At 31.4% G+C, this 57,255-nt stretch carries 35 protein-coding genes; 31 read left to right on the top strand and 4 right to left on the bottom strand.

The genetic code is table 11. The features are described 5' to 3' along the window. Both AACQ14_RS07300 and AACQ14_RS07295 read left to right on the top strand, forming a co-directional pair. Positions 1–574: class I SAM-dependent methyltransferase (locus tag AACQ14_RS07300; protein ID WP_339362923.1), on the top strand; the 574-nt coding region annotated here is incomplete at its 5' end. A gap of 182 nt (positions 575–756) precedes the next feature. Continuing rightward, complete coding sequence (locus AACQ14_RS07295; RefSeq protein ID WP_339362922.1) at positions 757–1,578, top strand: MerR family transcriptional regulator; 822 nt, start codon at positions 757–759, stop codon at positions 1,576–1,578. A 71-nt stretch (positions 1,579–1,649) separates the two neighbouring features. Here the strand turns inward: AACQ14_RS07295 and AACQ14_RS07290 are convergent, their stop codons facing one another. Continuing rightward, the gene (locus AACQ14_RS07290) at positions 1,650–3,647 is read right to left on the bottom strand and encodes a methyl-accepting chemotaxis protein (RefSeq protein ID WP_339362921.1); all 1,998 of its coding nucleotides are present in this window, start codon (positions 3,645–3,647) and stop codon (positions 1,650–1,652) included. A gap of 346 nt (positions 3,648–3,993) precedes the next feature. Between AACQ14_RS07290 and AACQ14_RS07285 the strand changes: the two genes are divergently transcribed. Both AACQ14_RS07285 and AACQ14_RS07280 read left to right on the top strand, forming a co-directional pair. Beyond that, entirely contained in the window at positions 3,994–4,713 is a 720-nt protein-coding gene (locus AACQ14_RS07285; RefSeq protein WP_339362920.1) for a DUF554 domain-containing protein, read from the top strand. 218 nt (positions 4,714–4,931) lie between these two features. Beyond that, positions 4,932–6,713 carry an S-layer homology domain-containing protein gene (locus AACQ14_RS07280; protein ID WP_339362919.1) on the top strand — a complete coding sequence of 594 codons (1,782 nt, stop codon included), beginning with the start codon at positions 4,932–4,934 and terminating at the stop codon, positions 6,711–6,713. A 79-nt stretch (positions 6,714–6,792) separates the two neighbouring features. Here the strand turns inward: AACQ14_RS07280 and AACQ14_RS07275 are convergent, their stop codons facing one another. Continuing rightward, positions 6,793–10,260 carry a hypothetical protein gene (locus AACQ14_RS07275; RefSeq protein ID WP_339362918.1) on the bottom strand — a complete coding sequence of 1,156 codons (3,468 nt, stop codon included), beginning with the start codon at positions 10,258–10,260 and terminating at the stop codon, positions 6,793–6,795. Continuing rightward, the gene (locus tag AACQ14_RS07270) at positions 10,257–12,707 is read right to left on the bottom strand and encodes an efflux RND transporter permease subunit (RefSeq protein WP_339362917.1); all 2,451 of its coding nucleotides are present in this window, start codon (positions 12,705–12,707) and stop codon (positions 10,257–10,259) included. The genes AACQ14_RS07275 and AACQ14_RS07270 overlap by 4 nt, the downstream gene beginning before the upstream one ends. A 229-nt stretch (positions 12,708–12,936) precedes the next feature. Here AACQ14_RS07270 and AACQ14_RS07265 point away from each other — a divergent pair, with 229 nt between their 5' ends. The 10 genes from AACQ14_RS07265 (at position 12,937) to AACQ14_RS07220 (ending at position 24,844) form a co-directional block, all read left to right on the top strand. Next, a complete protein-coding gene (locus AACQ14_RS07265) occupies positions 12,937–13,830 on the top strand; it encodes an SPL family radical SAM protein (RefSeq protein WP_339362916.1) in 894 nt (297 codons plus the stop codon). A gap of 176 nt (positions 13,831–14,006) precedes the next feature. Beyond that, a complete protein-coding gene (locus tag AACQ14_RS07260; RefSeq protein WP_339362915.1) occupies positions 14,007–14,855 on the top strand; it encodes a GNAT family N-acetyltransferase in 849 nt (282 codons plus the stop codon). Positions 14,856–15,024: 169 nt separating this feature from the next. Next, complete coding sequence (locus AACQ14_RS07255) at positions 15,025–16,098, top strand: 2,3-butanediol dehydrogenase (protein ID WP_339362914.1); 1,074 nt, start codon at positions 15,025–15,027, stop codon at positions 16,096–16,098. Between the two features lie 175 nt (positions 16,099–16,273). Continuing rightward, positions 16,274–17,131 carry a DMT family transporter gene (locus AACQ14_RS07250; RefSeq protein WP_339362913.1) on the top strand — a complete coding sequence of 286 codons (858 nt, stop codon included), beginning with the start codon at positions 16,274–16,276 and terminating at the stop codon, positions 17,129–17,131. A gap of 269 nt (positions 17,132–17,400) precedes the next feature. Next, positions 17,401–18,279, top strand: coding sequence for an AraC family transcriptional regulator (locus AACQ14_RS07245; RefSeq protein WP_339362912.1), 879 nt, complete (start codon positions 17,401–17,403; stop codon positions 18,277–18,279). Further along, a complete protein-coding gene (locus tag AACQ14_RS07240) occupies positions 18,269–18,742 on the top strand; it encodes a GyrI-like domain-containing protein (protein ID WP_339362911.1) in 474 nt (157 codons plus the stop codon). The genes AACQ14_RS07245 and AACQ14_RS07240 overlap by 11 nt, the downstream gene beginning before the upstream one ends. Then, a complete protein-coding gene (locus tag AACQ14_RS07235; protein ID WP_339362910.1) occupies positions 18,729–19,691 on the top strand; it encodes an ABC transporter ATP-binding protein in 963 nt (320 codons plus the stop codon). Before AACQ14_RS07240 ends, AACQ14_RS07235 begins: the two co-directional genes overlap by 14 nt. After that, positions 19,685–20,431, top strand: coding sequence for an ABC transporter permease (locus AACQ14_RS07230; protein ID WP_339362909.1), 747 nt, complete (start codon positions 19,685–19,687; stop codon positions 20,429–20,431). The genes AACQ14_RS07235 and AACQ14_RS07230 overlap by 7 nt, the downstream gene beginning before the upstream one ends. 116 nt (positions 20,432–20,547) lie before the next feature. Further along, positions 20,548–21,474 (top strand): AraC family transcriptional regulator, encoded by a 927-nt coding sequence (locus AACQ14_RS07225; protein ID WP_339362908.1) that lies wholly within the window; start codon positions 20,548–20,550, stop codon positions 21,472–21,474. A gap of 13 nt (positions 21,475–21,487) precedes the next feature. Beyond that, positions 21,488–24,844, top strand: coding sequence for a TrmO family methyltransferase domain-containing protein (locus tag AACQ14_RS07220; protein ID WP_339362907.1), 3,357 nt, complete (start codon positions 21,488–21,490; stop codon positions 24,842–24,844). A gap of 110 nt (positions 24,845–24,954) precedes the next feature. On the opposite strand, the gene AACQ14_RS07215 is transcribed toward AACQ14_RS07220, so the two are convergent. Beyond that, a complete protein-coding gene (locus AACQ14_RS07215) occupies positions 24,955–25,332 on the bottom strand; it encodes a metal-dependent transcriptional regulator (protein WP_339362906.1) in 378 nt (125 codons plus the stop codon). Positions 25,333–25,853: 521 nt separating this feature from the next. Here AACQ14_RS07215 and AACQ14_RS07210 point away from each other — a divergent pair. The 17 genes from AACQ14_RS07210 to AACQ14_RS07130 all read left to right on the top strand — a co-directional run. Next, complete coding sequence (locus AACQ14_RS07210) at positions 25,854–28,949, top strand: cyclic peptide export ABC transporter (RefSeq protein ID WP_339362905.1); 3,096 nt, start codon at positions 25,854–25,856, stop codon at positions 28,947–28,949. 47 nt (positions 28,950–28,996) lie between these two features. Then, positions 28,997–29,599, top strand: coding sequence for a GNAT family N-acetyltransferase (locus AACQ14_RS07205; protein WP_339362904.1), 603 nt, complete (start codon positions 28,997–28,999; stop codon positions 29,597–29,599). Next, a complete protein-coding gene (locus tag AACQ14_RS07200; protein WP_339362903.1) occupies positions 29,592–31,055 on the top strand; it encodes a B12-binding domain-containing radical SAM protein in 1,464 nt (487 codons plus the stop codon). Before AACQ14_RS07205 ends, AACQ14_RS07200 begins: the two co-directional genes overlap by 8 nt. A gap of 42 nt (positions 31,056–31,097) precedes the next feature. Further along, positions 31,098–32,453 (top strand): aspartate aminotransferase family protein, encoded by a 1,356-nt coding sequence (locus AACQ14_RS07195; protein WP_339362902.1) that lies wholly within the window; start codon positions 31,098–31,100, stop codon positions 32,451–32,453. 14 nt (positions 32,454–32,467) lie between these two features. Beyond that, positions 32,468–34,054 (top strand): AMP-binding protein, encoded by a 1,587-nt coding sequence (locus AACQ14_RS07190; RefSeq protein WP_339362901.1) that lies wholly within the window; start codon positions 32,468–32,470, stop codon positions 34,052–34,054. 39 nt (positions 34,055–34,093) lie between these two features. Further along, on the top strand, positions 34,094–34,351 hold the full coding sequence (locus tag AACQ14_RS07185) for a hypothetical protein (RefSeq protein WP_113673411.1): 258 nt from the start codon (positions 34,094–34,096) through the stop codon (positions 34,349–34,351). 27 nt (positions 34,352–34,378) lie between these two features. Next, the gene (locus AACQ14_RS07180; protein ID WP_339362899.1) at positions 34,379–35,530 is read left to right on the top strand and encodes a radical SAM protein; all 1,152 of its coding nucleotides are present in this window, start codon (positions 34,379–34,381) and stop codon (positions 35,528–35,530) included. A 37-nt stretch (positions 35,531–35,567) separates the two neighbouring features. Then, positions 35,568–36,674, top strand: a complete 1,107-nt coding sequence (locus AACQ14_RS07175; protein WP_339362898.1) for an MGDG synthase family glycosyltransferase — start codon at positions 35,568–35,570, stop codon at positions 36,672–36,674. Positions 36,675–36,695: 21 nt separating this feature from the next. Then, complete coding sequence (locus AACQ14_RS07170) at positions 36,696–37,592, top strand: amidohydrolase family protein (RefSeq protein WP_339362897.1); 897 nt, start codon at positions 36,696–36,698, stop codon at positions 37,590–37,592. A gap of 28 nt (positions 37,593–37,620) precedes the next feature. Then, entirely contained in the window at positions 37,621–38,652 is a 1,032-nt protein-coding gene (locus AACQ14_RS07165) for a hypothetical protein (protein ID WP_339362896.1), read from the top strand. 31 nt (positions 38,653–38,683) lie between these two features. After that, positions 38,684–40,111 carry a condensation domain-containing protein gene (locus AACQ14_RS07160; protein ID WP_339362895.1) on the top strand — a complete coding sequence of 476 codons (1,428 nt, stop codon included), beginning with the start codon at positions 38,684–38,686 and terminating at the stop codon, positions 40,109–40,111. Between the two features lie 31 nt (positions 40,112–40,142). Beyond that, positions 40,143–42,929, top strand: coding sequence for an acyl carrier protein (locus tag AACQ14_RS07155; RefSeq protein WP_339362894.1), 2,787 nt, complete (start codon positions 40,143–40,145; stop codon positions 42,927–42,929). Positions 42,930–42,968: 39 nt separating this feature from the next. Continuing rightward, the gene (gene fabD, locus AACQ14_RS07150; protein ID WP_339362893.1) at positions 42,969–44,228 is read left to right on the top strand and encodes an ACP S-malonyltransferase; all 1,260 of its coding nucleotides are present in this window, start codon (positions 42,969–42,971) and stop codon (positions 44,226–44,228) included. A 28-nt stretch (positions 44,229–44,256) separates the two neighbouring features. Further along, on the top strand, positions 44,257–50,184 hold the full coding sequence (locus AACQ14_RS07145; RefSeq protein WP_339362892.1) for an amino acid adenylation domain-containing protein: 5,928 nt from the start codon (positions 44,257–44,259) through the stop codon (positions 50,182–50,184). Positions 50,185–50,224: 40 nt separating this feature from the next. Next, positions 50,225–54,892 (top strand): SDR family NAD(P)-dependent oxidoreductase, encoded by a 4,668-nt coding sequence (locus AACQ14_RS07140; RefSeq protein ID WP_339362891.1) that lies wholly within the window; start codon positions 50,225–50,227, stop codon positions 54,890–54,892. A 21-nt stretch (positions 54,893–54,913) separates the two neighbouring features. Beyond that, positions 54,914–56,791: an asparagine synthase (glutamine-hydrolyzing) gene (asnB, locus tag AACQ14_RS07135; protein WP_339362890.1), complete on the top strand. Its 1,878-nt coding sequence runs from the start codon at positions 54,914–54,916 to the stop codon at positions 56,789–56,791. A gap of 21 nt (positions 56,792–56,812) precedes the next feature. Next, positions 56,813–57,255, top strand: a 443-nt coding sequence (locus tag AACQ14_RS07130) for an AMP-binding protein (protein ID WP_339362889.1), incomplete at its 3' end; no start/stop codon positions are given.

Below are 57,255 nucleotides of genomic sequence, written 5' to 3'. Positions count from 1 at the left end.
TTTTTTTAATAGCGTAGCAGACTCGTGGGATGAAATGTGCAACCATGATATGAAAAAAGTAGAATACATTCTGGACTTGGTAGATATACAGGCTGGAAGTAGAATTCTGGACGTGGGTACTGGAACAGGAGTTTTGATTCCAAGTTTGTACAAAAGAGTTACTGGTTCAGGTAAGATCAAAGCTGTTGATATGGCGGAAAAGATGATAGAAGTAGCTAGGAAGAAAAATAATTACGATAATGTAGTCTTTGAATGCAATGATATACTAAAAAATAAAGATGATGAAGCATACTATGATTACATTATATGTTATTCCATGTTTCCTCATTTTCACTGTAAAGAAGAAGCAGTAGAAAAACTTTCTAGGAAATTAAAGAGAGGTGGTAAACTTACTATCTGTCACTCTCAAAGTAGAGATGCTATTAACAAGCTTCATAAAAGAGTTGATGATACTGTTAAAGAAGATAATCTGCCTGAAATGGAAAAATTAGAACAATATTTTTCAGAATATGGGTTGAAAGTTGTAGAGCAAGTTGATAATGAGGATATGTTTGTAGTAATAGGAAGTAGATAATTAAGGTTATAAGTATTTATAGAATTGAACTTGACAAAGTGGATATAACTGATATTACTCTTTGGTTTGGTCATGTAGATATACATCAATATTGATAATATAATTTAAAAATATGCAAAAATGCAATTGAAGTATAAAATTTTCTCAGTTATAATAACACCAATGAAAGTTATGGTGATATAATGAATACGAAATTTTCAATTGGAGAAATGTCAAAATTATATAACATATCAATAAAAACCTTACGATACTACGATGAAATAGGTCTATTCAAACCTATCAAAGTTAATGAAGATAGTGGATACAGGTACTATTCCCATGAACAATTCGAGCAATTGAATACAATAAAATACTTGAAATTTTTAGGAGTACCTTTAAAAGAAATTAAGGATTACTTGGAAATCAGAGATATTGACCATTACTTAAAAATGCTAAACAAAGAAAAAGATATAGTTACTGAAAAAATAAAAATCCTAGAAAAGATTACTAAAAGACTAGATAATCAAATAGAGGAAATTAATCAAGTAAAAAAAATAGATAAAATAGGGATTGTCCATATCAAAGATATTCCAGAACGAAAAATAATTAGCCTAAAAGAAGAAATCAATTCTAATCTTGAACTAGAACTTTCCTTACGAAAATTGGAAAACCTAAGTAAGAAAAAATTACCTATTGTAATTGGACGAGTAGGGGTAACTCTTAGTATGGATAATATTATTAATAATATTTATAGAAACTATAATTCTGTTTTCATTCTTCTTGAAGAAGATATGGACAGCGACATGATAACAACCCTAAAACCAGGTAAATATGCTAGCATATATTACAGAGCTTGTGACCACAAAGAATCACCAAAATACTATGAAATGATACTTGAATACCTTAAAAACAATGGTTATAAAATTAATGGGGACAGCATCGAACGAGTAATAATCAATGAATATAAATCAAATAACGCACATGATTATCTTACAGAGATTCAAATTCCTGTAGCACATTTATAAATAATATTCATTAAAATAAAGGTGGTTAAGTAGAATAAATAACCACCTTTAATATGTGAATAGAAAATAATCTATATCTTAAACTTACCTATAACGTTCTGTAGGTCAGTTGCCATATTAGCTAATGATTCACTGGCATTAGCTATTTCTTCAATAGCCGTTGTTTGTTCCTCTGTAGAGGCTGATGCTTGTTGAGTACCTGCCGCATTTTCCTCAGCTATAGCAGCTAGATTTTGGATAATGCCAAGTAGTTCATCTTTTTTTGCATCTATATCCTTACTCATATCTTTTAGTTCATTAGTTGTTTCACCATTAAATTTTACTGAATCAGAAATTTCAGTATACTTATTTTCGGCAATCTTTATGTATTCTATTTGATCTTTTATAATATCAACAACTTGATTTATTATTTTTACTGATACTTCCGAGTTTCTTTGTAATTCATTCACGGCATCATCAATAACTTTAGTTGAACTAGCTGATTGTTCTGCCAGAGTTCTTATCTCATCTGCTACAACAGCAAATCCTTTACCTGCTTCCCCAGCTCTAGCTGCTTCAATTGCAGCATTTAAAGCAAGAAGATTCGTCTGTTCTGCTATCAATGAAATAACTTGACTTGCTTTACTGATGTTGTCTACACTTTCACTAGTCTTTATTATTCCATCATAAACTTCTTTAGCTCCTTTACCACTATCATCTGCTTTTTCTGTTAAAGTATGTATAGTCTCCAAGCCTTCTTTAGTTAAGTCAATAACTTGCTTTGATATATTGTATGACTTATCAATTGTTTTGATATTCTGTTCTATAAGGCCATTTAATTCTGATAGTTTGATGGTACCATCTTCAGTTTCTTGTGCTTGTGATGAGGCACCATTTGCAATCTCTTCAATAGTTTCAGCCATTTCTTGTGAAGCTACAGCGGCTTGTTGTGAAGTTGCAGTTAATTCTTCTGAGGATGATGTTACCTGTTGAGAAGCATCTATTATATTATATACAAGAAGCTTTAGGTTTTCATTAATGTTTTCAAAAGATTTACTAAGTAGGCCTATTTCATCTTTCCTGTTTAGAAAGCGTTTTGGAACATCTTGTGTCAAATTTCCTTTGGCTATTAATTCAGCATGTTCAGATGCTCTAATTATTGGTTTAGCTATCATATGTCCTATTCTTAATATTAATAAAGATACAATAATAAGAATGATTATGGAAATAATTAATAAGGTCACTTTCAAAGAAGATAAACCAGACAACATCTCAGATTCTAATGCAGTAACTGAAATACTCCAATCCGTATTAATAATAGGGGCATATCCTGCAATTTTATGGTCCCCGAAATAATAATATTCACCACTGCCAATTTCTTTGTTCATCATTTTCTTTGTGATCTTTGATAACTGTTGATGGTCTTTATTATCAAGGGATTGTTGATATAAATCGGTTCTATCAGTAACCAAATCAATATTCTTATGTCCTACAATAATACCTTCAGAATTTACTACAAAAGCATATCCTGATTCTCCTAATGTAATATCACTTACTAATTTACTTAGACTACTCCCATCACGAATAGCTACTAAACTACCTATAATTTCATTGTTATATTTAATTGGAGTGGCATAAGCTATAACTAAAGAATGAGAACCTACTTTACTAACCAAAATATCTGATATACAAGATTCACCTTTTAGAGATCTCTTGATATAATCTCTATCTGATAAATCAACATTATCTCCATTAGTACAAGAACCGATTCCGGTTTTATCTACAATATACATCCTAAGATGATCTCTTCTTGAAACTTCATCTTTCAGGACAGTTAATTTATCTTCCACTGAATGATTTGGGTTGTAGATGATATCATTATTTGCAACAGTTTCAAGATTGACAATTTGTCCATTAATTCTACTTTCAATAGTTTTAGCTGATTGAACTGCAATTACTTCTAAATCTTCCTTTTTACTATTAATCAATGAGTTTGATGATAAGATATAGGAAATTATTCCAAGAGATCCTACTGCAATAATAAAAATGATGCTGAATACTATAATGAGCTTTGATTTTATACTTTTCATTGCTACACCTCCAACTAGATTATGTATTTTGAGTATAACAAAATCTACATAATTCGTCAACAAATTGCATTTTTATTCGCCAAAATTATACAATAATACCTATTCATAAAAGAATTTATATTTGTAATAATATAATAAATAAAATTAAAGGTGTTATATTTTGTATAAATATTATAATGGAAATGCCTGTGAAAAATTAATATAATATATACCACTGAAATACTTGATAATGATATATAATTTTCTTATAAGTATTCTCTAATATTGGTGAAATGTATTGACTCTCCCCTTACTGGATGCTTTTTAATATAAGCATCAGGTTAATTTTACTTATTAGGAGGTTATTATGTTAGGGACAATAGTTAATGCAAGTGCAATAATTATAGGAAGTTTTGTTGGTGCTATCTTCAAGAAAGGTATCAAAGAAAAAAAGAAAGCAGTATTACTTCAAGCAATAGGACTAGTAGCTATCTCATTGGGAATCACATGGATAGTTACTAATCTCAGTAAAAGTAATGAGCCACTCTTATTTATTGCCAGTATGGTCATAGGTGGGCTAATAGGTGAAACTATTGATATAGAGGAAAAAGTCAACAAACTAGGGAAAAGATTGAATAGCAGTAAAGATAATAAACTCATTGAAGGATTGACAACTGCTGTACTTCTTTTTTGTGTTGGTACATTATCTATATTGGGACCTATAGAAAGTGCATTAAAAGGTGATAATACTCTGCTTTTTACAAATGCCATGTTGGATGGAATTACCTCCATGATACTGGCAACAACCTTTGGGATTGGTATCATGCTATCAGGAGTCATATTATTTATATGGCAGGGAACAATATTTTTGTTGGCTCAGTTCATAGGACCATATGCTTCACCAGAAATACTTAATCAAATATCCATCATTGGTGGGATACTTATTTTTAGTACAGGAATAAATATACTGGAAATAAAGAAGATAAAAACTATAAATCTTATTCCAGCTCTTTTTATACCTGTGATTTATAATATACCATTCATTAATAAATTTTTTAATGAATTATTGGGCTATTTCGTACATTAATTTTTTTATTCCTAATAGATATAATTAATATGTTATTAAAAGCCAATGTAACAAAGATACTCTAATGTAAAGTTTTGATATTTACAACTTACTATAATTATGATAGAATGAAAAATGACTACAAACGTAATGCGTTGAATGGTACTTAATAAAAATAAACTTGCATTCTAAGACATTTAGTTAGTTGTATAGTATTAAAAACTACAAGGAGGAATAAAATGTTCAAGAAAAGTTTCAAGACAATCATACTCATAATGGTAGTAATGGCATTAAGTATAACAAGTTTTGCAGGGGGGTGGGATGTATCATCAGCAAGTTCATGGGCACAACCTGAGATCGAAGAGGCTTATTCCTATGATCTTATGCCATATAAACTTATGTCAAGTAATTTGAAAAATAAAATTACACGTGCAGAATTTGCTTCACTTGTCGTTAAAATGTATGAAACAATAACAGGTGAAGTGGTTGAACAGGCATCAATGGACACTTTTACAGATACAGATGATGCAGATGTGTTAAAAGCTAATACACTAGGGATAATGTTAGGTTCAAACAAACAAGCTAAACCTAATGATCTAGTTACAAGACAGCAGATGGCTGTTATGTATTATAGAACTCTTAGTAAAGTATATGACTTCTTTGGGGAAGAAATGGAAAATACAGATGGAGTTTTAACAATTAATGATAAGAAGTCAATAGCTGACTGGGCTGTAGAAGCCGTAGATTATATTAATGAGAATAATATAATGAAAGGTAGTAATGGTAACTTTAATCCAGCAGATAATGCACCTATTGAACAAGCGGTCATCGTTGTAAAAAGAATCTATGTAGATGAAAAAGATTTGGCAGAAGGTACTAGGAATATTGATCTATCTAAGGGCTATACATATAAATTAGATGCATATGGGGAAAAGTTTACAATTACATATAATGCTAATGGAAAAACAAACACCATAAAACCAGGGGATAATTCAGTTTTAGGCATCTATGGAAATGATGCTCATAATTCTAAGATATATTATAAGGTAGTTGATAAGGATGTAAATGATGAAACAGGCGCTAACTCATACAGTTATGATGTTGCAACTAATGAATCCACTTGCTTAGATGATTATTTTGGATATGAAATATCAACTATAGCTCTTATTAATAGTGGAACTTACAAAGGTAATATCTTAGTATATCCATATGAAGATACTGTTAATGTATATTCAGATAAACTGGAATTAGTATGTACCCTTGAAGGAATGGTTACTGCTGAAAATGCAAATACAATGATTGACAATAAATTGAATCCGCCAACAGCATCTATGGAATTTGAGAATAGACTTCTCTATGGTAGTAATAAAGGAGATGCAACTTCTACTAGCTATTTTAATTTATATGGAAGTAAAGAGTCTAAAACAATTCAACAACAGTTGTTAGGATTAAATGCTTGTTCAACTATGCAAGATATAGAAACTGGTAATGGTCCAATGTTATTAGCTTGTGATTCAAAAGGAGATAGTTATAAGCTTGATGCTTCTATGCGTAGCATTGATTGTAGATTCCAAGTTAAGACAGCAAATACACATGATGATGCTGCAAATGCAGGGATAGTACTTGGGGTATATAAACCAGGAACTGGTAATGATCAATATTACGGTTACTATATAGGTATAGCTCCAAAAAGAAAAGCTGTATATGTAGGAAGATCCAATTATAATTGGAATGAGTTACTTTCTGCCAATATACCAGACTATATAGATCCTTATGATTGCCGTGTACATGTTACTCTTAAAACCAGCTATTTCGATGGAAGTTCAAGTTATAGATTGACTGTTACATTAGAAGGTGAGAGGGAAGATGCAGTTGTCATTGATAATAAGTTCTTAGGCAGCACATCAGGTGCTCATACTTCTTATGGAGCAAAATACATACCATCTTTTTCAGGGGAATTTGGTATTAGATCATATAAGAGTGATGTAGAATTTCCATACTTTGAAATAACTAGGAGATAGAAGAAACGAAGAAATACAGATTAGCAATCATATAGGGGGATGTATTCCCCCTATAATATTAAACAACTAATGTTTAATATTACTTTACAGGTCTTATTTTTGGACCTTTTTTCTTTGCTCTTTTCCGTGTTTTCCTTTTGATTATAAGTATTAATATAAGCAATATAGAACCTATACCTATACCTATATATAATTTTTTATCAATATTTTTTTCTACGAATGCCAAATTAAAGCTGTTTGAGTTAGATTCAAATGTCAGATAACTACCATCTGCTTTTGATTTAGCCTTTTTCCATTTGTTACCTTCTCTTTTGTATAAGATAACTTTTTTCTTGGTTTCAGGTTTCTTGATTCTATAAGTGTATGGTTCATTAGGTACTTTACTTAATTGTACACACCATTCTTCAATGGTTTTATGATTATCAATCATTTTAGTAGGTGATTCTACTTGTTCAATTTTTAGGGTTTCATCAGGGTTGAATGATCCTTCTACCAATAACTTTGGATGAGGATTGTCACTATCTGATGATAATACTTGTATCATTGGAGTATATATTGCTTCCAGCTTTTTTGAAAAGGTCAAGTTGTTGTAATCATATGATGGCCAGCTGCTATAGTATCCTTCTTTTTCAGGGATTGCAGGCAGTTTATTACTATCAAATGTATCCCCATATTCAAATGGTATTTCTTTAACTATTTTATTATCAACAACAAAGGTTAACTTGAATGATTTGAATGATTCTGGCAGTTCTTCATTTAGAACAAATTCATCATAAGATTGAGGAATGGCTTTTCCACCATAACTTATACTGTCTACACCCTCTACTTCACCTTTAACAAAATAATTGTTTGACATTTTACCACTTATATCTCCTGCTACAGCACCTGTAAATTCATTAGAATTATTGACCTTAACTAATGAAAGACAGTTATAAATGTCAGCACCATATCCAGCTATTCCCCCTACATAATCTTTGCCGCTAAGTTCACTTAGAGAATAACATCTTCTAATCACGCTATTAGATGAACCAACAATACCTCCTGTGTAGTTGCCATCTAGACTTTCTATAAAACCATAATTTTCACTTTTAATAAGTAGACCTAAATCCATTCTGCCTATTATACCACCAGCGTAATTCTTCTTTGCTTGGATATTACCTTTGTTGATAGATGACATGAGCAAAGCTTTTGTCTGGTATTTGAAATTGAAAGATGTATTACCTTTATTAATGATATCATCTTCTGGGTCAAAGTCATATTCAATTGCCATTGAACCTGCGATACCACCAATATTTACATCTCCAAGGACATCACCATCATTATAACAATCTTTTACTATACCTTTTTCCTTGGTCACTTCTTCTTCAGGAGATTGGTCGGAAATATCTTCAAATAAATCTTTGTTATCAAAAGACAAGGAATTCAATCCATCCCTTATTATATCAACAATAACTTCAAACTGTTTGTTGACAGCTCTTATATTCTTATGAAAAGAGTCAGATGACCCTTTTACTTCTTCATTCAGTAAAGATAATTCTTCAGATATACTATCTATTTCTTTAAATAAGGAATCACTTGTTTCAGTTACATAATCTTTTAACTTAGGTATCTGTAGTTTCTCATAATCATTAAGCTCTTCAATTATGGATTTTATATCTGTCATAGCAGTGGTACATTCTTTAGAACAATTAGTGAAATATTCCATCCCCTTGGAAATATTTTTCATAGCCTCAGTAGTAGCATCTGTTGCAAGATCTAAGTCTTCTAAGACATAGTCCATATCTATTAAAGCATCATTCATGTTAGTTGATAGATGTTTCATATCTTCAATAGCAAAGTTGATATATGCAAATGCTTGTCTAATAAGAGCTTGATCATCAGTAAATTCTTTATAAAATACATCAAGAGCATGTGTTATCTTGGTGTTGGCACTGGAAAGTTTTTCTTTCATGGTTTTAAGATTATCTTGTATATCTTCACTTATTTTATCCCAGTCTGTACTTAGCGGATTATCAACCTTTTTTAATGCATCTGCTATCTTTTCAAGGGCTTCAATACCTGCTTGTGCTGCATCATCAAGGTCTTCTAAACCACTTTTGAGTTCTTTGATAGCTTTTTCCATCTCATCTGAATTTTCAGCAGCTGTTTGTATGATTTTAGTTGCGGCAGAGATATTATTCAAAGCTGCAGTAGCATTGTCATGTGCCAAATGCAGGTCATCAAAAGCATCAGCTACATCCTTTAAGCTATTATTGATATCTTTTGATGATTTTGCTAGTTGGTCAAAGCCTTTTCTGAACTCATCAAAACCTTTAGTTAATTCCTCAGATGCATTTACAAATGAATCAAGAACAGGTTCTAATTGATCCATAGTATGTCTTATTCTATCTATACCAGTATTAGCTACGGCTGTTGAATCATCAATATAATTAGTTGTATAATTAGCTAGGTCATGCATTTTATTAGAAGCAGCTGAAGTAAGGTTATTTAGGTTATCCAGTCTGCTTGAAATAGTTTGTGAAGATTTTTCGCTGTCATTGATTAATTGGTTAACCTGTTTATTAAGAGTACCTAACTCATTATCAATCTGTTCTAGTGTATCTTCTGAGAATAATAGACGGATAGATGGTTCTGCTTGACCTATGACACCACCTATATCTTTACGTCCTTTGACTACACCATAGTTCTTACAATTAGATACATAACCTGATTGCCTTCCAATTATGCCTCCTATATTATAACCTACATGATGGTAACCGATAGCACCACGATTTTCACTTGATTCTACGATACCTTGATTATATCCAACAACTCCCCCGGTATCAGTTAAAGCATCAATATTTTCAGTTGAATTCAATTGTTCTAAGTTTATGTCTTTTATATTATAAGATGCCATATCTTTGTTTTGAACTATACCATCATTTGTTGTATTTACATTACTGTGATTGACACATTCTAATATGTAACCTACATTTTGACCTGCGATTCCGCCTATGTAATGTTCTCCCATGATTAGACCATTAGATGTACAATTTGCAATTTTACCAGATTTATCATTGTATCCAGCTATGCCACCAATGCTTGTTGAACCTTTCACAGTTCCATGAAAAGAACAATTAATGATTTGTCCTCTGTTTGTACCAACAATTCCACCTATTTCTTTCTTAGTACCGCTGGGTCTTACATTGCCTTTTACAGTAAGATTTTTGATTATACCATTCTCTTGTAGATATCTGAACAATCCTTGGTCTGAGCCAGAATCATGAGTATTTAAACCACTTATTGTATGGTTGTTTCCGTCAAAGATACCAGAAAAGCTTGGTATTGGTTCAAAAGATATAGAGGATAGGTTGATATCGCCTGTCAATGTAACAATAATGTTCTCTGAGAAGGTATCTAAACGACAGTTCTCTGAAAGTTTTTGTAAATCATCAGATGTATAAATGTATATGACATTAGAAGTTGTTTCTGCTGTAGAATCATAAGTAAATGTGAATAACATAAATATTGATAATACAACAGAAAGATATATTTTTAATCTTTTCAATCTACAACCTCCTCTCTCATTTCCAATTCTTTATTATCAGTTGTTACGCTTCCCATTTCAACTATACCTTTTACTTCGCCTTTAATAGTACCTTTTATTTCTGCATCTACATATCCTGAGATATACCCTTGTAATCGACCATTCATTTTCAGATTTCCTCTATGGAGTGTTATTATACCTCTTCTTTTTAATACAAAAGCAGTTTTTTCTATTATTTTATCACCAAACAACAGTGTTTGAGGTAATACACCCATAACTAGGATGAGCGATATTATGGTACCTCTTCCCAAGCAGGTTCCGATAGAAGATATTGCATAGTCTGAAGTTATTCTACCAATTAATATACCGGCTGAGGCTAATATGGTACCTGATGTAATGATAGTAGGAAAAGCTTGATTCAGCGATTGTATCATTGCCTTATTTATTGGCATGAATTTCTTTAATTCCATATAGCGGCTCGTTATTACTATGGCATAATCTATGGTAGCACCCATCTGTATTGATGTAACAACAAGATAACTCATGAAGAATATATTGGTATCTTGAATTACTGGAAAAGAGAAGTTAATCCATATACTACCTTGTATTGTTAAAACCAACAATACTGGAACACCTGCTGATTTAAAGGTAAATAATAAGATAATCATTACAAATAGCCCTGATAGAATACTGATGATTAGATTATCTTTTGCAAAAAAGGCACCTAAATCATTATCACTGGTAGTAGCACCGGCGAAATGCACTTCATCATAATATTTATCTGCTATTGTATGGAATTTATCTAACCAGCTAAAAGCTTCTTCACCTTCTTCAGGCATATTCAAATTTAGTAATAACCTTGAATATTTATCACTTTCCAATTGAGCTTTCCCTTCACATAACTTCTCATACAAATCATTCATTTTATTTTCTAATTCTTCATCTAGATTATAATATCCAGCTTCTTTTTGATTGTATAGGAATATAAATATATCAATCAATGGTACGTCATATTCATCCAGACCGTTAACCAATTTGCTGTATGTACCTTGTTCGATTGCATAAGCTTGGTATAGTAATTTTGATATTTCTATATCTATGTCTATTAGTTCAGCAAATTGTCTTGGATTCAGTTTATCAGTAACATAATATCTTTCATCTACTTTGGTGTTTGCAAGTCCAATAGCAGAATCTGTTACTTTGAGTTTTTCATAATCCTTTAACAGCTTGCCTTCTAATTCATAATTTCCTGATGGTACCATAATCGCTAATAGATTATTACTTCCAAATGTTTCTTCTATCTTCTTCTTAGCAATTTGAGTCTCATTTTGTTTTACCGTAGTTAAAGTACTATAACCATATACATAATGAGTTTGATTTGATAAGTAAAGAGCACCCACTACAATAACAACAAATAATGGAGGAATGATATATCTTGTTTTTACTACGAATTTTCCCCAATTAGTTATTGATGGTACAAAATTTTTATGTACAGTTTTATCCATTGAGTTGCTAAATACCATCAATAATCCTGGCATTAATGTAAAAACAATCAATAAGCTGAATAATAAAGCTTTTATTAGTACAAGGCCCATATCAAAACCTAGTTTGAACTGCATGAACATCAAAGCCATTAAACCAGATATTGTTGTCAAACTACTTGATGAAATTTCAGGGATTGCTTTACTAAGAGCTTTAATTGCCGCTTCTCTTGCTGGTAGATGTTCTCTTTCTTCAGTGAATCTATGGCATAATATTATTGCATAATCAATAGCCAACGCTAATTGCAGAACTACCGCAATGGAGTTGGATATAAATGAAATCTCCCCATACAAGAAATGGGTTCCCATATTAAGGATGGCAGCAACACCAAATGTAAGTACTAAAACTGGTATTTCCATATAAGTTTTTGAAGTAAACAGTAAAACACCTAAGATAATGAATATAGCTACAACTAAAACCAATTTTATTTCAGATTCCAATGAAGCAACTGAGTCCTCGGTGATGGTACTGGATACGTAGTAATCGTAGTTATCTAAATAAGCAAGAACGTCTTTCATGGCATTTTGTGTTATTTCATCTTTATCTTCTCCTTTGAAGGATATTGAAAAAAGTGCTGATGCCAATTTGTAATGATCTATAGTTTCATCAAACTCAATACGAGATATACCTTCTATTTTTTCTAGATCCTCTTTTATTGATAGGGCTCTGTCATATGTAATATTTGATACCATGACTTTTGCTGTACCATATGTTATGAACTCTTCTTCCATAATGGTAAGTCCTTGTCTTGTCTGAGTTGTCTCAGGTAAATATGTAGTGATGTCATTATTAACAGATACCCATGATTTAGAAAAAACGCAAAATATAACTAATATTGTATATACTAGAAAAAAGGCGTTTCTCTTATCTATAATTTGAGTTGATAATTTTTCCATAAATGATACCTTGTTTTCTTTTTCCGCCATAAGCTACCCTCCTTCATGTAATTGAATGTATAAAAGAAAGTATAAAACAATTACCAACAATATACAATAGTCATTTTTACAAGATATATATTATACTGCTTAGTTTTTTATGTATATAGCATAGTATGCATAAGAATCAGTATATATATTTTTAAGATTATAGAAAATTAACACTTTCATATTTTCTTTTAAAATCTTATAATATAATTATAAGAAATGAGGTATTAAAATGGCTGATTATTATGAGATGACATGTTCTGTAGCTTGTAATAGCTTAAAAGGGAAGCACCATCCTTATGGATGGGATTTAAATATATATAGAGGTTGCGAGCATGGATGCAAATATTGTTATGCCATGTATTCACACCAATATATGAAGGCGAAGAAATTTTTCAGTGATATATATGTAAAAACAAATATTGTAGAACAGTTGGAGAGACAGCTTTCTAGTTCATCTTGGAAAAGGGAAGTAGTCAATATAGGTGGTGTTACCGACAGTTATCAGCAGGCAGAGAAACAGTATAAACTTATGCCTGATATTCTAAGGCTTCTAATAAAGTATAAAACTCCATGTATAATCTCTACAAAATCAGATTTGATCTTAAGAGATTATGATTATATTGCAGAGCTTTCAGATATTACCTATGTTAATGTTGCTTCAACCATTACTTGCATGGATGAACATATACGAAAAAAGATAGAGCCTAATAGCGTAGAATCCACTAGAAGGTTTGCTGTGTTAAAAGAGTTTTCTAAAACAAATGCTTCAACTGGACTGCATTTTATGCCTATTATTCCATATATAACAGATAACAGGGATAATGTAGATTCCTTATATTATAATGCTGCTAAGTGTGATGTGGATTACGTTTTACCAGGAGTACTTTATTTACGAGGAAAGACTAGGGAGGTATTTTTTGATTTTATGTATCAGGAATTTCCTCATTTATTTGAGCAATTCAAGAAATTGTACAGTACTGGTGGAGCAGATAAGAATTATAAAGACAAGCTATATTTAATGGTAAATGAATTAAAGGATAAGTATAATCTCTCAAATAGTTATACTAAACCTTATAAAGAGAAGTTGAATCAAACTAATTATGAACAGTTAACACTTTTTTGAAAAAAAGATCAAAATTTGCTAGGAAGAGTACGAGTAAAATAATATAATATTTTATACTATACATTATTAGCATATAGTATAATAAGAATATATTATAATCTAATAATAAACTTATAAGATACTTAAAAAGTATGCATAACTAATTTAACAAAATACTTTTGAAAGGTTGATAATGTATGTATGAGATTAAAAAATGCTCTGAGGTATCAGACTCAATTGTATTCAAAACTTTTACAGATGGATTTGCAGATTATATGATTCATGTTGAGATGGATGAAGAATTTTTCCTAAATAGATTCTTCGGACCAGAAGGTAATGATAAAGAATTATCATTTATAGCATTTAAAGAAGATGTACCAGTAGGTATCACTTTGGGTGGAGTAAAGGACGGTGAACATGTTAAGACATTAAGATGCGGTGGGATGTCACTGATTCCTTCTGAAAGAGGTAGTGGACTGGCTAAGACTTTAATGGAATATCATGAAAAGAAAGCTAGGGATATTGGATGTAGACAACTATTTCTTGAAGTAATTAAAGGTAATGACAGAGCGATTAATTTTTATAATAAGATGGGCTATGAAAAGGTATATAATCTAACTTATAGAAAATGGGAGATAAAAGATAATAATACCATGGGGAATAGTCCTTATGACAATAAAGTAGAAGATATAACTTTTGGAGATATTAAATCATTAAGAGACATTGATTACTCACATTTACCATGGCAGAGTGATTTTCCATATTTCAGAAATCTAGATTGTAATTACTATGGTATAAGGGAAAATGGAAACATTGTTGCAGGGATTGTAGCAAATAATAAACGTTTGATTTACTTATGGGTACATCCAGAATATCGAATGAAAGGATATGGGAAAGCATTATTGAATAAAGTTATTACAGTACTAAAACCAGAAGATTTTAATGTTGTATATGCTAATAATTCCCAGATACATACTTTTTGTAATTATTTTAATATGAAAATGGAATCAATAAGTCAATTTGAAATGTATAAGTGGTTGTCTTAATTAATATGTGAAATGTGTACTTGGTTAATTAATTAACTAAGTACATATTTATAAAAATGGATAAAATTTCTTCAAAAAGTATAGTATATATTACACTTGAAATAATATATATTTTTTTGTAAAATAAAACTGTAGATAATTGTTAAATAAATAACAAGGAGATGACATCATGAGAGCAGCATTATGGTATGAAAAAAACGATGTAAGAGTTGAAGAAATTGATGAACCAAAAGTAACAGAAGGAAATGTAAAAATTAAAGTAAAATGGTGTGGAATATGTGGTTCAGATCTACATGAATATCTAGCAGGTCCAATATTCATTCCAGTAGATAAACCTCATCCATTAAGTAATAATATAGCTCCTGTAGTGCTAGGACATGAATTTTCTGGTGAAGTAGTAGAGATAGGAAACAAAGTTGCTGACTTAAAAGTTGGAGATAGAGTTGTTGTAGAACCTATAGTGGCATGTGGAGAATGTCCTGCTTGCAGAGAAGGAAAATATAATTTATGTGAGAAATTAGGCTTCCATGGACTATGTGGAAGCGGTGGAGGATTCGCTGAATATACAGTATTCCCAAGGGAATTCGTTCATAAGATCCCAGATAATTTATCTTATGAAAAAGCTGCATTAATAGAACCTATGTGTGTTGCACTTCATTCATTAAGAGTGGGTAAATTTATGACTGGTCAAACTGCTATAGTTTTAGGTGCAGGTCCAATCGGTCTTGCTACGATAGAATGTCTAAAAGCTGCTGGAGCCAAATTAGTTGTAGTTCTTCAAAGAAAATCAGTAAGGCAAGAATATGCTAAAAGAGCAGGAGCTGATATAGTACTTGATCCTAATGAAGTAAATATACCTGAAGAAGTTAAAAAATTAACAAATGGTTTAGGTGTTGACGTGGCTTTTGAAACAACTGGAGCACAAATTGGCTTTGATATAGGAATAGATAGTATTAAATATGAAGGAACAATGGTTATTACAAGCATATGGGAAAGTGAAGTAAAAGTAAATCCAAATGTATTAGTATTTACTGAAAAGAATATTGTGGGTACACTTGCATATCGTCATGAATTCCCTGCTACTATTGCTCAAATGAGTGATAATAGAATCAAGGCAGATGGATATATTACTAAGAGAATTCATCTTGAAGATATTGTAGAAGAGGGATTCAAGACATTAGTCGGCAAGGATAAGAAAAAACATGTGAAAATTCTTGTAACACCGGACAAATCACTCCTTTAAGTAAACAAGTACTGTATTGGTTATAATGAATAAATTAATAGATAAAAATAAAAACCCTAATTTCTATATTTAATAGATTTTGGGGTTTTATACTTTGTTTTATGTGTCAGTTTTGAACCTTGTTAATAGGTAATAGATAGAGTATAATGTATTTCAGAAATATAGGAGGATAATTATGGATAACAAACCTAAAGCAGTACTATTTATGCTGATTTCTGCGATTGCTTTTGCTCTTATGCAGACAATGGTGAAATTGGCTGGAGATATACCAACATTTGAAAAAGTTTTATTTAGAAACTTGGTAAGTTTATTTGTTGCACTAAGTGTAATTTATCGTACAAAAACACCTATGTTTGGGAAAAAGGAGAACCAGAAATATCTGTTAGGAAGATCTCTTCTAGGATTAGGAGGAGTAGTTTTTTATTTCTATGCCATCAATAATCTCATAATGGCAGATGCCGCGATGCTTAACAAGTTATCACCTTTTTTTGTAACTATTTTTGCGTGCATATTCCTGAAAGAGAAATTGAATAAGATTCAGATTCCTTCATTGATTATAGTATTCATTGGAGCAATGTTGATCATTAAGCCTGAGTTTAGTTTTGAAGTGCTGCCAGCAGGAGCAGGATTACTTTCGGCAGTATGTGCAGGAGCAGCATATACATTAGTGAGACTATTAAAAAATAAAGAAAACCCATCTACTATTGTGTTTTACTTTTCTTTTGTCTCAGTTATAGTGATGATTCCATTGACTATTTTACATTTTCAGATGCCTGTGGGTATGCAATGGTTATATTTAATAGGGACAGGTATATTTGCTGCTATGGGTCAATATGGATTAACTTTTGCATATAAATATGCACCAGCTTCTGAGATATCCATATATAATTATCTTAGTATAATTTTTGCTGCAATAATGGGCTTTATTGTATGGGGAGAATTACCAGATTGGCTTAGTGTATTAGGAAGTATATTGATTGTTTCCACAGCTATTGTTGCATTTGTTTACCAAAATAAACATATTGAAGAATAAAAAGAAATCCATCAACGCAGCTATTTTATAGCTGCTTTTTTATATATCTAAAAAAATCAAGAGGTCTTCAAAATGAATTATTAAGAAAATATTTATTGGCAATTAAATATTTTTCATATACATTGGATAGAAATTTATAGTAATGAGTCCCATTCAGAATAGAAAGCTCTATAGATAGAATCTATTAAATTAAAGTTTACAAAACAGGACATTAAAAGAGAAGATATTAAATTTTAATTGTGCTAAACTTTTACTCAGGAGGTGAAAATATGGAGTGGTTAACGAAACTGAGTAAAGCAATAGATTATATAGAAGAAAATTTGACAGGAGATATATCATATGATGAAGCTGCTAAGATTGCTTGTTGTTCAACATACTACTTTCAACGAATGTTTTCCTATGTAGCAGATATACCAATATCAAGCTATATACGCCGCAGAAGAATGACAAAAGCCGCTTTTGAACTACAGACAAGTGATAAAAAAGTTATGGATATTGCGTTGAAATATGGTTATGATTCTCCAACTTCTTTTAATCGTGCTTTTCAGAGAGTTCATGGTGTTTCACCTACTGCTGCTAGAAAAGAGGGTACTATTTTAAACTCTTATCCACCTATTAGTTTTAGTATTAAGGTTACTGGAGGTGAAAGTATGAGGTATAGAATTGAGAAAAAGAGTCCTATAAGGATTGTTGGGACTAGAGTTCCATTGAAAGAAGAAGTAGAAGAAAATTTTAAGATAGTACCAAAGTTTTGGTGGGAAACATTAGATAGCAATATATTTACTGAAATATGTAAGCTAACTGATAAAGAGCCAAAGGGTGTATTAGGCATCACAGAATATAAAAACCCAGAAGAGATTTATTACTATATTGGTGCATCAACAGATAAAGAGGTTCCAGAAAGCATGTCTGTTTTGGAAATACCAGAAGCTACATGGGTGATTTTTGAATGCGATGGTCCTTTACCAGAATCAATTCAAACTATATTTAGACGTTTCTTAACAGAGTGGTTACCATTCTCTAGTTATGAATATGCAAGATTACCAGATATAGAAGTTTATCCTGTAAGGGGTGATAAATCAAAATGTATGCATTCAGAAATATGGATAGGTGTAAAGAAAGTCAAGGAGGAAAACAATGAAATATGATATAAAAATCAAAGATATTGAACCAATCAGAGTAGCATCAATGGGTTATAAAGGAAATATTACACAAGCTTCTAGACAGTTTCCCAATGTATTTAAATCCATTAGAGGAAAATCAAACGGCGCCCCATTTTTTGCTTATTATGGTGTAGATGAAAAAACTGGTATAGGTGAATTGGAATTATGTGTTCCTACTGGTGAGACCCCTAATAGTCAAGGGATAACAATAAAAGAATTACCAAGGGTAAAAGGAGCATGTCTTACACATATTGGAAGGTATGATGGATTACCAAAGGCTTATGAAGCAATGAGAAATTATATAGAAGAAAGTAGTCTGAAGGTACAACTGCCTTGGAGAGAAGTATATATAAAAGGACCCGGATTAATATTAAAAGGTAATCCAGATAAGTATATTACAGAGATAATATTCCCTATTGAAGAGGGGGAAAATGATGCTGGCAATTGAGACTGACAAATTGGTTAAACAATATAAAAATGGGGTTAAAGCTCTTGATGGTCTGAATTTACAAGTGAATAGAGGAGAGATATTTTCTCTTCTAGGACCTAATGGAGCAGGAAAATCCTCTATAATAAATATCTTAACAACTTTTTATAAACCTACATCTGGTAAAGTTACTATGTTAGGTAAGGATTTATGTAAAGATCCTTCGTGGATTCGTACTCAGATTGCTTGTGTAGCACAACACATTTCAATTGATGAACATCTATCACTTATGGAAAATATGATGTTTCAAAGCAGAATGTATAAAGTGGATAAACATGTAGCAAGAGAAAGAATTAATTCATTGATTAATAGTTTTGGTCTTGTAAGTTATCTAAAATATCCTACATCATCATATTCAGGAGGGGTAAAACGTAGATTAGATATTGCTATGAATATGGTGTCACTTCCCAAAATACTATTCCTGGATGAACCAACTGTAGGTATGGATGCCATGTCACGAAAATCAATGTGGGAAATGTTGTTAAAGATACGTGATGAATATAAAACTACTATTTTTCTTACAACTCATTATCTAGAAGAAGCAGACCAGTTAAGTAATAATATTTGTATTATGAAACAAGGCAGAGAATTAGCACATGGGACATCTTCAAGCCTACGAGGAATTATTAGACAAAATATGATTCATATAGTATTCACTAATAAGAGGGAAGTTGAAAAATATAAAAATATGCTTGACAGTACTGGTTTGATCAAGTTCAGCAAAGCAAGAGATAATTCTGTATTTATTGGGGTAGAAGATAGTAAAGTAGCGTTTAAAGCTATTAACAAATGGCTGATAGATAATAATGTCAATTTCTGTGCAATTGAGATTGTAGAACCAACATTAGGAGATGTATTTTTAGCATTAACAGACTCGGACAATAATAGAGAGGAGGTACTTATATGCTGAATTTTCTATGGCGTAATATGAAATGGCGTTTTCAGAATCCTATTTCAATATTGATACCAGTGTTACAACCTTTTATCTGGCTTGTTCTATATAGTGCTGTAGCAGGACAGACAATGAAAAGTATAGATAACACTAATTATACTGCTTTTATTTTGCCTGGACTTATTGTGTTAGTTGCCTTCGCATCATCTTGCAGTGGAGGAATAATCAATTTCATCAATAAGTCTAATGGAAGTTTCTATAGAATACTTATAGCTCCTGTAAGTCGAATATCAATAGTACTAGGTCAAATGATGGAATCAGTATTACTATCCTTTTTAGAAATTGCTATATTATGTATTACAGGACTTTTTTTCTCGGTTAGGATAGCATCTGGGATTTTGGGGATTTTTTTAATAATTCTATTAATATTCTTGACAGCGTTCTTTATGTCCGGATTATGTTATTCAATAAGTCTTATGCTTCCTAATGAAGTTATCTATGAGACCATAATGAATGCAATAGTACTTCCTGTTTTCTTTTTAAGTTCTGCATTATTTCCTGTAGACAATTTGTCTGGTGGACTAAAAGTAGCAATCAATCTCAATCCTTTTACACATATAATTAACTCTATACGAAGTCTAATATTTGGAGAATCAATAATGTTAGGTGATATCTTGCCTGTCATATTACTATTTGTTATTTTGTGTTTTTTAAGTTTTGCTCTTGCCTTTAGAAGACTCAATAAGATAACATTATAATATAATTAAAAGCATTTGAATATAATAATTCTTGTGCTTTTATTTTTATGGAATTTTATGGACTTAAAAATATGCTAACCTTATAATTAAACTAGAAAATATGAAGAGGTGGTATAATGGAAATTATTTTCAACGATTCAAGACAAATATACATATCCATGATTAATAAGGTTCAAGATTATATAGAAAAACATCTGGATGAAGAATTAACTGTGGAATTACTTGCAAGTATTGCTTCATTTTCTAGTTATCATTTTCAGAGAATCTATAGGCAGATAACTGGAGAAAGCCTATACAGCTTTATAAAAAGACTGCGTCTAGAAAAAGCTGCATTTCTATTAGCAACCAATAATAACAAAACGATTCAAGATATAGCTTTATCACAAGGTTACTCTAACCAATCATCTTTTGCTAAAGCTTTTAAAAACAAATTTGGGATGAATGCAAGCAAGTTTAGAACTCTCAGTGAAAATGATAGGATGATAATTATTGATAATATAAATAGTGCTCATGATAGCATGAATGGAAAAGTATATAATAAAGAAATTGATTATACTACACCTATGGAATTATCTGTTCAGATAATGAAGCCAACAAAAGTAGTTTATATAAGGCATACAGGATCATATAAGGGTGACAGTAAACTTTTTGAACAATTATTTACAAAATTATATTCATATACTAGTTCATTGGATATTATAAAAAAGGATTCAAAATGGTTTGTTGCCTATCATGATTTTGGTGACTTGACAATGGAAGAACAGCTTAGACTAAGTGTATGTATGTCAATAGATACAGATATTAGAACCAATGGCGAATTTGGCAGTATGATTCTAGAAGGTGGTAAATATGTAGTAGGAAAATTTGAATTAAAACCAGATGGATATCAACTTGCTTGGAATTATATGCTATCAAAATGGCTTCCAGAAAGCGGTTATGTACCAGATGACCGTGTGTTTTTTGAATACTATCCACCAGAAGACAATATTAACTATAAAGAGGAAAAAAATGTTGAAATATTTATACCTATAATTCCTCTTTAGAAATGGAGGTTCTATGGAAAAATTACAATTTCAGACAATAGGAGATTTTGAATTAATAGGAAAAGCCAGTAATGAGCTTAATAATATCGCTAAGATTACATTAAGAAAAGGAATTGAAAAAGCAATCACAGGATTAAGTAATTTTAGTCATTGCATAATTTATACTAAATCAAAAGATAAAATCATGTGCTACGGTACAAAAATAGAGGATATCAATGTAAGCAAAGGGGAAATATTAATTGATGAAATTAATGTTAAAGGTGATATTGTAGATATAAAACCATATTTTCCATGTGAAGAGAAAATACAAGATACGATTATCAACAAATCTGCTACTATTCCTTTTAAGGGAAATGTGATTGGTAAGTACGTATATATTAATAAAAAAAGAGTAATCAAGCTAGAAGGGTCAAAACATCTTACAAATACTGAGATACAATCATTCTTAGAATTAATAGAGAAAGGTGATTATCTAAGGATACTTTGGTGGTTTCATAGATATGATAAAAAAGATTATCGTAAAATCAGGATGTGTAATCCACCTTATGAAAATGCACCTAGATGTGGAGTTTTTGCAACTAGGTCACCTGTAAGACCTAATCCACTGGCATCCACAGTTATCAAGGTGAAATCTGTGGATAAAGTCAATCATTTTATTGAAGTCTGTGGATTTGATGGTTTTGAAGATACGAATATATTACAGATTATGCCCTATAATGCTGTTACTATCTTTGATGATGTAAAAGTACCGGATTGGGTAGCCCATTGGACTGATTATAAAACGTTTCTGGATTCTAATAAAAGGATTCAGAGTACTAACAGAGATTCTAACAGAAATATAAATAAGAAACAACCAATATTTATACAAGAATTAGAACCAGAAAACAACTTACAATTAGAAAATATAAATTCTAATGAAATCGTTGTTGAAAATGCTTCTATAAATAATCTGAAAAATATATCTGTGAAAATACCAAAGGATAAAATTACAGTAATAACAGGAGTTAGCGGAAGTGGTAAGTCTAGTCTTGCATTTGATACCATATATAATGAAAGCAGAAAGCAGTTTATGGACTTGATTGCTTCCAACACACACATAGATAATGATTACAATGATTCAAAAGTTAAAAAAATAACGGGATTACAACCTGCTATAGCTATAGAACAGAGAAACCTAGGTATGAATCCCAGATCAACAGTTGGTTCCGTGTCTAGAATTGGAGATTATCTAAGACTATTATATGCTACCATAGGTGAAAGAGTTTGCCCTTATTGCAATGAAACTGTTCCCAAAAATAATGTATGCAGTAAATGTGGTAGTATTTTTTTCCCACTGACACCTTCTGCATTCAGTTATAATAATCCAGATTATATGTGCCCTGTTTGTAAAGGATTAGGGGAAGAAATGAAAATAGATGTTAACCTTATCATTGATAATCCTGAAAAGTCAATTTTAGATGGAGCTTCTCTTTGGTGGGGAAACCTAAGAAAGTTTAGAGAAAAGCCTAATGCTAACTGGATGAAAGGAGAAGTCCTTGCACTGGCTGATGATATGAAGGAAGATTTGGAAGTGCCTTTCAAGAATCTATCAGATGATTTTAAGAAACAGCTTTTTTACGGTACTAATGGTAGGGAAGTCAGCCTTGACTATCTGAATTCTAATGGTAGAAGAGGCACTATAACAAGACCTGTTGAAGGTGTAGTAAATATTATGTATCGCCTTATGAAAAATAATAATAAAGACAAACCGCTAACTCACCTTGAAGGATTTATAGTTAAGAAAAAATGCGATAGTTGTAATGGGGAGAGGTTAATAGATGAATCACGTTTAGTCAGAATAGGTAATACACGCTATCCGGAAGTTGTTTCCATGAGTATAAATAATCTTAGGAATTGGTGTCATATAACGTATAATTCTCTATCTGATAGGGAAAAAGAAATGTCAAAAAGTATTTTTATTAAGATGTTATATAGACTAAAGAAAATACAACAAGTAGGATTAAGTTATTTAAGTCTTGATAGGAGTATTCCTACTTTATCAGGTGGAGAAGCTCAGAGATTGAAGATAGCTACACAATTTGGTTCTTCTTTTACTAACGTCCTCTATATAATGGATGAGCCATCCAAAGGACTTCATCCCAGAGACTATAGGTTTCTAATAAAAACAATAAGCGATCTGAAAAAGTTGAATAATACTATAATTATGGTAGAACATAAAAGTGCATTTAAGGAAATAGCAGATTATTTGATAGAGATAGGTCAGGGAGCAGGAAAATATGGGGGAGAATTAATAAGAGCTGAGGAAGTTGTTAATGAAAATAAAATATTAAAATATGATAAAGAGATTGATATAGATATAACCAGGCTAAAGGATTATAATTATCTTGAAAAATTAGATTTGAAGCCTATTGATAAATCCATAAGTAGAGATAAATTGTTAGAGTTAAGAGGTATGACTACTAATAACTTAAAAAATATTGACATCACCATACCGTTATCAAAATTAACTTGTATTGTTGGGGTTAGTGGTTCGGGTAAGAGTAGTCTTATATCAGAGACTTTATATCCAGCTATATTAAAAGCAACTGGTAAAAAAACTGAATCCATTGGTAGATACAAAGAAATCATAGGAGTCGATAATCTAAAAGAAGTTCATTATGTCAGCCAAAAGCCTATAGGAAAAACTCCTAGGTCGAATCCTGGAACATATACAGGTGTATTTGATTTAATAAGAGATTTCTACTCCAGATTAGAGGCAGCAAAAGAAAGTAAATTGACAAAAGAACATTTTAGTTTTAATAGTAAAAAAGGTCAATGCCCTGAATGTAAAGGAGCTGGACAGATAGCTGTTCCTATGCATTTTATGCCAGATATCTACACAGTATGTTCTAGATGTAAAGGAAGAAGATATCTTGATAAAGTATTGGAAGTAAAGTATAAGGGATATTCTATAGCTGATTTACTCGAGTTAGAGATAAAAGAAGTAAAAGAAATCTTTAGTGAGCAGGAGAAAATATATACTATACTTGATATGTTAGATAAAGTAGGTGTTTCCTATATAAAATTAGGTCAGAGTGCAACAACTCTTTCAGGAGGAGAGGCACAACGAATAAAACTTGCAAAAGAGTTATGTTCAGGTAAAACAAAAGATGTATTATATATTCTAGATGAACCTACAACGGGTCTTCATGATAAGGATGTGCTAAAACTTATAAATATTTTGGGAGAACTGACGAATAATGGGGCGACTGTTATAGTTATTGAGCATAACCCTATGTTAATTAAAAGAGGGGATTATGTTATAGAGATGGGACCAGAAGGTGGAGATTTGGGAGGTTATATAATTAGAGAAGGATGGTTAGGACATTAAATGTAGCAATTATATATCAATTACCATATGGTTATAGCTTATTTATTATGGGTTAATTAAGAAAATTTACAGATAAGGTTAAAAAAATGACTGATAAACAGAATTTGTTTTCAGTCATTTTTTAAGTAATGATTTAACATAGCTGATACGGATTCATTACTAATAACGTGTTCAATAGCACATGCATCCTTGTCAGCAATTGCTGGGTCGATATCTAAGATTTCTATTAAGAAACGACTGATAACATGATGTTTATGAGAGGTCTGTTCAGCTATAATCTTACCTTTTTCTGTTAGTACGATTTCTTTATATTTTTCATTAATAATTAATCCTTTTTTAGTTAATGTGGTCATGGCACTATTGGTGCTGGCTTTTGTAACACCAAGACGTTTAGCAATATCAGATACTCTGGCACTTCCATTACCTTCTCTTGATAATTCGTATATTGCTTCTAGATAATTCTCCATAGTGAAAGTTAGTTTTTCCATTAAATCTACTCCTTTGCTTTCTAATATCATTATATCAAATAAATACTATTATTAAAATATTTTATTTAATAACTATTTTTTCGACATTTATCAATGAATATTATAGCAAAAACAACTGTACTATTACATTATTTACCATGTAAATATACAATATTAGTAAATATATATCGATATTTACAGAAAAAAGTATTATTTTAGACTATAAAGAAATATGATATATTATATTAAGTTTCATTAATTTATTAAAAAGTAACAATAAACACAAAAATATTGAAAAATATGATACAATAGTGTATAATTAATTTGGTTAATACGATATGAGACATAATAAGCTATATTGTTAGATAATAGTAAATATAGATATTATTAAATATAGTTATTAAATAGTATCTAATTTAGTTAATTTAGTTAATTTAGTAATATAGTATTTCTTTTGGCTTAGATAGATAATAGTTAAAGTTTTAGATTAATTATTAAGGTTCAATAATAAAATTACTAAGAAGGGATAGAGGATATAATAAATGAAAAGAAAAATTACGATATTGTGTCTATTTGCAGTTATAGTAGTAGGTGTAGTCGTTTATTTTATATTACACTTTTCAAATGACGATATTTCTAATGATAAAGATGCGATTATAAATAGTACAATACAAAAAACAATGGATAAAGGAAATATTCCAGGTTTATCTTTATGTTACATTGATGGTAATGATACATATATTAATTCTTTTGGTTATTCAGAACTGGATGATAAAACAAAAGTAGATAATAGTACTTTATTTCAAATAGGATCTAATAGTAAAGCCTTTACAGCATTTGCTGTATCACAATTAATCAAAGAAAATAAAATTGAATTAGATGGCAAGGTCAGTGATTATCTAGATAATTTCTATCTTAATTATAATAGGAGTTATAGAGGGAAAAAATATGATGGGCAAGTTGATGTTACTATAGAACAATTACTGCATCATACAAGTGGAATACCCACCAACAGTATAGTTAATATCCCTGAAAGCAATAATGAAAATAGTTTAAATGATACAGTATATAGCTTTTCAAATATGTCACTTAAAAATTATCCTGGTTCTAGATTTGAATATGCTACCATCAACTATGATATTCTAGGTCTAATTATGGAAAAGGTGACTGGAGAATCATATGAAAAATATATACAGGATAATATTTTTGATAAGTTTGGTCTGATAAATACCACTGCTGAGCAAGTCAGTAATATATCTTCAGGATATAAGGAAAGTCTATTTGGAATCAAGAAATATGATGCACCAGTTTACAAAGGTAATACACCTGCTGGATATATCGTTTCTAATATAGAAGATATGTGCAGATGGATAAAAATTCAAATGGGAATGATTAGCATAGAAGATTCAGATGTATTGCAAATGACTCATGAAGCCAATCATGCTAATACCACTGGTTTAAATAATGCGTTTTACGCTTCTGGCTGGTATTGCAATGAGACTGTAGATGGAACAATTGTTTTTCATGGAGGTGATAATCCTAATTTTTCATCATTCATTATATTCAACTCTGAGAAAAAAATCGGTGTATGTGTATTAGCAAATGTAAATTCCGTATATACAGTAAGTTTAGCTGAAAAAATATATAATATCTTAGAGGGTAATCATAGGATTGTTAAAGCTGAGGATACTGTAGGAATCTTAAATAATATATCTAGATTTATAATAGGTTTTTTCTTTATATTCATTATAGCAGTTATAGTATTGATAATTAAACAAATCATAAGAATAAGCTATTTGAAAAAACATAAGACAGAGAATTATATTAAAACAAACTATAAGAATGCAGTAGTATTAGGGGTAATCTTAACAGCATTTATAGTAGGGATGAGATTTCTACCTAGATTATTCTTTGCTAATGCTGGATGGGAATTTGCAAGGGTATGGATGCCTGATTCATTATATATCGCAGCTAATGTAGTTTCAATAGGTTTAGTATGTTTCTTTATATATTATGTGCTCTCTAGTTATAAAGTGAGTGATGAAACCTATAATCTTGTACCATTAGTAATCGTAAGTGCAATTAGTGGGTTTGGAAATTCAATGATTATTTTTATGATAAATATGGCTATATCACGAGGCGAACGTTTTGATAAAGTATTATTCACATATTTTATAATAGGATTGTTGATATACATATTCGGTCAGAGAATAGTAAGATTCGATTTGATAAAAATATCCAATGAAATCATTTATAAAAAAAGGATGGACATAACATCAAAAGTCCTTGAATCCAATTATGAACAGTTTTCAAGTTTGGATTCTGGTCAGATAGAAACTGTTCTAAATAATGATACTGAAGTAATAAGCAACTTCTCCAATGTGTTGATTACAGGCTTGACAAGCCTTATTACCATAATATGCTGTTTTGTTTATCTTGGGATAGTTAGTATATATGGACTGGGTATAGTTCTAGGAGTAGTACTGATTGCTGTGAGTCTGTATATGCTTATTATGAAAAATGCTAATGGGCATTTAGAAAAAGCAAGAACTTCACAAAATGTATTTTTTAAACGTATTGGTGATATGATAGGTGGATTCAAGGAATTAAGTCTTAACCATGATAAGAAAATATCTTATAAACAGGATATGAAGGAGACCTGTGAAGATTATAAAGATAAAATTAAAAAAGGAAGCTATAAATTCGCAGGGGTTTTCATTGTTGGAGAATCTTTATTCACAATTGTTATTGGAGCTATAGTGTTCATATTTCCAATAGTATTTAAGAATCAAAATATGCATTTAAGAGAATATGTATTTGTTTTACTATATGTTACAGGACCAATAAATGCTGTTCTTAATGCTGTACCAAATGTGATACGTACAAAAATCAGCTGGAACAGAATTGGAGAATTGATGAAGATACTGGATATAAGCTGTAAAGATACGGATGCCTCTTGTAAGAATGACAGAATAAATGATTTTCATAGTATCAAGATTGTAGATGGAAGATATAAATATAAGGTTGAAGATGAAAACGGTTTTGAAATAGGGCCAATCAATGCAGAGTTTGGTAAAGGTCAGATATCATTTATAGTAGGTGGAAATGGCAGTGGTAAAACTACTTTGGTAAAACTTCTAACAGGACTATACAAACCAGTTGAAGGTAAGATTTACATAAATAATAAAAAAGTGATGTTAGATGAATTAGGTAAGTATTATACAACAGTATTTAGCGACTTCTATCTTTTTGATAAATTATATGGAGTAAATATTGAAGGTAAGGAGGGAGCAATAGAAGAGTATTTAAAAGAATTAGGATTGTTTGAAAAAGTCACAATTAAGGAAAATGAATTTTCTACTGTTAAACTTTCAACAGGTCAGAGAAAGAGACTAGCACTATTAATAAGTTATTTAGAAGATAAACCTATTTTCTTATTTGACGAATGGGCAGCTGACCAAGATCCTGTTTTTAGAGAATTCTTTTATACTGAATTATTACCTAAACTAAAAGAAAAAGGTAAATGTATAATTGCAATAACCCATGATGACAGATATTTTAATTTGGCTGATCAGGTAATATGTATGGAATTTGGAAAAGTCAAAGACCAGAATTATAATCTGTTGGAATATTATTGATATTATTATAACGGTCGCCATTATTTAATGAGAGGAAGAATATAAGAGTGATAAATGTTGAAGTAATAAACTCAATTGACAGAAAAGATAAACTTGATGAAATATACAAATTCAGGTTTGAGGTATATATTGAAGAACTAAGTTATCTTAAAGCAGGATATAATGACTCTAATTCTTATTATTCAAAGCAGGAGTATGATATTTATGATGAATATTCCAGACATATCATTTTAAGAAATAATAAGGAGATAGTAGCATATGCAAGAATAATTATTGATAAGGGTCAGGGATTGCTGATATTAAATAAAATTGGTGATCAACAGTTCTTGAATGACAGTAATAAAGTTGAAGTAAGCAGGATGATGGTGAAAAAGAATCACCGTTATTCCAGAGCAATAATAATACTTATGAATGAAATATATAAGAATCTAGTTGATATTGGATGTAAATACATTTTTGCAGATACGTTCCAGGATTCAGCTAGTTATCAAATATGTAAAGAGATGGGTTTTAAAGAATTAGGGGTAAAGTATATAGATGAAACTTACAATCTAGATATTGATTCAGTTGTATTATTTTCAACATTGAATGAACTGAAGATAAATTATTTCTTGGAAATGAACAGGAAAGAGGAGATTTCAAATGGTTAAAAATGTTCTACTAATACAGCCGCCTATTTTTAAATCAGATTTAGGTGTTGATGTAATTCAAGGTGCCTATTGGAATAAGCTTGATAAAAAGATGAATGACATAATAATAGAAAATAAACTTGATAATGGAGTTAATGGTTATCATGCCATAGAACCCAATATAGGTTTGCTTTATGTAGCGGCATGCTTGAATAAATGTGGTTATAATCTTAAATATGTTGATTTCTCAGTGGTTGATAATGATGTTAGAAAGATCAAAAAAAGACCCATCAATAAAGAGGATATAGAGAAAGAGATAGGACAGATACCTAAGGATTTTTTACAATTCGTGGCTATCTCTTGTATGACAGTAAATTATAAATGGGCAGTCAAGATTGCAGATACTATTAAAAGCATCAATAGTGAGTGTGTTGTTGTATTAGGAGGTGTTCATGGAAGCTTTGAATATGACAATATACTAAAAAGCACAAAAAGCATAGACATAGTTTCTATCGGTGAAGGAGAAGAAACTATGGTAGAAATAGCCGATATGTTTTTTAGGTATGGAATGGATATTGATAAGTTGTCTTCAATAAAAAGTGTGGCATTTCGTAAAGGAGATGGAAGTATCTGTTTGACTCCAAGAAGAGAATTCATACAAGATTTGGATACCATTCCTTATCCTATGTATGAGCTTATTCCAAAACACATTACAGATGATGTAATGATAAGGGTCATAACCTCTAGAGGATGCAGTAACAATTGTTCTTTTTGCGTTCCAAGCAAAATATTCAATAAATTAAGGTTCCGTAAGGTCAAGTGTGTAGTAGATGAATTGGAATACTATAACAAGACACATGGATGGAAATTATTCATGATAGGTGATTTGAATTTCCTTAGCTCATATGATTATGCACTTGATTTCTGCAATGAAATCATTAAGAGAAAACTTGATATTGTATGGATATGCCAGAGCAGAGTGGATTTGGTTGATGAGAATATAACGAAACTCATGAAAAAAGCAGGTTGTATCTTAATCTGTTTAGGTATTGAAAGTGCCGATCAGGATATTCTGGATCAAACTAATAAAAATACAACAGTTGATAAAGCTTTGAATGCTTGTAAAATGGTTAAGAAAGCAGGTATTCGTTTGTATACATATTGGGTTTTTGGATTGCCTAATGAAACTCATGATAGTGCACATGCCACTATAAAACTATTAAGGCGATTTTTGGATGAAGATGTAATTGATTTCACCCATTGTACAATGTGTACTCCTTTTCCTGGGACTGAACTGTACAAGCATCCAGAAGAGAATGATATAACTCTGTTAACCAATGATTACGATGATTATTGGTTAGGGTGTGATTATCTAGGTGCAGGACTTCCTGTAATGGAGACTAATGAATTAAGCAGATATGAAATCTATGCATATTGGCAGATGGCACTTGCTGTAGTAGCTGGAAATCTGGATTGATAAAAATATAATAATAATTATGTATTAATAGGAGATAAAAACATGTACGAAAACAAAGGATACAAATTATATGATATTGATGATATAGATTGCATGAGTGATGATGAGGTCAAAACTATTAATCACGATAGACTGAATACGAAACTAACTGAACTTCTGAAAATATTAGACTGCGATAAAGTTTATAAGGATGCTGATAATTGTATCATAAAAGATTCAAAGGGTAATGAATACATAGATTTCTTAGGAGCTTATGGAGCTATGAATCTAGGAAGTAATAATCCTCATGTAGTTGATGCGTTGGATAAAGTTAAAAATAAGCTTAATCTAGCATTTATCGGTTTGAATCCTTATGAAGCTGGGCTGGCAGAAAATCTTGTAAAACTTACCGATAACCAATTGCAGCATGTTTTTTTCTGTAACAGTGGTTCTGAATCTGTAGAAAGTTCACTAAAAATGGCACGAGCTGCTACTGGTAAAACCAGGATAATATATTGCAGGAATTCCTATCATGGTAAGAGTTTCGGGGCGTTGACTGTAACAGGTCAAACACATTACAGACAGAAATTTGAACCATTGATTCCTGATATGATTGAAGTTCCTTATGGAAACATGGAGGAATTGGAAAAAGAATTAACAAAAGGTGCCGCAGCATTTATTGTTGAACCCATACAAGGGGAAGGCGGAATAATTACACCACCAGTAAATTACTTCAAAGAGGTGAGAGAACTATGTACTAAGCATGATGTACTCCTTATCTTGGATGAGGTACAAACTGGGTTTGGAAGAACAGGAACTTTTTTCGCATATGAACAAGAAAATATAGTACCTGATATCTTATGTCTGGCTAAATCTCTTGGTGGTGGAATAATGCCAATGGGTGCTTGTATATCAAAAGAATGGGTATATCAAAAAGCATATGGTGAACTTAGTACATGTATGCTCCATTCAACTACATTCGGTGGCAATACATATGCATGTGCCGCTGGAATAGCAACAATAGAGACTATTGTGAAAGAAGATTTAGTAAAAGAATGTAAAGAAAAAGGTGAGTTTCTCATGGAGGGACTTAATAATCTGAAAGAGAGATATTACGGTATAAAAGAAGTAAGAGGCAGGGGTCTCATGGTTGGTGTGGAATTTGAAAATAATATTGATGACACCTTGAAAGAAGCTAATGGCATCAAAGAACTTCCATTCAACAGTTATGGAGCATATATAGCTTCTGGCCTTATAAATGAATATGGCATAGTTACTGCATATTCAACAAATAACATGAATTTGATTCGTTTAGAACCACCGTTGACTATTACCTATGACCAGATAGAGAAATTTTTATCAGCACTGGGAAATCTTCTGTTAGAGAATAGTGAATTTGACATCTGTAATGTTAAATGAAAAGAGGAATGATTATGAATGATTTGTTCAAGTTAGATTATGTCTTACAAGCAATGAAAGAAAATGATAGTAACTATGTTGAATATTACAATGGAAGTACATATTTCAAAAAAGTGTTCTCCGATATGTATGTTGATGTTATGAAAGTATCCTCATACTTGAAGAATAGAGGGGTGCAAAAAGGCGATAGAGTTGGAATAATAGGCATGAATTCTTATGAGTATATGATTTTGGATTTGGCCGTAATTACAAATGGATCTGTATCAGTACCTTTTCCAGAAAAAGATTTCAAGGGAAAAATTCAAACACTATCTAAGGAATATCATTTAAAGCTATTCTTTGCTGACGAAAAATATGTGGATGATAGTGAAGAAATAATTAATCTTGGAAATCTATTATTAGATGCAGAAAAAGAAGATTATAGTGATTTGGAAATGAATGATATCGAAGATGAAGATAATTTTACAATAATATTTACTTCGGGAACAACAGGTGTACCAAAAGGAATAGAAGTAAGGAGCAAATGTGTACAGGAATGGATGGAGCATCTAGTAGATTCATATGATCTTACAGAAGATGATAAAATTATAGATTTTCTTACACTATCTATATCCAATGCAAGACTATTTGTATATGCTTCAGTTTTAGTACATTTCAATTTGGTGCTGACCAACACAAATGAACTATTACGTGTACTTGCACTTTCTAAGCCTACAATTATGCAAGGAGTACCATACTTATTTGAAACATTTTATAGAACATTCATGAGCATGACACAACAGACCTTCAAGAAACGTTTTAATTATAGGTTATATCATGTGTTAGATAAGATATTACCATCTTCTATGCTTAGAGGACTTCATGAGAAGGTATTCAAAAGCTTAAAAGATCTCTTTGGACAGAATATGAGAATTTTAGTTACCGGCTCAGCCCATACAGATGAAAATTTATTGAAGTTCTATGAAAAAGCAGATTTAAGAGTTTATGAGGTATATGGAATAAATGAAGTCGGTTTGGTGTCGATGAATAATCCAAAAGCATACAGGATTGGAAGTGTAGGAAAACCTTTCAACACTAAAACAATAAAGATCAGTGATAATAATGAAATACTGATAAAAAGTGATTATTCATGGGGTACTGGTTATATAAATGATGAAAACAACAGCAAAAAAACTTTTAGAGAAGACGGTTATGTAGCTACAGGTGATTTAGGTCATGTTGATGAAGATGGTTTCTTATATGTTGAAGGAAGATTGAAGGAAGTTCTTATTCTGAGTAATGGGGATAAGATACATCCACGAATAATCGAAGATGATTTGAAACAGACAAACTTAATCAAGCAGGCAGTAGCAATAGGTAATCAAAAACCTTTTATCAGTTGTATTATCGTTTTAGAAGATTCCAATACACCAGTCAACAAAATAAAAGATGCAATAAATGAAATCAACAAAAGATATTCAGATAATTTCAAGATAAAAGAATTCATTATTGCTGATAGTCCATTCACAGTGGAAAATGGATTGATGAATTCCACATTGAAGATAAATAGAAATGCTGTATACGAAGCATATAAATCAAAGATAGAAAAACTATACACATAAAATCTGATAATTATGTGATGTATAGAAATGGAGGATAAAATGAAAGATACTTCAAAAATAGTTTTAGATATTATATCAAATATTGTGCTTAAGAAGAAAAGAAAGCTTGTAAAACCCGAAGCCAAACTTAGAGAAGACCTTGGACTAGATTCCATAAAAATGATAGCAATTTCAGCTATGCTCATAGAAAGTGGAATAGATGTTAATTCAACGGATAGTAATGTTGATTTGTCAAGAATAGAAACAATTCAAGATGTAATAGACATTGCCGATGAAATTGTCAATAAGGGTAAATAGATGAAATAAATTTGGAGGTATATAGAATTGAAAAATTTTGATAAAGAAGAGTATGACAGTGATATGAACAGCTTACACCACATACTAAACATGTATCAGAGAAATCATTTATTTCAAGATGCTACACCATTAACATTATCTTTTTTAGTTACCAATAGATGTAACTTAAGGTGTAAACATTGTTTCAATCATGATGTAGATAAATCATTAATTGAAAAAGTAAGAAAAGAATTGACCTTGGATGAAATAGAAAAGATGTCGAAATCAATGGGCTTTTTCCTTAATGCATTGCTATGCGGAGGAGAACCTTTCCTTAGAGAAGACTTATATGAAATAGTTAGGCTGTTTAGAATGAATAATCATGCAAAGGCATTTTCAAGCAGTACTAATGGACAACTTACAGATAAAATAATAAAACAAATGGAGCATATAAGCAGTTATTCCAAATATGAAAACTACTCCTTGAATTTTTCTTTTGAAGGTTTTGAAAATGAAAATGATGAAATAAGAGGAAAAGGTACATTCAAAAAGAGCATTGAAACATGGAATGAATGTAAAAAATTAAATAAGATATACGGAAATATTATTCAGAACGTTGTTGTAACAATGAACTCAGTTAATCAAGAAACACTTCCTGATTTCTTCAAATGGGTCTATGAAACATTGAAACCCGATAGTGTAATGATGCTTTTGGTAAGACAAAGTCCAAGAGGCGGGGAATACCTAAAAGAAGTAGAGCCCAAAAATTATGAGAGAGCAAGAGAAATATTGGAACAGTATACTCTACAGGGGCTTAATGGTAGATGTGATAAACCAACTACATATATACCAGCATCACAATACTATTATACCAACAGGACATTGAAATCGGGAAAAAGAGAGTTTATGTGTTATGCAGGTAAGCATGGAGCATTTATTGATTTTGATGGAGAAGTCAATGTATGTGAAGTTTTCAATGATGTTACCTGCAATAACAAACCAGTGTCCATGGGTAACTTAAGAGATCATGATATGGATTTCATAAAATTATGGAATAGCGAACAAGCGTTAAAGGTAAAAAATATGGTAAATCGCCATAAGGTTTGTGAACAATGTACACATGAAACAGAAGGTATATTACCATCGCTATATTTTGAACCAAACTTCTTTGGAATTGAAAGTATAGAGAGTAACAAATAGATATACCATCAGGTTAGTGGGAGAGGAAGGCAGGAAAATGAAAGTAGGAATTTTATCAGCTAGAACGGGAAATGGTCATATAAGTGTAGCAAATGCGTTAAAGGGTTCATTTGAAAAAAGGTCTATTCATGTGGAGGTTTTCGAATCATTTTATGAAGACTTAATGATTAGTAATAAAATAATAAGCGATTATTATAATTTTCTAATGATGACTTCTACACCACTATGCTATAAATTCAGTGAACTCTCTTATATGACGAGACCTGACCTATCAGAGGACTTTTATGCTGGTGTTGAGAAAAAGATAAAGGATTTTATTATAGATAATCAGTTTGATGTAATTATATCTACATCACATACTATCAATTTTGCAGTAATTCGTGCATTGGAGGAGCTTGAACTAAGAGATAAAATCAAATTCTATATTGTTGTTACTGACCCATATGTACCTATTTCTGTAGGGTTTGATGTAAAAGGTGCAAGCCGTTATTTCTGTACAGGAAATTCTGTTAAAAAATATCTGACCAAGAACATTGATGAAGAATATATATATGAAAATGCTTATCCAATCAATGAAGTCTTTTTAAAAGAGTACACAGAAGCTGAAATATCAGAGATATATAAGGGATTGGAACTTAGCCGGGATAAGAAAATACTTCTTATCAATAGCGGTTCACAGGGAGCTTTTCATTGTAAGGAATATCTAAAAGAAGCAGTAAACAAATTCAGCGATTTACAGATAATTTTTATATGCGGTAAAAATGAACCTCTTTATAATATTGCTAAGATGATTATAGGAGAAAATGAACGAGTCAAGATACTAGGTTATGTGAATAACATGAATGATATTCTAAGAATATCGGATGTGGTTCTGACAAAACCAGGTGCTAATAGTTTTTATGAATGTATTTACATGAGAAAACCTATGCTCCTTGATAAAATGGAAGGCTTCTTATATCAGGAAAAAGGAGCAGCCGATTTTATTAAAGAGCATGAAATAGGTGTAATAGTAGATAGTTTGGATAAATTTACTGAAGGCATCAATGATATTTTAGAAAGATATGATACTTATATATCAAATCTTCAGCAGATAGAAAAGATTAACGGAGCTGATGTCATAGTAGATCAGATAATTAATGTTTAACAAGAAAGGTGGGACATATTCATGATAATTGATATGCATACTCATCTATCGGATATACGAGTATATCCGGATTATTGGATTCAGAATATAAAAAGAACAATAAGAAAAAAGCTAGAAAAGGAAATTCCAATCCAAGTATCTGATGATTTTTTACAGAACTATGTAAATAATATTTTGAATGATTTTGATGGAGAAACAAAAATCAAGCTAATGGATGAATGTGGAATTGATAAAGCTGTTGTACTGCAGGTGGATTTTGGATATGGTAGGCAAGAGCCAGATAATCTATACAATATTATAGATATTCATGGTGAAATGTTAAAAAAATATCCTGAACGGTTCATCGTATTTGCAGGAATAGATCCTAGGAGGGGGAAAAAAGGAGCTGATTTATTTGAAAAATGTATAAAAGAATATAAATTCAGCGGACTAAAACTTTATCCTCCATGTGGCTATGAAATAGATAATAAAGGTTTATACCCATTATATGAGATATGTAATGAATATAGACTTCCTGTACTGATTCATATTGGACCATCTTGGGAAGATATGAAATCCACATTCAATTATCCAGATTCAATTTTAAAAGTTTCCAAAGAATTTCCAAATGTACCTTTTGTGTTAGGACATGCAGCGCTATTGTTTTATGAAGAAAGTCATAAATTGCCGTTAGTAAGAGAAAACATATACTTGGAAGTATCTGGATACGAAAAAATGATAGAGCAGGAAGCTTTATTAAAGGAACGTATGAAGAATCTTATGAATAATTGTCCTGACAAAGTAGTGTACGGTTCTGACTGGCCTATGTATCGTACAGTTAAAGAGGATATTTCATACTTTGAAAGTTTTGATTTCATGACAGATGATTTTAAGGAAAAGCTTTTTTACAAGAATGCCTTAGACCTGTTAGGAATGTAAAGGTGCTTATACTGTAATGGAGGTAACTATGGAAAACAAACTATTTATTGATCCTACGAAAAATAAGGAATCATTTAATTATGTAAACTGCTTTGAAAAACCACTAGGATTAATCCTTGGTAATAATGATGAGAATATCAAGAATAACTTCTTTTTATTACTTAAGTTAATGCAATGTTATAATATCGAATGTTTTGATGACTCATCTATCTTTTACACAATCGAATATAACGAAGCATTAGCCTATATATTTGAAGATATGCTCAATATTCAAATGAATACCCAGAAAACCCACAGAGCTAATTTGAATAATGTAATTAAAAATAATATTGATAATGGCAGATTTGCCCTTGTTCCAGGGAATCTAAAAGTATATCCAGGCAGTGAGTATTATGATGAATACGATTGGAAGCATTTGATTTTGGTTAATGGTTATAATGATGAAGAAAAAATATACTATGTTTGTGATAATACTCATGAAGAAGGAAATGATGGAAGCCAGTATATACATGGAACAATTGATTATGAGCTTCTTGAAAAATTATTTGAATCAGCCGTAGACAGTTTTGATATTTCATCTGTATGGAGTTTGAATATAGGGGAAAATGCTGGTTCATACTCAGAAAAAGAAATGCTGATGAATGTATTGGACCTATATCTATATAATCGCAGTGAACAACCATATATGGAAATTGATCTTATGAATACTGTACAAGATAAAATCCAAGCAGGTGAAAGAATAAAAGCGAATTGTGAAGGCGAAGAAATCCTGAAAAGTACAGAATTCATTCTATTAAGAACCATACGTTACAAAGAATTTTTCTATCAAGAGATGGTTACTAAACTACGTACACTAGATTTTGATGAGAATATCGTCAACAAAATAGAAAATGTAAGCGTAAAAATAACAGAATTCTGGATGAAAATTGCTAATTCAGTTCTTATTAATTATCACTTAATGCAAAAATTTGATATGGATGACCAGATTATCAGAGTTATGGCAAAAGAGAAAGAGATGTTCAGGTTATTAGACAGAGTTAAAGATGAATTGGATAGTTAAAACACTTTAGAAAGCATTAAGGGAGAAAATGATGAATGATATGAAAATAAGAAAGGATAACGTTGAAGATATACTTGCACTTAGTGCTGTTCAGACAGGAATATTATATGAATATCTTATAAAAGAAGATAAAGAATTATATATTGCCCAGATTTCATTACATCTTAAGGGAAAGCTTGATATAAGTGTTATGAAAAAGGCATGTGCGATGGTTAGTACCAATAATGAAATGCTAAGGTCTGTATTTAGATGGGAAAGGCTGCAAAAACCCATCCAGATAATATTAAAAAATCACAAGATACCTTTTTGTACATATATATTGAAAGATGAACCAATACACGAAGCCCACTTAAAAGCTGAGAAGCTAAAGAAAAATGAAAAAAGTAATGGTATTGATATAAGGATAGAGCCGGTGAAAATACTATTATTTCAATATGAAGATGGCAGTCATGATTTAGTTATTACATGGCATCATATTGTATATGATGGATGGAGTAATATGATTTTACTAAGCGAAATCTTTCAAACCTATGAAAAGTTGCTTAATGAAAAATATCCAGAGTTTGATAAAAAAGCCAAATACAAAGATTACATTAAAATGTGTAATGAATTCAAGAAATCCAACGAACAAAAGATGTTCTGGAAGGAATATCTTCATGGATATAAAGCTAATGATAATCTATTAAGGGATATACAAGGTAATAATAAAAGGAATATCACAGAAGAATACAGTTTCAAACTTAATGAAGATATGATAAAAAAACTGGAAGACTATTTATGTAATATAAGAACAACAGTAGCTGATTTCATATATATGGTATGGGGAATTTTATTATATAAGTATACTAATATAAATGATTTTGCAATTGGAGTAACATATTCTGGAAGAAACAATAAGATAAGAAACATTGATAAAACAATAGGTTTGTTTATTAATACTCTGCCTTTAAGAATTAAGATAAATGACAGTATGAAGGTAGATGATGTGTTGATAAATATTGCTGATAGCAAAGAAAAGATGCTGGACTATGAAATGAGCAACTTGATTGATATTAAAGAATATTCTGGGGTGAAATCAGATGAAGTTTTATTTCATTCACTGGTAGTTGTAGAGAATTATCCAGTAGAGATGGGAAAATGGCTGGATAATGATGAAGGCGGTTTACACATTGAATCTTATTGTTCAAGTGAAAAAAACAATTATGATCTGGTATTGGGAATTTTACCTTCAGATGATTATACATTCTTAATACAATATTCCAGGGATTATTATACAGAAGAATATATTCATAGGATGGTAGATTATCTAAATAATCTATTGGAGATGATTTTATATGGTACAGAGGATATATTGATAGGGGATATAGATAAATATACTTCTGAGGAAATAGAGAAGATGAAGACTTTGACAAATGATATAGAAGAAAACATGGATTTTGATATAGATTCTTTTTTATAAATTGAAATTGCAGTGTAAGGAGAGTAGCAATATGAGCACAGATGTATCAAGCAAGTATCTAGAGGGAAAGAAATATTGGGAGGAACAGCTTTGTAAGATAAATGACTGTGGAGTCTTGCCAAGAGATTTTATATGTAATGGACAATATGTAACTAGAAAATATTCATTTTGCTTAGGCAAAGATTTGAGTGACAAAATGAATAATCTGTGTAAGGAAAACAAAATAGTTCTGTTTATCTATTTGTTATCTGGATTCAAAACCCTTTTACATAAGGCTTCCCAAAAAAAATGTGTTGCTCTTGGCATACCAGTTTATAAGGAATCTTCATTTAATGAAACTGTTTTTACAGTAGGGCAGTTCAACGAAGAAATGTCAGGGAGAGATCTTATAAAGGCAACCTCCCAGATAATAAAAGATGCTTATAAAAATCAATTCGTTCCATTAAAAGAAATATTTTCATTAGATGATACTAAGAAAAAGGAATCACTAAGATATATTTTAGCATTAGACAGTATTCATGATATATCAAAAATCCAACATACAGCTCAGTCAGGTGATAATGAAATCACAGTGGTGATAAGAGAAAAAAGTGGTGAGTTGTCAGGTGAAGTTATATATAACAGCTTGATGTTTAGTGAAATTACCATTAAATCATACATGGAAGTTTACATAAAGTTATTAAGTCAGCTCATAGAGAATAATTTAAAAAAGGTTATTGACATAGCTGTTATTGAACATGATGTGCCAGAAAATATACATAAGAGGAATGAGAATATTACTGATTCAAATATAATGAATGAAACAAGAAGCATAGAGTTAATAGATATTTTTCATGATAAAGTCAGAGAATATGGAAAATGGAACGCAATAGTAGATAATGAAAAAGTAGTTAAATATGAGGTATTGGAACAAAGAGTAAATGAAACAATTAGGCTGTTAAAAGAGGAACAGATAAAAAAAGGTGATGTTGTATGCATCATGGTACACGATGCTGTTAGTGCTGTTGAAGCAATTTTAAGTATTTCTTCAATTGGCGGAGTGTATGTGATAGTAAGCCCTCAGCTCAGTGAAATCAATAAGGATTACATTCTAAAAGATAGTGGTGCTTGTTTTGTACTCACAAAAGAAGAAGATTCCAGTGACTTCAAAGTGCTAGGTTTACATAATTCATATAAAAAGGAACAAAACAGTAATAGTGAAAAAGATGTGCTATGCAGGTTGTATAAAATAGATGTGGACGGTGTTCCAAAAGGAATAGATATAAATAAACAGCAGATGATTAATCACTTGAAAAACGTAAAAAGGATTATGGGAGAATGTGAAGAAGAAAGACGCTTGGCAATGTCTGTGACACTTTCGCCTACAGCTTCTTTATGGGCAGTGAGTATATTGTTATCAGACAATATTGTACTATATTCAGTATCTGATCAAACTTTGAACAATAGTATGTACCTGGAAAAGTTTATTCAAGAGAATAAAATAACTTCTCTGACAGTACCAGCTTTTTGTGTAGATACTGTGATGTCGTATAATTCCCCATGTCTTGAAGAAATATATTTTCTAGGGCTTATTCATGATATCAATAAGTTAAAGAAATACAAAGAATCAGAAAAATGCAGATATGTTTTCGATATGTTTGAAAGCTGTACATTTTTAGCGTTATATGAATTTAACAGGGATTCAACTGAAAGTATGTGGTTTACATTAGGTGAGATCCCTGATAGATATAGATTATGTGTTCACGATTATAATAACAAAGAGATATTTAATGGTCTTCCAGGGGAATTATGTATTTTAGAATTTGATAATGATAAAAAAGATAAAGACTACCACCAGACCTATAATACAGGAATCAAAGCAAGAAAAAGTATGGATGGTAAAACAGTGGAGATATACCCTTTTGATGTGGTGAATAATACCCCCCATTTAGTGGAAGATGAAGAGAATGAACATGATATAACAGATGTAGAAGAAAATCTTATTGAAATATGGAAAAATGTTTTGAATATAAAAAAAGTAAGTATTAAAAATAAATTTTTCGATATGGGGGGGAATTCAGCTCTACTATTAAAAATGGTTGCTGATATTGAAAGAATATATCCCAGTGTAATCAATGTTGCAGATGCTTTTTCATATCCTACAATAAGAGAATTAGGCAATTTGATTAACCGAAATATGAAGAATGAAAAAGATAGAGAAAAAATAGGTTATAAAGATATTATTAATTATTCAAGTAACTTACAAGAAAAATACTTTGTTGTGGAAAAAAACAATAAAAAGTATTCCACATTGATTTATGATTTGGATGAAGATTTATGTATGGATGTTGTGACTGCAGCAGAGAAGCTTAATATATCAGAGTTAAGTATTATAATGGCTTCGTTTCTAAGAAATATAGCAAGTGTAGGTGATGGAAGGGAAGCTGTGACACAATTTGTCAGCGATTCAGATGAGAATATTTCCATTATTGAGTTAGAAGATTATGGTGGTGATATAACCAATTATCTTAAAAAATTAGATAACACATATCACACTAAGGATTCTATGTTCAATATAGATGACATCAATAGAGATGAAATACATAAGATGGACCAAAGGGTAATGTCATTATTTTATGATATAGATTGTTACAATTTCAATCAGGATATTTTACTAATATACGATATGCTCCTTGGGGTTAGTTTGTCTGACGAAGAGATAAGTATAATATTCCGTTTTAACAGTCAGTATCTTAACAAAACCTTAATGGGAAATTTATTCAATAATATTATAGATGATCTTGAGGTAATAGTTTCAGATGTTTTAAAAGTAAATTAGAAGATAAGTAAATGGATTATAAGCCTAAGGAGGTAGTTTATGAAAAAGACAGCATTGGTTTTTTCAGGTCAAGGTTCTCAGTATTCAGGTATGGGAAAGATAGTATACGACAATTATAAAGAAGCTAGACAAGTATATGAAGAAGCTGCTGATATACTGGGTTTCAATATAAGTAAGCTTTGTTTTGAAGGCAGCAGAGATGATTTGATCAGTACAAAAAATACACAGATAGCAATATTGACAACTAGTATCGCTATGTACAAAGCATATGAGCATGAGATAGGTCTTGAGCCATATTGTATGGCTGGACATAGTCTCGGTGAATATTCTGCACTTGTAGCTTCTGAAAAACTAAAATTTCAGGATGCACTGAAGATAGTGGAGACTCGTGGAAAACTTATGCAGGATGCAGTCAATGAAAAAGGCGGGTGTATGAGCTGCATCATTGGATTAGATTCCCATATAGTTCAGAATGTATGTAATAAATATTGTAATAGAGATTCGGTTGTTATGATTTCCAACTATAATTCCCCTAAACAGAGTGTTATTTCTGGTAATGAGGAAGCTGTGTCATCAGTATGCAGGGAACTGGAAGAAATGGGAGCAAAAATAATTGAATTAGAAGTAAGAGCACCATTTCACAGTATATTAATGAAGGAAGCAGCAGATAAAATGGCTGTCTATCTGGGGAATTTTAAATTTCATGATACCAAAATGCCAGTTATCTCTAATGTTAAGGCAGAACCTTATAATGATACCATGGAAATATATAAATTACTTCCTGAGCAGATAGTAAAACCTGTAAGATGGAATGAGTCAATGATTTTTATGGAGTATATGGGTGTTGATACATTAATAGAAATTGGTCCAAAATCTGTTTTGAAAAAGTTGACAAAGCATAATTGTCCATATGTTGATGCTTATTCTTATGATATAGACGAAGATGTGCGAGAAATTCGTAAAAAAGCTGTTTCATGTTACGGTGCCAAAAAAGATGAAATAGACTGGAATATCTTTATTGAAAAGTGTATTGCATCAGCAATATCTACTAAAAACCGTAATTGGGATGAAAAGGAATATGATGAAGGTGTTGTAAAGCCCTATAGAATGATAAAAGAAGATTATTACTTGATGAAAGATAATAATGAAAAGGCGACTATGGAAGAGGCAAAGAAGGCTTACCATATGCTAAGTTCAGTATTAGTCACTAAGAAAGTATCAGATGATGAAAGAAATTATATAATGAATGAACTGTTTTACGGAATATATAGTAATTATGTAGATGATATAGCTGGTTAAATTATAAAAAGAAGGGGTCGTATGATTTATGGACACAGTTAATATGAATGAGAAAAATAAACATAGATTTTTAGAAGTTAATGACCAGGATATAGCTATTATCGGAATCTGTGTTAAGTTACCTATGGCAGAAACCCTAGATGAATTATGGAATAATATCAGTAATGGGAAAGACTGTGTTAGTGAGATACCTGAGTCAAGATTAGAAGATATAATAGACTACATGGATTTTTGTAATAAGGATTCAGATAATACAGTATTTCCTAAGGCAGCTTATCTAGAAAGCATTGATAAATTTGATTATAGTTTTTTTAATCTATCCCCAAGACAAGCAAAACTTATGGATCCACATCACAGAATATTCTTGGAAACAGCATGGAACGCATTTGAAGATGCAGGTTATGGCAAAAATAGAATAATAGGAACAAAGACTGGAGTATTCGTTGGATTCAATCCAAGACTTGAATATAAGAAAATGATAATGGAGACAGGACAAGCATCTATGTCTGAGGCATTGACAGGTAGTCTTCCTTCTGCCATGGCAGGAACCATATCATACCTATTAGACCTGAAGGGACCCAATATGAATATAAACACTGCATGTTCCTCTTCTTTGACAGCTTTACATACAGCATGTCAATCAATAAGGAACAAAGAATGTGATATGGCATTAACGGGAAGTATAAGATTAAGTATCACCGTTGATGATGACATCAAAAGTGCGGATATAGGGATAGCCTCTCCTGACGGAAAAGCTAAAGTTTTTGACGATAGTGCTGATGGAAGCTCAGGAGGAGAAGGCTCAATAGCTGTTCTATTAAAATCTTTAGGTAATGCAATTGAGGATAGAGATAACATATATGCTGTGATAAAAGGAAGCAGTATTAATAGTGATGGAAGATCTGCAAGCCTGACATCCCCTAATGCAGCAGCTCAAACAAGATTAATCTGCAAGGCATGGGAGAATGCAGGTGTTGAGCCTGAATCCATCACCTATATTGAAACACATGGTACAGGTACCAAATTAGGTGACCCTATTGAGATGGAAGGAATCAAAAAAGCTTTTGATACCTACACTAACAAGAAACAGTTTTGTGCAGTTGGCTCAGTGAAAACTAATCTAGGACATCTTGATACTGCGGCAGGACTACTTGGAGTCGTAAAAGCTGTATGTGCTTTGAAGAATAAGCAGATTCCACCTAATATACATTTTAATCTGCCAAATAGAAAGATTAATTTTGAAGATTCTGCGGTTTATATTAGTAATAGACTCATGGATTGGAATACAGACATATTTCCCAGAAGATGTGGAGTTACTTCTTTTGGGTTAAGTGGAACTAATGTTCATGTTGTGTTAGAAGAAGCAGGTGCATACAAAAGGAAGAAAAGAGAAGTAAAAGAGGATATTCGAGTACTTAAGTTAAGTGGGCATTCAACGAATGTACTTAAAAGACTTATATCCACTTATTATGATTATATAAAAAACAATAATAGTAATTGGAGTATTGACGAATTATGTTATACCGCTAACACAGGTAGAGGGGATTATACCCAGCGTATAACCTTTATTTTCAAATCCGTTGATGAGCTAATGCATCAGATGGATTGGGTTATAAAAAATGGATTAAACTTTGAATACGAAAAAGGAATCTTATATGGTAGAGCAGATAATTATTATGATGATAATATAGATGAAAACCAGAGAGAGAGAATTACAGAAATAAGAAAAACAAAGGATTTAGATAAAAAGTATCAAGAAATTCTTGAGTTATGTAAACTGTATGTTAAGGGTATTCATGTTGAATGGAATGTACTGTATGAAAAGAAAAGATACCATAAAATCAGTCTGCCTGTATATCCATTTGAACAAACAAGATGCTGGATTGATGTGGACGTGAGTAAGGGTAATCTACATAATAAATCTATGGTAGATGCGCCTGTGAATGTGCCAAATGAGTATGAACGAAAGGTATCAGATATAAAAGTGACAGGGGACAATGTATCTTCTGTATCACCTGTTGTAATAGAAATGGCTCAGATAGTAGCCTATAGTTTAGGGTATGACACCATTTCCATGGAAGACAGTTTCTTTCAACTGGGCGGTGATTCAATACAGGCGTTAAAGGTCATAAACCGTATAAATGATAAGCTGAATGTTCATATTGAAGTATCGGATTTATTGAAAAATCCAACAATCGGCCAGTTAGGTGAGATTATCTCAGTTTCTAGTGATGATGATATCATAACACCAATAGAAGAGCAGGAGTACTATGAATTATCCTCAGCTCAAAAAAGAATATATTATCCATGTCTGTTTGAAGGAAGCAGTACAAGATATAACCTTACCAATGCAGTAATTATAGAAGGTGATGTGGATACTGACAGGTTAAAAAATGCATTTCAGTCTTTAGTTGATAGACATGAAGTAATGAGAACAGGATTTTATCTCATAGATGGAATACCTAAAATGAAGATATATGACAATATAGATATGAATATAGAGTATAGCCAGTCTGATGGCACAGATATAGAAAATATCATCAAAGATTTCAGGAGACCATTTGACCTTGAAAAAGCACCTTTGGTTAGAATAAAACTTGTTAGGATAAGTAGTAATAGAGTGTACTTGATATATGATGTACACCATATTATATTTGACAGTTATTCATTTGGAGTGGTTCTTGAAGATTTGATAAAAATATATAACGGTTCTGTTTTACCTGAACTGAAGGCACAGTATAAAGATTTTGCTGCATGGCATAACAATCTCATAAAGACTGACAAGATGAAAAAACAGGAAGCTTATTGGTTGAATGAATTTAAAGATAAGATACCTTACACAATAATACCGCCATGCACAGGGGATCATCACAAAGAAGAAAATTCTGGTGATAGCCTATGGTTCCATGTAGATAGGGAACAAACAGAAAAACTTAAACAAATTGCTGCTAAAAATGATTCCACACTTTTTATGACCTTGTTATCTGTTTATGGAATATTGGTATCAAGATATATTAGTCAGGAAGTAATTATTATCGGTAGCCCAATTGCAGGAAGAAATCATAAACAGACTGAAAATTTGATAGGGGATTTTATTAATCTTCTTGCTATCAGAATGAATGTAAATCCTAATAAGAATTTTAATGAACTATTAAATGATGTAAAAGAAAAGTGTACAAAAGCTTATGAAAATCAGGATTATCCATTTCAAGAGATAATACAGAAATTAAATGTAAAAAGACAGAATGATGATAATTCATTATTTAATGTATTATTTGCATTCCATAGCAACTTGAAAAATAAAGAGCTTAGATATGGTGATTGGAAGATATTGGAAGGGGAATATGATGTTAATGCGGCAACTTTGGATTTGACTATGGATGTAGAAGAGACAAATGAAGACCTAATGTTCAATCTGTCTTTCAGCAATGAAGTATATGACAGGATATTCATACAGCAGATGATAGATAATTATAAAAATATTCTGGAACAGGTAATAAATAATCAAAATATCAAATTGGATGATATTGCATTACTTTCACATTTAGAAGAAGAAAAAATGCTTATTGATATGAGCAGGGGAGAGAAAATAGATATCTCCAGTGAGACAATAAATGATATGTTTGGAAAAACATTCAGGGAATATAGTAGCAAAACAGCTGTTGTAGGGATAGATGGTGCCTTGACCTATAAGGAACTAGATGAAAAATCATTAAAGCTGGCAGCTATATTACAGGAAAATGGTATAGGAAAAGATAAAGTTGTGGGATTATTGCTTAGAAGAACCAGCAACATGATTGTTGGTATGGTTGGTATTCTAAGGTCAGGTGGAGCATATCTGCCAATAGATCCAGAATTCCCACAGGAACATATTAATTATATGCTGAAAGATAGTAAAACTGATATTATCCTAAGCGAAAAAGAGATAATATCTAGGGTTGGTATTGATAACAATGAATATAAGGTTATCAGCATAGATGAAATAGATGCAAAAGAATATATAACAGACAATAGTACTAAGGAGTTCCAATATTCAAGTGATGCATTAGCTTATATTATCTATACTTCAGGGTCAACAGGAAAAGCCAAGGGAGTAATGATTGAACATAGAAACTTATACAATTTCGTTTTAGGTATGAAGAGAAATCTAGAATTGAAAAGTGAACATACTATGTTAGCACTTACAACAGTTTCTTTTGATATATGGGGATTAGAGTCCATATGCTCAATCGCTCAGGGATTAGAAGTTATAGTAGCAGACGAAAATCAACAGAAGGATATGTTTTTGCTTAGAAAACTAATCATGAATAATAATGTTGATATTATACAGGCGACACCTTCAAGAGTTCGTATGATGCTGGAAGATGATGAATGTATGGAGATGTTTGAAAAAGTTAAGCTTCTTCTTGTTGGAGGAGAAAAATTGGACAAATCATTATTGGATAAGGTCAAAAAAGTATATAAGGGTAGAATTTTCAATATGTATGGACCAACTGAGACAACAATCTGGTCATCAACCAGGGAATTAACAGAATCCAAAGAAATTACCGTTGGAAGACCTATTCTGAATACTACTTTTTATGTTATGGATAATGAGCTTAGACTAAGACCATTAGGATGTCATGGAGATTTATATATTGGTGGTTCTGGATTGGCTAGAGGATACGTTAATAATGAAAATCTAACAAAAGAAAAGTTTATCTTGAATCCTTACAATAAAGAAGAAAAAATATATAAAACAGGTGATACCGCAAGATGGCTAGCAAATGGTCAATTGGATATATTAGGAAGAAATGATAATCAAGTCAAACTCAATGGTCATAGAATCGAGCTTGGTGAAATTGAAACCATATTAATGCAGTCAAGAGGAATTCAGAGTGCAGTGGTTTTAAAATGGGAAGAAGAAAACAGTAGTTATCTATGTGCTTATGTAACTGGACAAGAAAAGATAGATATCAATGATGTAAAAGAATTTCTCAAGAGTAAGCTGCCATATTATATGTTACCTAAGTTCTATGTTCAATTAGATGATATGCCTCTAACTCTAAATGGGAAAATAGATAGAAAACAAATGCCAAAACCTAAGCATAAATCCATAGATGACAATTTCATAGGGGCTCAAAATGATATAGAGAAAAAGATAGTATCAATATGGGAAGAAATTTTGAATACAGAGAATATCGGTCTCAATGATAACTTCTTCGACGTGGGAGGAGACTCGGTATTATTAGTACAAATGCAGTCTAGAATCAAAAAAGAATTTAACTGTGAAATTAGTATTGCAGATTTCTTTGATAATAGTACAGTTTCAAAAATTGAACAACTATTGATTACTGCCAAAAGTGATAATAATACTCATGAGAGTTCCTATGGAACAATACATATGCCTGAAAAATACTTCTCCAAGAATGTTAATTCAAGCAGTTACGCCAATATGTCTTATACAATAAAAAGCCAAGAACATGAAATAATCAAAAAAGCATCAAAAGTAAAAGATCATAATATTTCTGAGTGGTTGTTAAGTATTTTTGCATATCATCTTTACGGTATAGCTGAGAATGAAGATTACACAATGTACACTACAGTAGGGGATATAAAGAATATTTCAATGATGGACATTGTAAAAGAGGAAGAAATAAATGATATAAAAGAACTGGAAAAGTTCTTGGATGATATAAAACAAAAAGCTTACATGAGTAAAAAAGAAACAATAAGTAATATAGGGAAAGATAATTTGATTAAACTTGATAATGAAATAGGTATGATATTTGTAGATAAGCCATTAACTGGATCACTGACATCCATCTATGACGTAATTATTGAGATAAAAGAGTCAGCAGACAGTATAAAAGTAAACATGGAATACAGTGAAAAATTATCAAGGAATGATATGAAAATATTCTTATCACAATATATAAAATTGATAAAGGCAGTGTCAGAACTGTTTTTGAAATGATGCCATGCAGATTGATAAGGGAAAGAGAGGCTGAGGATTCATGTTAAGATTTGATTTAGATGATAATATACTGGATGAAATAGAAGAAATATCCTCACGTGATATAGCTATCATTGGTATTGATGTAAATTTACCTAAAGCAGGCAGTCTGGATAAGTTCTGGATAAATCTTAAAAACGGAAAAAACTGTGTTGATGATATGTCAAGAAGCAGACAGAAAGATGTAATGGACTATCTTAGGCTTAGAGGGGAAGATAATGGTAATGTCAGATTCGCAAAAGGAGGATATCTAGACGAAATAGATAAATTCGATTATGGGTTTTTTAAGATTTCCTATAATGAAGCGAAATTGATGGACCCAAATCAACGATTGTTTTTGGAAAACGTCTGGAAAGCTATTGAGGATGCAGGATATGGCGGAGAAAAATTAGTTGGAAGTAATACTGGGGTATACGTAGGATTTACACCTGGAGGAGAGTATTATCAATATATCAAAGATGTTGATAAGAAAATGATTCCATATGCAGAGACAGGAAATCTTAGTTCAGTTGTTGCATCACGAATTTCATATATCTTGAATCTTAAGGGTCCAAGCATGATTGTAAATACAGAGTGTTCTTCATCATTGGTGGCACTGCATCTAGCATGCCGCAGTCTAAGGAACAACGAGATAGATACTGCATTGGTTGGTGGAGTAAGGGTAGCTTTTTGTCCAGTATACTCAGAAGAAAAATTAGGTATAGAATCTGATAAAGAGATGATATGTACATTTGATGATGATTCCGATGGTGCGGTATTCGGTGAAGGAAGTATAGCATTAGTTATAAAACGTTATGACAAAGCAATCAAAGACAGAGACAGTATATATGCAGTTATAAAAGGAAGCTGTATTAATCAGGACGGTTCATCAGTAGGTATAACTGCACCTAATGTTGGGGCACAAGAAGAGGTAATCTGCGGAGCATGGAAGGATGCAGGTGTTTCTCCTGATACCATCTCATACATAGAAACACATGGAACAGGAACAAGACTAGGTGACCCTATAGAGGTACAAGCAATAAACAATGCCTTTAAAAGATATACGGGTCGTAAACAGTTCTGTGGTGTAGGCTCAGTTAAAACTAATATATCCCATCTTGATAATGTTTCAGGAATGGTGTCTCTTGTAAAAACGGTTTTAGCGTTAAAAAATAAGCAGATTCCACCAAGTATAAATTTTAACTGTCCTAACAGGAGAATTGATTTTGAGACATCTCCAGTATATGTAAATAATAGATTATCTAATTGGGCAACCAAGGATACTCCTAGAAGATGCGGTATTAGTTCTTTTGGATTAAGTGGAACCAACAGCCATGTTATTTTAGAAGAAAATGAAAATGATATTAAAATACATAATACTGATAGTAATGAAATACCTAAGATATTTACAGTTTCAGCGATTAAAAAAGAGGGACTTACTGCGCTCATAAGTGATATGAAAAAATATCTTACAGCAAATAGGGAAATAGATATTTCTGATATATGTTATACCATGAATACAGGACGTGGACATTATAATTATAGATTAGCAGTCATCGTTTATTCCCTTGATGAATTATGTGAAGCATTGGATTACATATGCGTAAACGGTATAGATGGAGAGCTTCCTAGGAATATAGTATATAAAAAACATATTGTGGTATCAGATAAAAAGAAAAAACGTGATACAGATGAAATCACAGAATCAATAAAGAAAAATTATAATAAAGAATCAGAACAACTTGTAACAGAATATCTGGCAAATGATACAAAGAAAGATATTTTAGAGAAACTTTCACTTTTATATGTAAAAGGTTCAGATATAGAGTGGGAAAAGCTATATGAAAAAGAAGCATTATGGAGAGTGAACCTTCCTACATATGTATTTGAAAAGAAAAGATGTTGGCTGGATATAGAAAAAAGTGGGGATAAACATCCTCTTATTGACTATGCTGTTATAAATTCTAAGGAGAAGACTTACTGTTTTCATACTGAGTTCAATCTAAAGAAGCATTGGGTACTCAGCGAACATAAGATATTTGATAGATACATTGTACCGGGAACAGCATTTCTAGAAATGGTTAGAGAAGGTATGTATAGAATAACCAAGAAAGAAGGAGCAATAGAATTTAAAAATGTAGTGTATCTAAGCTCTTTGTATACTAAAGGTGACGATTCTGTGGAAGTACAGACCTTAATACAACAAGATAATGACTGTTATCATTTTACAATAGGAAGTGGTTACCATGATGGTGGTGTACATGATAAAGAGTGGGATAGAATCTATTGTGAAGGACAAGTAATAACTAAGGTAAATTCAGACAAGCTTGATTTAACTCTTTTAGAGGTAAAACAAAAATGTACAGATAAGGTTGAATCAGCTGGTTCTAATAGAAAACAGAATCAGATATTCTTGGGAGAACGCTGGACCAAGTTGGTTAGAGAAGTATACAAGAATGACAATGAGGTTCTTGTAAAAATTGAACTGCCAAAAGAGTACGAAAATGATTTGGAAGAATATTATATCCATCCATCTATATATGATATGGCTATTAATGCTGTTTCACAGAATGTTGGAAATGATGTTTATCTACCATTTAATTATGGTTCACTAAAGGTTTTTTCAAAGACTGAAAAGACCATATATACCTTTATCCATAGAAATGATCAGGAAGATAATTCACAGATGGTTTCTTGTGACGTTGTATTATTTAATGAAAAAGGAAGGATAATTGCAAAGGTAAAGGATTTTATTGCAAAGAAGGTTAATCGACCAGAACAAAGATATGATGATTCCTATAGTTATAAGATTTCTTACAAGGAATGTACTCATGTACAAAATGATAATGATTATATAGACAAGCCTGTTCTTATAATAGGAGCTGACACGAAAAAAGCTTCTGCCATTATTGAAAAAATAAAGAAGACTAGAAAAAACGTTGCAGAGATATATTTATCAGAGAAATATGAAAAAGTTAGCAGTAATAAGTTCTATACTGATAATACACAGGAAAGCTACAGTAAAGTACTTAGCCAGTGTATTAATGACAATATGCAGATTATTCACTTGCTTTCACTAAATGATAATAACAGCACTGATATAGATAGTAATCTACAAAATGGTGTATATAGTTTGTTGAAGATAGCTAGAAGTATTATCGATATGAAGATTCAGTATGAACTGGATATAGTATTGGTAACTGATTATATGAAAAAAATAGGCGAACAGTTAAAGACAAATCCATACAACGGTTGTATGGCTGGTTTGGGTAAGGTTCTGGCTAATGAAGTTTCCAATGTACAGTGCAGAGTACTAGATATAGATGATCTGAAAGTTTCAAGCGAGATAGACAGTGTAGTAGAGAATATCAATACCTATGGTACACAGTTATACACAGCCTATAGGGACGGTAAAGCTTATGGAGAGGTTATTGAAACTGTCAAATTACCATCAGCTGATAATTTTCAAGATATGATTCATGAAAATGGTGTGTATATTATTACTGGAGGTATGGGAAGTATTGGGATACGTATAGCTAAGTGTATTAGTGATACTAAAAAGACTAATATAGCACTGATTGGAAGAAAAGAAATAAAACAGTTAAATGGTATTAATGATAGTACAACTATAAATAATCAACTTGAAGAGAATATTAATATATTACGCAGTATATCAGAAGCAGGAACCAATATAACTTATTCTAGCGGAGATGTTTCAGATAAAAGTGATATGTCAGGTATCTTTAATGAATTACGTAATAAGTTTGGTAAGATAAATGGCATTGTGCATGGAGCAGGAGTTATAGATGATGCTTTTATTATGAACAAGACAGATGAGAGCTTCAAAAAAGTACTTAAGCCAAAAGTATATGGTAATAATACATTATTGGATATTACTAGAGATGATGAATTAGACTTTTTCATTAATTTCTCATCAATTTCATCATTATACGGTTATCCCAGTCAAGGTGACTATGCCGCTGCTAATGCATACCTTGACTCTAGTGAACCATTACATAGAACACAGGTTACTAAGTATATAACTATCAATTGGGCACCATGGAAAGATGCTGGAATGGCTTATGAAAGCAATCAAAAGGATACAGGAGTTTTCAAGATGCTTCCAACTGATATCGGGATTGAAGCATTCAAAAGGGTACTGTCAAGTGATAATAGAAATATTATTATCGGAAAAATAGATTACCAGAAGTTAGAAATTTTCTATGAAAAAGCGGGATTACAGTTTGATGATGAAATCATTAAGCATATGAAAAATAAAGGCACAAAAAATATATCAGTACATAATTCAGCTAAAGATAGTAACATACCAATAAAAAAAATTAGATATGATAATGCACCAGTCGAGAAAGAACTCATTAAAATCTGGAATGACATATTAGGATTGGATGATATAGATATCTACAAGAGCTTTTTCAATCTAGGCGGTGATTCCATACAGGCAGTTGCATTGTCAAAAGCAGTAGAACAAAAATACCCTGGAATAGTAAAAGTATCAGATATATTTACATATCCATCAATAAATGAAATGACACAATATATAACCAGCAAGTTAGATATTGAGGATAAAGATACTGATAATCGATTCACAATGATAATTGATGTACTTTATAAACTTGAAAAAGGTAAGCTGTCTGTAGATGAAGCAGAAAAACTTATTGACAAAAGTTAAATATTATAGGAGATGTGGCATATGTGTGGTATTTGTGGTTATGTTGATTTGAAAGATGAAGACCGTATAGACAGGAATGTTCTGTTAAGCATGATTAATGTTATAGAGCATAGAGGACCTGATGATACAGGTTATCATATTGAACGTAATATAGCATTAGGATTCTCAAGATTGAGCATAGTGGATTTGGAAGGGGGTCATCAGCCCCTGAACAATGAGAACAATACAGTTTTTTTAATATGCAATGGAGAGATATTCAATTATAAAGAATTAAAGAAAGAACTCATAGAAAAAGGTCATACTTTTCGTTCAAAATGTGACGTAGAAGTCATATTACATCTATATGAGGACTATGATACGGATTTTATTAATTATCTAAATGGTCAGTTTGCATTTGTTATATATGATAGTCGGAAGAAAAAGTTCATATGTGCAAGGGACAACGTAGGTATAGCACCATTTTATTATACAGTTGTAGATAAAATGTTTATATTCGGTTCAGAGATAAAAGCTATCTTACAGAATCCTTATGTAAAAAGGCAAATAGACCTTACTGGTTTGGACCAGATTATGAATTTCCCAGGAATGGCAAGTCCACGTACTTTATTTGGGAATATCAAGAGTCTTGAACCGGGACATTTCCTTAGTGTAGATAGGACTCATGGAATTGTTAACACTGAATATTGGGATTTGATCTATCAAAAGGAAGATGAGAAAGAAGAAATTCATGATGAAGAGTATTATATTGAGCATCTGAATGATCTCCTTACAAAATCAGTGAAGAGAAGATTACAGGCAGATGTACCAGTTGGTTTCTATCTAAGTGGAGGATTAGATTCAGCTTTGATTGCAGGGAAAATATACGAAGTTGGTGAAGGTATTCAAAGGAATTCCTATTCAGTTGATTTCAATGATAAAAGCATTTCTGAAGGAAAGTATCAGAGACTAATGGCAGGGAAGGTGAATTCTATTCACCATGAAATAAGATTTGACCTTAACTCTATTGCTGACAGGATAAAAAAGGCTGTATATCATTCAGAAAGTGCCCTAAAAGAAAGTTATAATACAGCTTCACTTGCCTTATCTAGTGCAGCTCGTTCTGATAATGTAAAAGTAATTCTTACTGGTGAGGGTGCTGATGAATTATTTGGTGGTTATATTGGATATAGATTCGACCAATTGAAATCCAATCAGAAGCAGAGTCAGCCGATGACAGATGAATTAAAAAGAGAAAATGAGATAAGAAAACAGTTATGGGGAGACGAGAATTTTTTATATGAGAAATATCATTATAGTTATTCCCAAAAAGTAAGAGAATTGTATTCAAAAGAAGCTAATGCAGTATATGATGAATTTAACTGCTATAAGCATCCCTTAATTAATAAGGAAAGGATTAAGGACGTAAGCATATTTAACAGAAGGTCATATGTTGATTTCAAATTAAGAATGGGTGACCATTTACTCACCGATCATGGTGATAGGATGGCTCTCGCCAATTCTGTAGAGGCTAGATATCCTTTCCTAGATAAAGATGTGATAGAGTTTGTAAAGAAAATTCCTACAAGCATGAAGTTAAAAGCTTACAAAGAAAAATATATATTAAAAAGGACTGCTGAAAAGGTAGTTCCTATGGAAATAATTAAACGTCCAAAATTTGCTTTTGTTGCACCAGGGAGTTCGGATCTGCTTAAGATGAATAATGAATATTTTATGGATCTTTTATCGTATGAAAGAATAAAAAGACAGGGAATATTTAATGCAGATACTATTGAAAGGTACAAAAAACAGTATTTAAAAGATGGATTCAAACTTAATGTTCCATATGATGATGATATGTTAATTATTGCTTTGACTTTTAATATATTTTTGGATCAATTCGGTATTAACAGTCTTTCATAAAAAGAGGATGGAGGAAATAGTATGGTTAACACGATACAGGATAAATTACTGGAAGCATTAAAAAAATATAATAGCAAAACAGCAGCAGAATATAATGAGCAGAAAGTAACCTATGAAGAGATTGACAATAGGTCAGAAACTATAAAAAATGTACTTGTTGCAAAAGAAATCCCACAAAAAACACCAGTAGGGATACTTCTTGACAATAAAGTAGAAATGATAACAGCCATGATAGGAATATTAAAAGCAGGCGGCATATTTGTTCCTCTTGATGAAAACTATCAAAATACCAGATTGCAAATCATGTCAGAGTGTGCAGAATTAAAATATATCATTACAGACAAAAAAAGTGAAGAAAGAGCAGAGATGATACTCTCCCAAAAAGAGGGAATCATAATAGTGGCTCATAACGAGGACAAGCAGTGTGACTGTGAGCATATTAGTTATGACCCAAAAGACCCTAT

The sequence above is a fragment of the Vallitalea maricola genome (genome assembly GCF_036985595.1).
Taxonomy (GTDB): Bacteria; Bacillota; Clostridia; order Lachnospirales; family Vallitaleaceae; genus Vallitalea; species Vallitalea maricola.
The sequence above is the reverse complement of the archived record's forward strand: the minus strand, read 5'-3'. Positions and strand labels throughout refer to the sequence as shown.

Excerpts from the sequence above, each read along its gene's own strand:
- AACQ14_RS07200 (WP_339362903.1), top strand. The coding sequence starts at position 29,592 with ATGGTTAAAAATGTTCTACTAATACAGCCGCCTATTTTTAAATCAGAT.
- AACQ14_RS07195 (WP_339362902.1), top strand. The coding sequence starts at position 31,098 with ATGTACGAAAACAAAGGATACAAATTATATGATATTGATGATATAGAT.
- asnB (WP_339362890.1), top strand. The coding sequence starts at position 54,914 with ATGTGTGGTATTTGTGGTTATGTTGATTTGAAAGATGAAGACCGTATA.
- AACQ14_RS07265 (WP_339362916.1), top strand. The coding sequence starts at position 12,937 with ATGGCTGATTATTATGAGATGACATGTTCTGTAGCTTGTAATAGCTTA.
- AACQ14_RS07225 (WP_339362908.1), top strand. The coding sequence starts at position 20,548 with ATGGAAATTATTTTCAACGATTCAAGACAAATATACATATCCATGATT.
- AACQ14_RS07190 (WP_339362901.1), top strand. The coding sequence starts at position 32,468 with ATGAATGATTTGTTCAAGTTAGATTATGTCTTACAAGCAATGAAAGAA.
- AACQ14_RS07245 (WP_339362912.1), top strand. The coding sequence starts at position 17,401 with ATGGAGTGGTTAACGAAACTGAGTAAAGCAATAGATTATATAGAAGAA.
- AACQ14_RS07170 (WP_339362897.1), top strand. The coding sequence starts at position 36,696 with ATGATAATTGATATGCATACTCATCTATCGGATATACGAGTATATCCG.
- AACQ14_RS07270 (WP_339362917.1), bottom strand. The coding sequence starts at position 12,707 with ATGGCGGAAAAAGAAAACAAGGTATCATTTATGGAAAAATTATCAACT.
- AACQ14_RS07160 (WP_339362895.1), top strand. The coding sequence starts at position 38,684 with ATGAATGATATGAAAATAAGAAAGGATAACGTTGAAGATATACTTGCA.
- AACQ14_RS07260 (WP_339362915.1), top strand. The coding sequence starts at position 14,007 with ATGTATGAGATTAAAAAATGCTCTGAGGTATCAGACTCAATTGTATTC.
- AACQ14_RS07280 (WP_339362919.1), top strand. The coding sequence starts at position 4,932 with ATGTTCAAGAAAAGTTTCAAGACAATCATACTCATAATGGTAGTAATG.
- AACQ14_RS07295 (WP_339362922.1), top strand. The coding sequence starts at position 757 with ATGAATACGAAATTTTCAATTGGAGAAATGTCAAAATTATATAACATA.
- AACQ14_RS07220 (WP_339362907.1), top strand. The coding sequence starts at position 21,488 with ATGGAAAAATTACAATTTCAGACAATAGGAGATTTTGAATTAATAGGA.
- AACQ14_RS07210 (WP_339362905.1), top strand. The coding sequence starts at position 25,854 with ATGAAAAGAAAAATTACGATATTGTGTCTATTTGCAGTTATAGTAGTA.
- AACQ14_RS07140 (WP_339362891.1), top strand. The coding sequence starts at position 50,225 with ATGTTAAGATTTGATTTAGATGATAATATACTGGATGAAATAGAAGAA.
- AACQ14_RS07250 (WP_339362913.1), top strand. The coding sequence starts at position 16,274 with ATGGATAACAAACCTAAAGCAGTACTATTTATGCTGATTTCTGCGATT.
- AACQ14_RS07215 (WP_339362906.1), bottom strand. The coding sequence starts at position 25,332 with ATGGAAAAACTAACTTTCACTATGGAGAATTATCTAGAAGCAATATAC.
- AACQ14_RS07235 (WP_339362910.1), top strand. The coding sequence starts at position 18,729 with ATGCTGGCAATTGAGACTGACAAATTGGTTAAACAATATAAAAATGGG.
- AACQ14_RS07175 (WP_339362898.1), top strand. The coding sequence starts at position 35,568 with ATGAAAGTAGGAATTTTATCAGCTAGAACGGGAAATGGTCATATAAGT.
- fabD (WP_339362893.1), top strand. The coding sequence starts at position 42,969 with ATGAAAAAGACAGCATTGGTTTTTTCAGGTCAAGGTTCTCAGTATTCA.
- AACQ14_RS07255 (WP_339362914.1), top strand. The coding sequence starts at position 15,025 with ATGAGAGCAGCATTATGGTATGAAAAAAACGATGTAAGAGTTGAAGAA.
- AACQ14_RS07240 (WP_339362911.1), top strand. The coding sequence starts at position 18,269 with ATGAAATATGATATAAAAATCAAAGATATTGAACCAATCAGAGTAGCA.
- AACQ14_RS07145 (WP_339362892.1), top strand. The coding sequence starts at position 44,257 with ATGGACACAGTTAATATGAATGAGAAAAATAAACATAGATTTTTAGAA.
- AACQ14_RS07185 (WP_113673411.1), top strand. The coding sequence starts at position 34,094 with ATGAAAGATACTTCAAAAATAGTTTTAGATATTATATCAAATATTGTG.
- AACQ14_RS07285 (WP_339362920.1), top strand. The coding sequence starts at position 3,994 with ATGTTAGGGACAATAGTTAATGCAAGTGCAATAATTATAGGAAGTTTT.
- AACQ14_RS07165 (WP_339362896.1), top strand. The coding sequence starts at position 37,621 with ATGGAAAACAAACTATTTATTGATCCTACGAAAAATAAGGAATCATTT.
- AACQ14_RS07230 (WP_339362909.1), top strand. The coding sequence starts at position 19,685 with ATGCTGAATTTTCTATGGCGTAATATGAAATGGCGTTTTCAGAATCCT.
- AACQ14_RS07155 (WP_339362894.1), top strand. The coding sequence starts at position 40,143 with ATGAGCACAGATGTATCAAGCAAGTATCTAGAGGGAAAGAAATATTGG.
- AACQ14_RS07290 (WP_339362921.1), bottom strand. The coding sequence starts at position 3,647 with ATGAAAAGTATAAAATCAAAGCTCATTATAGTATTCAGCATCATTTTT.